Annotated in this window: 56 protein-coding genes (2 of these 56 cut by a window edge); 41 read left to right on the top strand and 15 right to left on the bottom strand. The window is 68.5% G+C overall.

All coding sequences use genetic code 11. The annotated features are described in order from the left end of the window. Window positions 1-381, bottom strand: partial view of a quinone oxidoreductase family protein gene (locus G6N31_RS08110; RefSeq protein ID WP_179964278.1) — the start only. 594 nt of this gene lie to the left of the window's left edge; 381 of the gene's 975 nt are visible here — the first part of the coding sequence; the start codon lies at window positions 379-381; its stop codon lies beyond the left edge, outside the window. Between the two features lie 55 nt (window positions 382-436). Here G6N31_RS08110 and G6N31_RS08105 point away from each other — a divergent pair, with 55 nt between their 5' ends. Then, the gene (locus G6N31_RS08105; RefSeq protein WP_098001210.1) at window positions 437-1,375 is read left to right on the top strand and encodes an ATP-grasp domain-containing protein; all 939 of its coding nucleotides are present in this window, start codon (window positions 437-439) and stop codon (window positions 1,373-1,375) included. On the opposite strand, the gene G6N31_RS08100 is transcribed toward G6N31_RS08105, so the two are convergent. From G6N31_RS08100 to mptB, 4 genes are all read right to left on the bottom strand, one after another. Beyond that, on the bottom strand, window positions 1,325-2,281 hold the full coding sequence (locus tag G6N31_RS08100; RefSeq protein WP_098001212.1) for a COX15/CtaA family protein: 957 nt from the start codon (window positions 2,279-2,281) through the stop codon (window positions 1,325-1,327). The two genes, G6N31_RS08105 and G6N31_RS08100, sit on opposite strands and share 51 nt — an antisense overlap. Window positions 2,282-2,344: 63 nt before the next feature. Beyond that, a complete protein-coding gene (locus G6N31_RS08095; protein ID WP_098001214.1) occupies window positions 2,345-3,124 on the bottom strand; it encodes an ABC transporter permease in 780 nt (259 codons plus the stop codon). Further along, window positions 3,121-4,050, bottom strand: a complete 930-nt coding sequence (locus G6N31_RS08090) for an ABC transporter ATP-binding protein (RefSeq protein ID WP_098001216.1) — start codon at window positions 4,048-4,050, stop codon at window positions 3,121-3,123. The genes G6N31_RS08095 and G6N31_RS08090 overlap by 4 nt, the downstream gene beginning before the upstream one ends. Beyond that, window positions 4,047-5,753 carry a polyprenol phosphomannose-dependent alpha 1,6 mannosyltransferase MptB gene (mptB, locus tag G6N31_RS08085; protein WP_098001218.1) on the bottom strand — a complete coding sequence of 569 codons (1,707 nt, stop codon included), beginning with the start codon at window positions 5,751-5,753 and terminating at the stop codon, window positions 4,047-4,049. Before mptB ends, G6N31_RS08090 begins: the two co-directional genes overlap by 4 nt. 33 nt (window positions 5,754-5,786) lie before the next feature. On the opposite strand from mptB, the gene G6N31_RS08080 reads away from it, so the two are divergent. The 14 genes from G6N31_RS08080 to G6N31_RS08015 all read left to right on the top strand — a co-directional run bounded on the left by G6N31_RS08080 (window position 5,787) and on the right by G6N31_RS08015 (window position 18,445). Then, window positions 5,787-6,581, top strand: coding sequence for a helix-turn-helix transcriptional regulator (locus G6N31_RS08080; protein ID WP_098001220.1), 795 nt, complete (start codon window positions 5,787-5,789; stop codon window positions 6,579-6,581). Window positions 6,582-6,640: 59 nt separating this feature from the next. Beyond that, window positions 6,641-8,080: a Fe-S cluster assembly protein SufB gene (sufB, locus tag G6N31_RS08075; RefSeq protein ID WP_098001222.1), complete on the top strand. Its 1,440-nt coding sequence runs from the start codon at window positions 6,641-6,643 to the stop codon at window positions 8,078-8,080. After that, entirely contained in the window at window positions 8,080-9,264 is a 1,185-nt protein-coding gene (sufD, locus tag G6N31_RS08070) for a Fe-S cluster assembly protein SufD (protein WP_098001224.1), read from the top strand. The genes sufB and sufD overlap by 1 nt, the downstream gene beginning before the upstream one ends. A 1-nt stretch (window position 9,265) precedes the next feature. Next, complete coding sequence (sufC, locus tag G6N31_RS08065; protein WP_098001226.1) at window positions 9,266-10,036, top strand: Fe-S cluster assembly ATPase SufC; 771 nt, start codon at window positions 9,266-9,268, stop codon at window positions 10,034-10,036. Between the two features lies 1 nt (window position 10,037). Further along, window positions 10,038-11,294 carry a cysteine desulfurase gene (locus G6N31_RS08060; protein WP_098001228.1) on the top strand — a complete coding sequence of 419 codons (1,257 nt, stop codon included), beginning with the start codon at window positions 10,038-10,040 and terminating at the stop codon, window positions 11,292-11,294. A gap of 1 nt (window position 11,295) precedes the next feature. After that, a complete protein-coding gene (sufU, locus tag G6N31_RS08055; RefSeq protein WP_098001230.1) occupies window positions 11,296-11,766 on the top strand; it encodes a Fe-S cluster assembly sulfur transfer protein SufU in 471 nt (156 codons plus the stop codon). Further along, window positions 11,759-12,106: a metal-sulfur cluster assembly factor gene (locus G6N31_RS08050; protein WP_098001232.1), complete on the top strand. Its 348-nt coding sequence runs from the start codon at window positions 11,759-11,761 to the stop codon at window positions 12,104-12,106. The genes sufU and G6N31_RS08050 overlap by 8 nt, the downstream gene beginning before the upstream one ends. 75 nt (window positions 12,107-12,181) lie before the next feature. After that, window positions 12,182-13,183: an AAA family ATPase gene (locus G6N31_RS08045; RefSeq protein WP_098001234.1), complete on the top strand. Its 1,002-nt coding sequence runs from the start codon at window positions 12,182-12,184 to the stop codon at window positions 13,181-13,183. Window positions 13,184-13,216: 33 nt separating this feature from the next. Continuing rightward, window positions 13,217-14,092 (top strand): DUF58 domain-containing protein, encoded by an 876-nt coding sequence (locus tag G6N31_RS08040; RefSeq protein WP_244962257.1) that lies wholly within the window; start codon window positions 13,217-13,219, stop codon window positions 14,090-14,092. Further along, window positions 14,085-14,558, top strand: coding sequence for a hypothetical protein (locus G6N31_RS08035; protein ID WP_098001238.1), 474 nt, complete (start codon window positions 14,085-14,087; stop codon window positions 14,556-14,558). Before G6N31_RS08040 ends, G6N31_RS08035 begins: the two co-directional genes overlap by 8 nt. Beyond that, window positions 14,549-15,649 carry a hypothetical protein gene (locus G6N31_RS08030; protein ID WP_098001240.1) on the top strand — a complete coding sequence of 367 codons (1,101 nt, stop codon included), beginning with the start codon at window positions 14,549-14,551 and terminating at the stop codon, window positions 15,647-15,649. Before G6N31_RS08035 ends, G6N31_RS08030 begins: the two co-directional genes overlap by 10 nt. Next, window positions 15,646-16,662, top strand: a complete 1,017-nt coding sequence (locus G6N31_RS08025) for a hypothetical protein (protein ID WP_098001242.1) — start codon at window positions 15,646-15,648, stop codon at window positions 16,660-16,662. The genes G6N31_RS08030 and G6N31_RS08025 overlap by 4 nt, the downstream gene beginning before the upstream one ends. Further along, complete coding sequence (locus tag G6N31_RS08020) at window positions 16,659-17,627, top strand: hypothetical protein (RefSeq protein ID WP_098001244.1); 969 nt, start codon at window positions 16,659-16,661, stop codon at window positions 17,625-17,627. Before G6N31_RS08025 ends, G6N31_RS08020 begins: the two co-directional genes overlap by 4 nt. Continuing rightward, a complete protein-coding gene (locus G6N31_RS08015; protein ID WP_133117649.1) occupies window positions 17,624-18,445 on the top strand; it encodes a hypothetical protein in 822 nt (273 codons plus the stop codon). Before G6N31_RS08020 ends, G6N31_RS08015 begins: the two co-directional genes overlap by 4 nt. Here G6N31_RS08015 and G6N31_RS08010 read toward each other — a convergent pair. Then, the gene (locus G6N31_RS08010; protein WP_098001251.1) at window positions 18,432-19,250 is read right to left on the bottom strand and encodes a helix-turn-helix transcriptional regulator; all 819 of its coding nucleotides are present in this window, start codon (window positions 19,248-19,250) and stop codon (window positions 18,432-18,434) included. The genes G6N31_RS08015 and G6N31_RS08010 overlap by 14 nt on opposite strands. Before the next feature lie 102 nt (window positions 19,251-19,352). Here G6N31_RS08010 and ilvD point away from each other — a divergent pair, with 102 nt between their 5' ends. The 7 genes from ilvD to G6N31_RS07975 all read left to right on the top strand — a co-directional run bounded on the left by ilvD (window position 19,353) and on the right by G6N31_RS07975 (window position 26,925). After that, the gene (gene ilvD, locus G6N31_RS08005; RefSeq protein ID WP_098001253.1) at window positions 19,353-21,242 is read left to right on the top strand and encodes a dihydroxy-acid dehydratase; all 1,890 of its coding nucleotides are present in this window, start codon (window positions 19,353-19,355) and stop codon (window positions 21,240-21,242) included. A gap of 5 nt (window positions 21,243-21,247) precedes the next feature. After that, window positions 21,248-21,421: a hypothetical protein gene (locus G6N31_RS08000; protein WP_163721963.1), complete on the top strand. Its 174-nt coding sequence runs from the start codon at window positions 21,248-21,250 to the stop codon at window positions 21,419-21,421. 61 nt (window positions 21,422-21,482) lie between these two features. Then, on the top strand, window positions 21,483-23,699 hold the full coding sequence (locus G6N31_RS07995) for a 6-phosphofructokinase (RefSeq protein WP_098001255.1): 2,217 nt from the start codon (window positions 21,483-21,485) through the stop codon (window positions 23,697-23,699). Window positions 23,700-23,748: 49 nt separating this feature from the next. Next, entirely contained in the window at window positions 23,749-24,111 is a 363-nt protein-coding gene (gene trxA / locus G6N31_RS07990) for a thioredoxin (protein ID WP_098001257.1), read from the top strand. A gap of 20 nt (window positions 24,112-24,131) precedes the next feature. Continuing rightward, window positions 24,132-24,953: an enoyl-CoA hydratase gene (locus tag G6N31_RS07985; protein WP_098001259.1), complete on the top strand. Its 822-nt coding sequence runs from the start codon at window positions 24,132-24,134 to the stop codon at window positions 24,951-24,953. Window positions 24,954-25,037: 84 nt separating this feature from the next. Further along, window positions 25,038-26,666, top strand: a complete 1,629-nt coding sequence (locus tag G6N31_RS07980; protein WP_098001261.1) for an ABC-F family ATP-binding cassette domain-containing protein — start codon at window positions 25,038-25,040, stop codon at window positions 26,664-26,666. 64 nt (window positions 26,667-26,730) lie between these two features. Beyond that, window positions 26,731-26,925 carry a helix-turn-helix domain-containing protein gene (locus G6N31_RS07975; RefSeq protein WP_098001263.1) on the top strand — a complete coding sequence of 65 codons (195 nt, stop codon included), beginning with the start codon at window positions 26,731-26,733 and terminating at the stop codon, window positions 26,923-26,925. A gap of 1 nt (window position 26,926) precedes the next feature. Here the strand turns inward: G6N31_RS07975 and G6N31_RS07970 are convergent, their stop codons facing one another. Together G6N31_RS07970 and G6N31_RS07965 are read right to left on the bottom strand one after the other, a co-directional pair. Then, the gene (locus tag G6N31_RS07970; protein ID WP_098001265.1) at window positions 26,927-27,490 is read right to left on the bottom strand and encodes a TetR/AcrR family transcriptional regulator; all 564 of its coding nucleotides are present in this window, start codon (window positions 27,488-27,490) and stop codon (window positions 26,927-26,929) included. Between the two features lie 17 nt (window positions 27,491-27,507). After that, window positions 27,508-30,324 carry an aconitate hydratase gene (locus tag G6N31_RS07965; RefSeq protein WP_098001267.1) on the bottom strand — a complete coding sequence of 939 codons (2,817 nt, stop codon included), beginning with the start codon at window positions 30,322-30,324 and terminating at the stop codon, window positions 27,508-27,510. 192 nt (window positions 30,325-30,516) lie between these two features. Between G6N31_RS07965 and G6N31_RS07960 the strand changes: the two genes are divergently transcribed. From G6N31_RS07960 to G6N31_RS07920, 9 genes are all read left to right on the top strand, one after another. Beyond that, complete coding sequence (locus G6N31_RS07960) at window positions 30,517-31,041, top strand: Rv1476 family membrane protein (RefSeq protein WP_098001483.1); 525 nt, start codon at window positions 30,517-30,519, stop codon at window positions 31,039-31,041. 233 nt (window positions 31,042-31,274) lie between these two features. After that, window positions 31,275-32,699: an NlpC/P60 family peptidoglycan endopeptidase RipA gene (gene ripA / locus G6N31_RS07955; protein WP_098001269.1), complete on the top strand. Its 1,425-nt coding sequence runs from the start codon at window positions 31,275-31,277 to the stop codon at window positions 32,697-32,699. A gap of 7 nt (window positions 32,700-32,706) precedes the next feature. Further along, complete coding sequence (gene ripB, locus G6N31_RS07950; RefSeq protein ID WP_179964277.1) at window positions 32,707-33,402, top strand: NlpC/P60 family peptidoglycan endopeptidase RipB; 696 nt, start codon at window positions 32,707-32,709, stop codon at window positions 33,400-33,402. A 177-nt stretch (window positions 33,403-33,579) separates the two neighbouring features. Then, window positions 33,580-34,728, top strand: a complete 1,149-nt coding sequence (gene moxR1 / locus G6N31_RS07945) for a chaperone MoxR1 (RefSeq protein WP_098001271.1) — start codon at window positions 33,580-33,582, stop codon at window positions 34,726-34,728. 76 nt (window positions 34,729-34,804) lie between these two features. Beyond that, window positions 34,805-35,713 carry a DUF58 domain-containing protein gene (locus G6N31_RS07940; protein WP_098001487.1) on the top strand — a complete coding sequence of 303 codons (909 nt, stop codon included), beginning with the start codon at window positions 34,805-34,807 and terminating at the stop codon, window positions 35,711-35,713. A 21-nt stretch (window positions 35,714-35,734) separates the two neighbouring features. After that, entirely contained in the window at window positions 35,735-36,742 is a 1,008-nt protein-coding gene (locus tag G6N31_RS07935; protein ID WP_098001273.1) for a VWA domain-containing protein, read from the top strand. Window positions 36,743-36,789: 47 nt separating this feature from the next. Continuing rightward, window positions 36,790-37,548 (top strand): 3-oxoacyl-ACP reductase FabG1, encoded by a 759-nt coding sequence (fabG1, locus tag G6N31_RS07930; RefSeq protein WP_098001275.1) that lies wholly within the window; start codon window positions 36,790-36,792, stop codon window positions 37,546-37,548. 20 nt (window positions 37,549-37,568) lie between these two features. Next, entirely contained in the window at window positions 37,569-38,378 is an 810-nt protein-coding gene (inhA, locus tag G6N31_RS07925; RefSeq protein ID WP_098001277.1) for an NADH-dependent enoyl-ACP reductase InhA, read from the top strand. 84 nt (window positions 38,379-38,462) lie between these two features. Further along, window positions 38,463-39,425, top strand: coding sequence for a ferrochelatase (locus G6N31_RS07920; RefSeq protein WP_234815158.1), 963 nt, complete (start codon window positions 38,463-38,465; stop codon window positions 39,423-39,425). A 4-nt stretch (window positions 39,426-39,429) separates the two neighbouring features. On the opposite strand, the gene G6N31_RS07915 is transcribed toward G6N31_RS07920, so the two are convergent. Beyond that, the gene (locus G6N31_RS07915; RefSeq protein ID WP_098001281.1) at window positions 39,430-40,287 is read right to left on the bottom strand and encodes an Rv1486c family protein; all 858 of its coding nucleotides are present in this window, start codon (window positions 40,285-40,287) and stop codon (window positions 39,430-39,432) included. A 59-nt stretch (window positions 40,288-40,346) separates the two neighbouring features. Here G6N31_RS07915 and G6N31_RS07910 point away from each other — a divergent pair, with 59 nt between their 5' ends. From G6N31_RS07910 to G6N31_RS07900, 3 genes are read left to right on the top strand one after another with little or no spacing between them, the layout of a single operon-like run. After that, on the top strand, window positions 40,347-40,781 hold the full coding sequence (locus tag G6N31_RS07910; RefSeq protein WP_098001283.1) for an NfeD family protein: 435 nt from the start codon (window positions 40,347-40,349) through the stop codon (window positions 40,779-40,781). A gap of 15 nt (window positions 40,782-40,796) precedes the next feature. Next, on the top strand, window positions 40,797-42,002 hold the full coding sequence (locus tag G6N31_RS07905) for an SPFH domain-containing protein (RefSeq protein WP_098001285.1): 1,206 nt from the start codon (window positions 40,797-40,799) through the stop codon (window positions 42,000-42,002). Between the two features lie 4 nt (window positions 42,003-42,006). After that, a complete protein-coding gene (locus G6N31_RS07900) occupies window positions 42,007-42,369 on the top strand; it encodes a DoxX family protein (RefSeq protein WP_098001287.1) in 363 nt (120 codons plus the stop codon). Here the strand turns inward: G6N31_RS07900 and G6N31_RS07895 are convergent. Further along, window positions 42,359-43,084, bottom strand: coding sequence for a TVP38/TMEM64 family protein (locus G6N31_RS07895; RefSeq protein ID WP_098001289.1), 726 nt, complete (start codon window positions 43,082-43,084; stop codon window positions 42,359-42,361). The genes G6N31_RS07900 and G6N31_RS07895 overlap by 11 nt on opposite strands. A 104-nt stretch (window positions 43,085-43,188) precedes the next feature. Between G6N31_RS07895 and mutA the strand changes: the two genes are divergently transcribed. From mutA to lipL, 4 genes are read left to right on the top strand one after another with little or no spacing between them, the layout of a single operon-like run. Continuing rightward, the gene (gene mutA, locus G6N31_RS07890; RefSeq protein WP_098001291.1) at window positions 43,189-45,078 is read left to right on the top strand and encodes a methylmalonyl-CoA mutase small subunit; all 1,890 of its coding nucleotides are present in this window, start codon (window positions 43,189-43,191) and stop codon (window positions 45,076-45,078) included. 1 nt (window position 45,079) lies between these two features. Then, window positions 45,080-47,335, top strand: a complete 2,256-nt coding sequence (scpA, locus tag G6N31_RS07885; protein WP_098001293.1) for a methylmalonyl-CoA mutase — start codon at window positions 45,080-45,082, stop codon at window positions 47,333-47,335. After that, window positions 47,336-48,367: a methylmalonyl Co-A mutase-associated GTPase MeaB gene (meaB, locus tag G6N31_RS07880; RefSeq protein ID WP_098001295.1), complete on the top strand. Its 1,032-nt coding sequence runs from the start codon at window positions 47,336-47,338 to the stop codon at window positions 48,365-48,367. It begins immediately after the preceding gene. Window positions 48,368-48,421: 54 nt separating this feature from the next. Next, window positions 48,422-49,720: an esterase/beta-lactamase LipL gene (gene lipL / locus G6N31_RS07875; protein WP_098001489.1), complete on the top strand. Its 1,299-nt coding sequence runs from the start codon at window positions 48,422-48,424 to the stop codon at window positions 49,718-49,720. A 6-nt stretch (window positions 49,721-49,726) separates the two neighbouring features. On the opposite strand, the gene G6N31_RS07870 is transcribed toward lipL, so the two are convergent. Both G6N31_RS07870 and G6N31_RS07865 read right to left on the bottom strand, forming a co-directional pair. Continuing rightward, window positions 49,727-50,461 carry a hypothetical protein gene (locus G6N31_RS07870; protein WP_098001297.1) on the bottom strand — a complete coding sequence of 245 codons (735 nt, stop codon included), beginning with the start codon at window positions 50,459-50,461 and terminating at the stop codon, window positions 49,727-49,729. A gap of 56 nt (window positions 50,462-50,517) precedes the next feature. After that, window positions 50,518-50,889 (bottom strand): transcriptional regulator, encoded by a 372-nt coding sequence (locus G6N31_RS07865; RefSeq protein ID WP_098001299.1) that lies wholly within the window; start codon window positions 50,887-50,889, stop codon window positions 50,518-50,520. A 135-nt stretch (window positions 50,890-51,024) separates the two neighbouring features. Here G6N31_RS07865 and G6N31_RS07860 point away from each other — a divergent pair, with 135 nt between their 5' ends. Continuing rightward, on the top strand, window positions 51,025-51,624 hold the full coding sequence (locus G6N31_RS07860; RefSeq protein WP_098001301.1) for a hypothetical protein: 600 nt from the start codon (window positions 51,025-51,027) through the stop codon (window positions 51,622-51,624). A gap of 267 nt (window positions 51,625-51,891) precedes the next feature. After that, on the top strand, window positions 51,892-55,065 hold the full coding sequence (gene ileS / locus G6N31_RS07855) for an isoleucine--tRNA ligase (protein ID WP_098001303.1): 3,174 nt from the start codon (window positions 51,892-51,894) through the stop codon (window positions 55,063-55,065). 11 nt (window positions 55,066-55,076) lie between these two features. Here ileS and usfY read toward each other — a convergent pair whose 3' ends face one another. After that, the gene (gene usfY, locus G6N31_RS07850) at window positions 55,077-55,388 is read right to left on the bottom strand and encodes a protein UsfY (RefSeq protein WP_098001305.1); all 312 of its coding nucleotides are present in this window, start codon (window positions 55,386-55,388) and stop codon (window positions 55,077-55,079) included. Between the two features lie 56 nt (window positions 55,389-55,444). Next, on the bottom strand, window positions 55,445-55,663 hold the full coding sequence (locus G6N31_RS07845; protein WP_098001307.1) for an RNA-binding S4 domain-containing protein: 219 nt from the start codon (window positions 55,661-55,663) through the stop codon (window positions 55,445-55,447). A gap of 32 nt (window positions 55,664-55,695) precedes the next feature. On the opposite strand from G6N31_RS07845, the gene G6N31_RS07840 reads away from it, so the two are divergent. After that, window positions 55,696-57,045 carry a DNA polymerase IV gene (locus G6N31_RS07840; protein WP_098001309.1) on the top strand — a complete coding sequence of 450 codons (1,350 nt, stop codon included), beginning with the start codon at window positions 55,696-55,698 and terminating at the stop codon, window positions 57,043-57,045. A gap of 6 nt (window positions 57,046-57,051) precedes the next feature. Here the strand turns inward: G6N31_RS07840 and G6N31_RS07835 are convergent, their stop codons facing one another. Further along, window positions 57,052-57,671 carry the 3' portion of an asparaginase gene (locus G6N31_RS07835; protein WP_098001310.1) on the bottom strand. Its footprint extends 310 nt past the window's final position, so 620 of the gene's 930 nt are visible here — the last part of the coding sequence; its start codon lies off the right edge, out of view; it ends in the stop codon at window positions 57,052-57,054.

Below are 57,671 nucleotides of genomic sequence, written 5' to 3'. Positions count from 1 at the left end.
GTAATGCGCGGTCATGCCTTTGAGCAGCGCTGAGGCCACCACCTCCGGCGCCACCCCGTCGGGCACGTAGGCCACGAAGTCGGCCGGCGCCAGGCAATACTCGGCGTAGGCACCGAAGGCCTTGTCGGTGACCACCCGGTCACCGACGGTCAGTGCCGCCACGTCCGGGCCGACGGCTTCGATGGTGCCGCACATCTCGGTGCCGACGACGAAGGGCACCTCGCGGGGATAGAGCCCCGACCGGAAGTACGTGTCGATGAAGTTGACGCCGATGGCCTCGGCCTTGATCAGCACCTGGCCCGGGCCCGGCTCCGGCTGCGGTTTCTCGACGTAGGTCAGCACTTCGGGTCCGCCGGTCTGGGCGACTTCGATCGCGTACATGGACACCATCCTTCTCCGGTCGTTCCCTGGCCGCTGCGGCGGCTAGCATTCGGCCGTGCGCCTGGCCCGCCCCGACCTGTACCACCCTCGCATCGTGCTGGCCGGATGTCCCGCGCTGCCCGACGGCGACGGCGACGACGACGGCCTGGTCCGCGCCTTACGCGGGCGGGGACTGCACGCCCGCTGGCTGTCGTGGGACGACCCGGCCACGCTGGACGCCGACCTGGTCATCTTGCGCGCCACCTGGGATTACGCCGACAGGCTCGACGAATTCCTGCGCTGGAGCACCCGGGTGAAGCGGTTGCTCAACCCAGCAGCGGTGGTCGCGTGGAACACCGACAAGCGTTATCTGGCCGACCTCGCCGCGGCCGGGATACCGACGGTGCCCAGCGCGTTCTATCCACCGGGCCGCAGTGTGCGGATCCCCGACGGTGAGGTCGTGGTCAAGCCCGCCGTAGGGGCGGGCTCGCGGGGAACGCTGCGTTTCGACGACGCGGCCGCGGCGCGGGCCCACGCCGAGGCGCTGCAGTCCGCCGGGCACACTGCGCTGGTCCAGCCCTACGACTCGCGGGTCGCCGACGGCGAGACGGCGTTGGTCTTCCTGCGCGGCGAGCAGTCGCACGCCTTCACCAAGGCGCCGATGCTGCCGGCGCCGGGGGAGGCCCCGGCACTCGACGAGTCGGGGACGTTCGCCACGGAGTCGCTGACGGTGGCCGATCCTGACCTCGGGCTGTGGGACCTCGGACATGCCGCGCTCGCGGCCGCGGCCACCCACCTGCAGCTCGACGTCAGCGACCTGCTGTACGCGCGCGTCGATGTGCTGGGTTCGCAGAACGCGCCGGTGCTCCTCGAGCTGGAACTGGTCGAGCCGTCGCTGGGCTGGCGGCTGCTCGACGACACCACCCGGACAGCCCAGCAGCGCCTGTTCGCGCTCGCGGTCGAGTCAGCGCTGGAGAGGTTCGGGCTCGGCCCGCTCTCGCATCGACGCCCATAGCGCCGCGGTCGCGGCGGTGCAGGCCGCGGCCCCGGCGACATGGATGGCGACCAGTGCCGCGGGCACCCCCGCGAAGAACTGCACCGCACCCAACGTGCCCTGGGCCGCGACGAGCACCACCAGCACGCGCAGCCGGGTGTGTACCGCTGCGGGCGCGCGGACCGCCACCAGCGCGAAGCCCAGACCCACCAGCAGCGCCAGGTAGGCCACCAGCAACGACGAGTGCATGTGCACCAGCGTGGTGATCTCGACCTGCAGCCGGGGGACCGGCCGTTCGATGCTCTTGTCGCCCGCGTGCGGACCCGCCCCCGTGACCATGGTGCCGGTGACCAGGACCGCGGACAGCGTCATTGCGGTCAGAACGGTCAACTGGCGCAACGGCTTCGGCACCTGCTTGGTGACCACGCCGGTGTCGGGCTGGCCGATCTTGACGAACAGCAGCACCGCGACCCACACCATGGCCATCGACGCCAGGAGATGGATCGCGACCGTCCACCACAGCAGCCCCGTCAGCACGGTGATCCCGCCGATCACCGCCTGCACCACCGTCGAGGCGGGCATCAGCCAGGCGTAGATCAGTACCTCGCGACGGCGCCGGGCGCGGGTGACGGCGATGACGGCGGCCGCGGCCGTGAGGACCACCAGGAACGTCAGCAGCCGGTTGCCGAACTCGACGGCCTGGTGGATGCCGGCGACCTCGGGGTGGGGAACCGGGGTGAAGCTGCCGGGGAAGCACTGCGGCCAGGTCGGGCAGCCCAGACCGGAGGCGGTGACGCGCACGATCGCCCCGGTGACGGAGATCCCGCCCTGGGTGAGGATCACCGCGGCGGCGATGATGCGCTGTACCCGCAGACTTGGCTCGGGCAGCACGTCGACGAGCCGCAGAAAGATTCGTCCGACGGACACGCTGTCGATCGTAGAGGTCGCTTAACTACGTGCCGTAGTAGGGGCTGGTGGCGGGCTGTCCGCTCAGGTGAAGCGAAACCACCGCAGTGCGCAGGCGGCGGCCACCGCACCCCACACCGCGAGCACCGCGATGGCGAACCAGTCCACCGAGAGCGCCATCGCCGCCGACAGCGCCTCGGTCAACGCGCCCGACGGCGTCAGCCGGGCGACCCACTGCGCTCCGGTGGGCACCTCGGCTCCGTCGAGAACCAGCGCGCCCAACCCGGCGAACACGAACCACGCGAGGTTGGCCAGCGCCAGGACGATCTCGGCGCGCAGAGTGCCGCCGAGGAGCAGGCCCATCGCCGCGAACACCGCGGTGCCCAGCGCGATCACCAGGCCGCCCAGCGCCAGCCCGGCCACCGACGGCCGCCAGCCCAGCGCGAATCCGATGGCGCCGAACAACACCGACTGCAGCGTCACGACCGCGATCACCGCCAGTGACTTGCCGGCGATGATGCCCCACACCGGCAGCGCGGTCGCACCGAGGCGCTTCAGCGCGCCATAACGGCGATCGAAGGCCACCGCGATGGCCTGGCCGGTGAACGCTGTGGAGATGACGGCCAGCGCCATGATGGCCGGGACGAAGGTGGCCGCCCGGTCGGTTCCGAAGGAGCCCAGCGGCAGCAGCGTCAGGCCGACCAGCAGGGTGATCGGGATGAACATCGTCAGCAGCAACTGTTCGCCGTTGCGCAACAGCAGGCGCAGCTCCAGGCCGAACTGCGCGCCGAGCATCTGCGGCACCGCGGCGGGCCGGGGATCGGGCGTGAAGGTGCCTGCGGCGAACCGGTTTCCGGCTGTCATTTCCTTAGCTCCCGCCCCGTCAGTTCGATGAAGACGTCTTCGAGGCTGCGTTGTTCGACGCGCATGTCGGTGGCCAGCACGTTCAACCTCGCACACCACGCGGTGACCGTGGCCAGCACCTGCGGATCGATGTGACCTTCCACGAGATATTCGCCCGGCGCGGCCTCGGTGGCGCGGTAACCCTCCGGCAACGCCGCCACCAGCAGCGCCAGGTCGAGCATGCGCGGGGCGCGGAAGCGCAGCTGGTTCTCTGCGCCGCTGCGCATCAGCTCGGCCGGGGTTCCGGTGGCCACCGACCTGCCGCGGTCGATGATCACGATCCGGTCGGCCAGCTCCTCGGCCTCGGTGAGCTGGTGGGTGGTTAGCACCACCGTGACGCCGTCGCGGCGCAGCGCGTCGATCAGCTCCCACACCACCAGCCGGGCGTGAGCGTCCATACCGGCCGTCGGTTCGTCGAGGAAGACCAGCTCCGGCCGCCCCACCACGGCGCACGCCAGCGCCAGCCGCTGCTGTTGTCCGCCGGAGAGCCGGCGGTAGGTGGTCCGTGCCGACTCGCTCAACCCCAAGGTGTCGAGCAGCCACTGCGGGTCCAACGGGTTGGCGGCATAGGACGCCACCAGGTCGAGCATCTCGCCGGCGCGGGCCGCCGGATACGCGCCACCGCCCTGCAGCATCACCCCGGTCCGGGCGCGGACCTTCGCGTTGTCGGCCACCGGGTCCAGGCCGAGGATCCGGATGGTGCCCTCGTCGGGACGGATGAACCCCTCGCACATCTCGACGGTGGTCGTCTTGCCGGCCCCGTTGGGGCCGAGCAATGCCAGTACTTCCGAGGTCTGCACGTCGAGGTCGAGCTCGGACACCGCCGTGGTGGAGCCGTACCGCTTGCTGACGTTGCGCAGCAGCACAGGTGGGGGATTCGAGCTCACGGTGATTCAGCGTAAGCGTCGGACACGGCGGCCGGTGGTGGCGGTCGGGACCCGCGCTGCTGGTCGACCGTCTGGTCGGCGTCGTCGGGGTCATCCGGGCCGTCGGGGTAGATGCCCTTCGCGGCCACCGGTACCGCCCGCCAGGGCAGCCACCGGTAGGTCAGTGCGATCAGCGCGAGCACGATCGCCGTGCTGGCCACCGTGGCCATCACGATCTGGAACAGCGCGAACCGGTCGCCGTTGGCGGTCGGGCCGAAAATGCCGACGATCAGCGTGACCACGATGACCGCCGAGCGGAAGCCGCGGCGGGTGGCCCACGCGGCCAGCGGGATGATCGCCCACAGCAGGTACCACGGTTGCACCACCGGGAAGAGCAGCACGGTGGCGCCCAACGCCACGCCCAGCCCGCCCACCGGGTGCAGGCGACCGCGCAGCACCGACAGCAACAGCCATGTGACGATGACCGCGATCAGGCTGACGCCGATGGCTCGGGTCAGCCCGAGTACCGCGGTGGTGTGGTCGCCGAGACCGAGCAGGATGCCGACCTGCCCGGTGCCCAGCGCCAGCAGCGTCGGCGGCGACATCCAGCTGCGCACCACGTTGGCCGTGCCGAGCGTGAAGAGCCAACCGAAGCCCAAGCCGCTGGCCCATCCGATGACCGCCATCACCGCCACCGCGACCGCAGTCAGCGCGCTGCCCGACAGCAGGAAAGCCTTCACGGTGCCGCCCCACCGGTGGGCCAGGGCCATCGCCACGAAGCCCAGCGCCAGCAGTGACGGCAGCTTGACCTGCGACGACAAGGTGATCAGCACGGTGCCGGCGAGCAGCAGTGCCACCGGATACCAGCGTGCGCGGGTGGCGTCGCCGATGGCGTCGATCCCGCGCAGCGCGAACTCGGTGCCGGCGAGCATCAAACCGAGCATGAGCGCCTCGTTGTGGATGCCGGCCACCAGGTGCATGAACAACAGCGGGTTGGTGGGCCCCAACCACAGCGCGCTGACCTCGGCCACGCCGCATCGGCGTGCCAGCCGCGGTGTGGCCCACACGATCATCCCGACCCCGAGCAGTACGACGAGGCGGTGGAACAGCACCGCTTCGACGACGTTCTCGCCGGTGATCGCCGAGATGCCGCGGCCGATCCACAAGAACAGCGGCCCGTACGGCGCCGGAGTGTCACGCCACAGGCTGGGCACCGACGCGGTGAAGATGTGGTCCAGCCCCAATCCGGGGGCAGGCCCGACGCGGTACGGGTCGGCACCCTGCAGCGAGATCTCGCTCTGGGCGAGATAGGAGTACACGTCCTTGCTGTACATGGGCGGTGCGATGAGCAGCGGCAGCGCCCACAGCAGCAGTGTCCGGTCGAGCTGGCTGCGCGTCATCTTGCGCTTGCCCAGCGTGAAGCGGCCGAGCATCAGCCACGCCAGCGCCATCATCACCGCGCCCGTGGTGGTCATGGTCAGCGACACGGTCTGGATCCGGGAGGGCAGGTTGAGCAGCCGCACCCCGAACGTCGGGTCCTGCATGACCGGGCGGGCTCCGGCGCCCAGCGCGCCGATCGCCATCAGCACCGTGCCGGTGGCGCCGAAGATCCGGGTGCGGTGCATCGCGACGACTTCGGCGTCGGTGAGGGGGCTGCCGACCGTCCGCTCGTCGCCGTGCCACCCGGCGATCGACGTACTGAGAGAATGTCGGCGGGCTGCCACGAAGGCAGCGTAGCGGGCGCGCTATTCCCGATCATGGGCGTCACCGTGTGTGACGATCACTACCCGACGCTAAGGGTGCCCTTGGTAGACCGGCCCCCGGAATTGCGTCACACTGGTGTAGTGAAATTCCGTCAGCAGACCTCGACGGCGCCCACTCGGGCGCCGTTGCCTGCTGATGTCGAGTCGCACGGCGATACCCGCAGCGCGATCGTCCGGCTGTTGCTGGAGTCCGGGCCCACCACCGCGCGCAGCATCGGCATCGAGCTGGGGCTGTCCGCGGCCGGCGTGCGCCGTCACCTCGATGCCTTGATCGACGCCGGTGACGCCAAGGCCACGGCCGCGGCGGCATGGCAGCAGGAGGGGCGGGGCCGGCCGGCCAAGCGGTACCAGCTCACCGCCGCCGGGCGGGCCAAGCTCGACCACGCCTACGACGATCTCGCCTCCGCGGCGATGCGCCAACTGCGCGAGATCGGCGGAGATGACGCCGTCCGGACCTTCGCGCGGCAGCGGATCGATGCCATCCTCGGTGATCTCGGCCCGATCGCCTGCGAGGACGTCGAGGGCGCAGCCGAGCGGATCGCCGAGGCGTTCACCGGAGCCGGGTATGCCACCACCACGGCCCGCGTACGCGGACCGGTGCCCGGGGTGCAGATCTGTCAGCACCACTGCCCGGTGTCGCACGTGGCCGAGGAGTTTCCGGAGTTGTGCGAGGCCGAACAGCAGGCGATGTCCGAGGTGCTGGGCACCCACGTGCAACGGCTGGCCACCATCGTCAACGGGGACTGCGCCTGCACCACCCATGTTCCGTTGAGCCCGACCAGACGGTAAAGACCCTTCGGCGCACAGCCCGCGTCGAAGCCACCACAGAGCAAAAGGAGTGTGTCGCAATGACACTCACACCGGAGGCACGGCCTGAAGCCTTGACTCAGGAGGAGACCATCGCCTCGCTGGGTAGGTACGGCTACGGCTGGGCCGACTCCGATGTTGCCGGTGCCAGCGCGCAGCGGGGGCTGTCCGAGGCCGTGGTGCGCGACATCTCGGCGAAGAAGAACGAACCCGAGTGGATGCTCGACATCCGCCTCAAGGCGCTGCGCACCTTCGACAAGAAGCCGATGCCGAACTGGGGATCGAACCTCGAGGGCATCGACTTCGACAACATCAAGTACTTCGTGCGGTCCACCGAGAAGCAGGCCACGACGTGGGACGACCTGCCCGAGGACATCCGCAACACCTACGACAAGCTCGGCATCCCGGAGGCCGAGAAGCAGCGGCTGGTCTCCGGTGTGGCCGCGCAGTACGAGTCCGAGGTGGTCTACCACCAGATCCGTGAGGACCTCGAGGCGCAGGGAGTCCTCTTCCTCGACACCGATTCGGCGCTGCGCGAGCACCCCGAGATCTTCAAGCAGTACTTCGGCACCGTGATCCCGGCCGGGGACAACAAGTTCTCGGCGCTGAACACCGCGGTGTGGTCCGGTGGGTCGTTCATCTACGTGCCGCCCGGCGTGCACGTCGACATCCCGCTGCAGGCCTACTTCCGGATCAACACCGAGAACATGGGCCAGTTCGAGCGGACGCTGATCATCGTCGACGAGAACGCCTACGTGCACTACGTCGAGGGCTGCACCGCGCCGATCTACAAGAGTGACTCGCTGCACAGCGCGGTCGTCGAGATCATCGTCAAGCCGGGCGGTCGGTGCCGGTACACGACGATCCAGAACTGGTCCAACAACGTCTACAACCTGGTCACCAAGCGGGCCCGCGCCGAGGCCGGCGCCACCATGGAGTGGGTCGACGGCAACATCGGCTCCAAGGTGACGATGAAGTACCCCGCAGTGTGGATGACCGGCGAGCACGCCAAGGGTGAGGTGCTCTCGGTCGCGTTCGCCGGGGAGGGTCAGCACCAGGACACCGGCGCCAAGATGTTGCACCTGGCGCCCAACACCAGCAGCAACATCGTGTCCAAATCGGTGGCGCGCGGCGGCGGGCGGGCCTCCTACCGGGGCCTGGTCCAGGTCAACAAGGGCGCGCACGGGTCGCGGTCCAGTGTGAAATGCGATGCCCTGCTGGTCGACACGGTGAGCCGCTCGGACACCTACCCGTACGTCGACATCCGGGAGGACGACGTCACGATGGGCCACGAGGCCACGGTGTCCAAGGTCAGCGAGGACCAGATGTTCTACCTGATGAGCCGCGGTCTGACCGAGGACGAGGCGATGGCCATGGTGGTGCGCGGCTTCGTCGAGCCGATCGCCAAGGAACTCCCGATGGAGTACGCCCTGGAGCTCAACCGGCTGATCGAGCTGCAGATGGAAGGTGCGGTCGGCTAGTGACGAATCTGACGGAGGCGGTCGAGGGTTCGTCCCTGACCGCCATCAACAAGGGCGAGCTGTTCTCGTCGTTCGACGTCAATGCGTTCGAGGTGCCCGGCGGCCGCGACGAGATCTGGCGGTTCACACCGCTGAAGCGGCTGCGCGGGCTGCACGACGGATCCGCGCAGGCCAGCGGATCTGCCGCGATCACGGTGTCCGAACGGCCCGGGGTGACGGTGGAGACCGCCGCGCGCGGCGACGAGCGCCTCGGCCAGGCCGGAGTGCCCTCGGATCGGGTTGCCGCTCAGGCGTTCTCGTCGTTCGACTCGGCCACCATCGTGACCGTCGCGCGGGACACCGAGGTCGCCGAACCCATCGAGATCGGTATCGCCGGGCCGGGCGAGGGCGCAGTGGCCTACGGGCACCTGCAGATCCGCGTCGAAGAACTGGCCCGGGCGATCGTCGTGGTCGACCTGCGCGGCAGCGGCACCTACGCCGACAACGTCGAGATCATCGTCGGGGACTCCGCGGGGCTGGGCATCATCTGGATCGCCGACTGGGCCGACGATATGGTCCACGTCAGCTCCCACCACGCCAAGCTGGGTAAGGACGCGGTACTCGGCCACGTCAACGTCACCCTCGGCGGCGACGTGGTGCGCACCACCGCCACCGTGCGCTACACCGCACCCGGTGGCGACGCCAAGATGCTGGGCACCTATTTCGCCGATGACGGCCAGCATTTCGAGTCACGGCTGCTGGTGGACCACTCGCAGCCCAACTGCAAGTCCGACGTGCTCTACAAGGGCGCGCTGCAGGGGGATCCCGACTCGAAGAAGCCCGACGCGCACACGGTGTGGATCGGTGATGTGCTGATCCGCGCCGAGGCCACCGGCACCGACACCTTCGAGGTGAACCGCAATCTGGTGCTCACCGACGGTGCCCGTGCCGACTCGGTGCCCAACCTCGAGATCGAGACCGGTGAGATCGTCGGTGCCGGGCACGCCAGCGCCACCGGACGTTTCGACGACGAGCAGCTGTTCTATCTCCGGGCCCGTGGCATTCCCGAGGATCAGGCGCGCCGGTTGGTGGTGCGCGGCTTCTTCAACGAGATCATCGCGAAGATCGCCGTGCCCGCCGTACGCGAACGCCTGACCGAAGCCATCGAAAAAGAACTAGCGATCACCGAATCGAGAACTGACTGACATGACCACACTGGAAATCAAGGACCTGCACGCCTCGGTATTCACCCCCGAAGGTGACGAGGTGCCCATCCTCAAGGGCGTCAACCTGACCGTGCGCTCCGGCGAGACGCACGCCGTGATGGGCCCCAACGGGTCGGGCAAGTCGACGCTGTCCTACGCGATCGCCGGCCATCCCAAGTACACCGTCACGTCCGGGTCGATCACCCTCGACGGTGCCGACGTGCTGGAGATGAGCATCGACGAGCGCGCCCGCGCCGGCCTTTTCCTGGCCATGCAGTACCCCGTCGAGGTGCCGGGGGTGTCGATGTCGAACTTCCTGCGCACCGCTGCCACCGCGGTGCGCGGTGAGGCGCCGAAGCTGCGGCACTGGGTCAAAGAGGTCAAGTCCGCGATGGGCGATCTCGACATCGACCCGTCCTTCGGCGAACGCTCCGTCAACGAGGGCTTCTCCGGCGGCGAGAAGAAGCGCCACGAGATCCTCCAGCTGGGCCTGCTCAAGCCGAAGATCGCGATCCTCGACGAAACCGACTCCGGTCTGGACGTCGACGCGCTGCGCGTCGTCAGCGAGGGTGTCAACCGCTACAAGGAATCCGAGAACGGCGGCGTGCTGCTGATCACGCACTACACCCGGATCCTGCGCTACATCCAGCCGCAGTTCGTGCACGTGTTCGTCGACGGCCGCATCATCGAGTCCGGCGGTCCGGAGCTGGCCGACGAGCTCGAGGAGAACGGTTACGTGCGCTTCACCCAAGCTGCTGCTGCCGGAGCCTGACATGACGGCCGCTCAGACGCTGGACATCGCGGGGCTCGCCAGGGTCAGGGCTGACTTCCCGATCCTGAACCGGGTGATGCGCGGCGGCAAGCAGCTGGCCTATCTGGACTCCGGGGCGACCTCGCAGAAGCCACTGGCGGTGCTCGACGCTGAACGGGACTTCCTGACGACCTCCAACGGCGCGGTGCACCGCGGAGCGCACCAGCTGATGGAAGAAGCCACCGACGCCTACGAGCAGGGCCGCGAGGACATCGCCGCGTTCGTCGGCGCAGATGCCGATGAGCTGGTGTTCACCAAGAACGCCACCGAGGCGATCAACCTGGTGGCGTATGTGTTGGGGGACCGGCGATTCGAGCACGCCGTCGGTCCCGGTGACGTCATCGTGACCACCGAACTCGAACACCACGCCAACCTGGTGCCGTGGCAGGAACTCGCGCGACGGACCGGTGCGACTCTGCGCTGGTTCGGTGTCACCGAAGATGGCCGTATCGACCCGGACTCGCTGCAGCTCGACGAGCGGGTCAAAGTCGTTGCTTTCAGCCATCATTCGAATGTCACGGGCGCGGTGGCGCCGGTTGCGGACCTCGTCGCCCGGGCCAAGAGCGTGGGCGCGCTGACCGTGCTGGACGCCTGCCAGTCGGTGCCGCATCAGCCCGTCGACTTCCACGGACTCGACGTCGACTACGCCGCGTTCTCCGGACACAAGATGCTCGGGCCCACCGGTATCGGGGTGCTTTACGCGCGCCGTGCCCTGCTCGCCGCGATGCCGCCGTTCCTGACGGGCGGATCGATGATCGAGACCGTGACGATGGAGGCCTCGACCTACGCGCCCGCGCCGCAGCGGTTCGAGGCCGGCACTCCGATGACCTCCCAGGTGGTCGGATTGGCCGCTGCCGCACGGTATCTGCGGGCCATTGGGATGGCCGAGGTCGAACAGCACGAGGCCGAGCTGGTGCAGGCGGCGCTGGACGGCCTGGCCACGGTTGCCGGCGTGCGGATCATCGGGCCGACGGCGATGACCGACCGGGGATCGCCGGTGTCGTTCGTCGTCGACGGGGTGCATGCCCACGACGTCGGACAGGTGCTCGACGACGAGGGTGTGGCCGTGCGGGTGGGACATCACTGCGCGTGGCCGCTGCACCGCCGCTTCGGGATCGCCGCGACGGCCCGGGCCTCCTTCGCCGTGTACAACACTGCCGATGAGGTCGACCGGCTGATCAGCGGAGTGCGGCGCGCCGTGGAGTTCTTCGGGGACTGACGTGCGACTCGAGCAGATCTACCAGGAAGTCATCCTGGACCATTACAAGCGCCCGCATCATCGCGGACTGCGTGAACCGTTCAACGCCGAAGCGCACCATGTGAACCCGACGTGCGGTGACGAGGTGACCCTGCGGGTGACGCTGTCCGACGACGGCGAGACCGTCACCGACGTCTCCTACGACGGGCAGGGGTGCTCGATCAGCCAGGCCTCGACCTCGGTGCTGACCGACCAGGTGATCGGGCAGACCGTCGGCGATGCGCTCAAGACGGTCGCGGCGTTCACGGAGATGGTGTCCAGCCGGGGCGCGATCGACGGCGACGAGGACGTGATCGGCGACGGGGTGGCGTTCGCCGGTGTGGCGAAATACCCGGCCCGGGTGAAATGCGCGCTGCTGGGCTGGTCCGCTTTCAAGGCTGCCCTCGCGCAGGCCCACGAGACACACGATGCGAAGGAGAGCGTCAATGAGTGACACAGCGTTACCCGAGGACCAACTGCTCGCCGAGATCGACGAAGCGATGCACGACGTCGTCGACCCCGAACTCGGAATCAATGTCGTCGATCTCGGTCTGGTGTACGGGCTCGGCGTGGAGAGCGGCGACACCGGAAAGGTCGCGCTGATCGACATGACGCTGACCTCGGCGGCGTGCCCGCTGACCGACGTGATCGAAGACCAGTCGCGCACCGCGCTGGTCGGCGCCGGTCTGGTCAGCGATATCAAGATCAACTGGGTGTGGAACCCGCCGTGGGGCCCGGACAAGATCACCGAAGACGGCCGCGAACAACTGCGGGCGCTGGGGTTCACCGTCTGAACTGGCGCACAGACCCCCTGACAACCATTGTTAGGCTCAGCTGACAAATCTTGTCTGGCAAATCGGGGGGCTCGGATGCAGTTGACTGGACCTGCGCTTTCGGCTGAGGATCTCCAGCGGGCCGGTGGCACCATCAGCCACCTTCAGCAGGCTATTTCGGCGAAGATCGTCGGCCAGAGCGTGCTGCAGGAATCCTTGCTGATCGGACTGATTGCCTCAGGCCACATCCTTTTGGAAAGCGTTCCCGGCCTGGCCAAGACGACGGCCGCCAAAACGCTCGCCGACAGTCTCGCGGCACGATTTCAGCGGATCCAGTGCACCCCCGACCTGTTGCCCAGCGACATCACGGGCGGACAGATCTGGGACCAGAAGACCGGCGAGTTCAAGGTGTCCTTCGGTCCCGTGCACGCCAACATCGTGCTGCTCGACGAAATCAACCGATCCTCGGCGAAGACCCAGAGCGCGATGCTCGAGGCGATGGAGGAACGTCAGACCACCATCGGCGGCAACGTATATCCGCTACCCGAGCCGTTCCTGGTCCTGGCCACCCAGAACCCCATCGACCAGGAGGGCACCTACCAGCTTTCCGAAGCGCAGATGGACCGCTTCATGATCAAGGACATCCTGACCTACCCGTCGCTCGACGAGGAGGAGGAGGTCGTCTCACGCATCGCATCCGGCGTTTTCGAGGAAAAGGCCGCCACCAACGGCCAACTCGACCTGGAACACGTGCGCTGGTTGCAGTCGAAGTTCAAGCAGGTGTTCATCGACCGTTCGATCGTCAAGTACACGACCTATCTCACCGGTGCCACCCGAACTCCCCAGTCGGTTCTGGATCCGCGGCTGGCCGACATGGTGCAGTACGGCGCCAGTCCGCGCGCCACCATCGCTCTGTGCCGGGCCGCGTGCGCGCGGGCGCTGATCAACGGTCGCCCCTACGTGGTCCCCGACGACGTCAAAGCGGTCGCTACCCGGGTGCTGCGGCACCGGTTGGTGCTCAAGTTCCAGGCGTCGGCCGAAGGGGTGACCCCGGAGTATCTCATCGAGGGCATCCTCCACCGAGTCGCTTCACCGTAGGCGCGAAAAGCCGTGGGCGAGATTCTCAATCGGGTGCGTGCGCAGCTCGGTTTCGACCCGGGCGGCGTGGGCATGCGCCTGCGCTCGCACCGGATGCTCGAAGGCGGCCACACCTCCCTGCAGTTCGGACGCAGTGACGACTTCGTCGACTTGCGCGAGTACGTCGTCGGCGACGATCACCGCGACATCGACTGGCGCGCGTCCGCGCGCAGTCCCCACCTGGTGGTGCGGCGCTACGTCGCCGAGAAAGCCCAGGAGTTCCTCCTGATCGCCGACACCGGTGCCAACCTGCTGGCCGCCGCACCCAGCGGCGAAACCAAGAGGGACCTCGCGATCCTGACGCTGGGCGCGGTGGGTCTGATCGCGTGTGCGCAGTCCGACAAGGTGAGTCTTGTCTATGGAGACGACCGCGGTTCTTCGGTGCAGCCGGGCAAGACCGGTGAGGACCACCTCGAACAACTGCTCAGCTTGGTCAACGCCGCCGACACCGCCGTCGGCCACGGCTCGAACATCGTGCGCCAGCTCGAGTTCGTCGCCCACAACCTCGACAAGCGGTACGCCATCTACATCGTCTGTGACCAGCCCAGTGTCACCGCGGAATTGGCTGCGGTGACTTCGGCGGTGCGCAGCCGAAACACCGTGCACTGGTTCGTCGTCGACGACGCCGACGTGCTCGGCGGTCCCGACGCCGCCGAGGAAGTTCTCGACGTCGCCACGGGCGCGGCGCTGCTCACCCCGGCGGTGTTCGGATCCCGGGTGATGCAGGCCTACCGGCGCGCCGAGGCGGCGCGGGCGGCGCAGTGGGAGGCATTCACCGCCCAGATGGGTACCTCTTTCTCGCGGATCTCGTCGAGCGGCGACATCCGCGCGGCCCTGGCGGAGCTGACCCAGGGACGTCGCGATGGATGACTTCGTCGACATCCTGTATGCGCCGATGGCCTACCCGGTGTGGTGGCTGGTGGGGGCCGTGCTGGTCGCGGTGGCAGCGGTGGCCTGGGTGGCCGGCATCTACCTGTGGACTGCTCCGGTCGACCGGCTGCGTCGAATTCCCATCGTGCGCGAAGTGACCTATCGCGTGCTGCGCCTGAAATTCATGCGCTCGCTGGGCCGGGTGGCAGAACGGCACCGCGCCGGGGGACTCGACTCCCGCACCGCGTTCCATGAGATCAGTCGCATCTTTCGTCAGTTCGTCGCATTCCGGACCGGCTATCACGTCCGCGAGATGACCGCGGCCGACATCGCCCGCAGTCCACTGGCCGCGTCGGTACTGCCCGTTCTGGAGAGGACCTATCCGGGTCAGTTCGACACCGCCGACCCGGCCGGGGTCGACGCCGCGGTGGCCGTAGCACGGACGGCGGTGGCCCGATGGACCTGAGATGGCCTTTCGTGCTGCTTCTGGCCGTTGGTGCGGCGGGGGCCGCTGCATGGTTGGCGACGCGCCGTCGCGACTACGGCTGGCAGGGACAACTGCCGTACCTGGCGCGGTCATTCCGGATCACGGAGCTACCCGAGTACCAGCGCGCGCTCCGCGCGCACCAACGACTCTTGGTCGCAGCGTTGGCGGTGGTGCTCATCGCCGTGACCGCGCTGGTGGTCGCCGCCGCGCGACCCGCGCGCACCTATCACCCGAGCCCACCCGGTTCGGACACCCCCTACGTCGACATCATGGTGTGTTTCGGTCCGTTGTTCGTCGTGCAGTTCGCCAACAAGAACGGACTCGTTCCGCTGCTGAGCGCACTGCGCACGCACGTCGAAGGGTTCGGCAACCAGCGCATCGGCATGACCAGCCAGTACTACCGGACCATCCCGGTGACCGCCGACCGTGAGTGGGTCACCGACCGGCTCGACCGGATCATCGACACAGTCAGCGCCGCCAACGAGGCCCGGGCCGCGGGCGACCTGAGCGCAGCGTTCGGGTCGCAGGAGGATGGCCTGTTCGAGCGGCGCACCGGCCCCCTGGCCAACCCACGCGACACGCTGGCCATGTGTGCCATGGGGCTACCCGCGGTGGGCGCCGAGAACGGGCGGTCACGCATGATCGTCTACGTCGGCGACATCAACGGCGGGATGGTCGACCCCTCGGCGCAACCGCTGTATTCCGAGGAATACCTGAAGAAGACGATCACCAACGCCGGAATCCAGGTCAACGCGATCGCACCCGATCTGGCCACCGGACCCATGGGGTTCACCGAGAAGCTGGTCCGGGACAGCGGCGGCAAAGTGGTGGCCTACACCGAGGTCGACTCGCTGTTCGGTGAGCCGCCCCAGCGCATGCAAGACAACCTGAGCGACGAATTGGACACCGCCGTCGACACGGTGCTGGCCGACCCGCCGCCCTCAGCCCTCGACGTCGCGCGTGAGCACGCGCGGGCTCCGTTCCAGTGGGATGTGCCGAACCTGTTGCTGCAACTCGCGCTGATCGCCGCGGTGGCGCTGGCTGCCCTGCGATGGGGGTTGCGGCTGTGAAACTCAGTGTCGCTCCGGTGTTCCCGGTCTGGTTGATCATCGTGCTGGCCGCCGTCGCGGTCGCGTTGCGGATCGCGGCCTTCCTGGCGGTCCGGCGGCGGCACGCGCGCCGTCCGCCGGGACGAACGTTGCTGCGGCTGGGCACCGGGATCCTGGCCGTCCTGTGTCTGGCCGCCGCGGCCCTGCGCATCGGCGACGAGTCCCGCGTGCCGCGGCCGCCGCGCCTGACCGCCGCCGCCGAGGAAACCAACATCAACGTGTTTCTTCTGATCGACCGCTCGGTGGGGATGACCACGCCCGACTTCGGCGGTGACCAGGAACGCATGGCCGGGGTCCGGCAGGATTTGCAGACCGTGCTGACGACTTATCCCGACGCGCGCTATGCCGTGATGTCCTACGCCGACACCGCACGCTCGGAATGGCCACTGTCACCGGACACCTGGAGCCTGCGCCCGTTCCTGGCCAACTACTCCACCTATGGTTACACCCCGGTGCGGGCGCCCAAGGCGACGATGGTCTCCGCGCCTGACGATCTGCTGCGCGAGCAGCTCACCCGGGCCTCGGATGCCTACCCGGGGTCGGCCAACCTGGTCTTCATCTTCGGTTCCGGCAGCGACCCGGGGGACTGGGCCTACGACATCCCCCAAGGGCAGGTGTCCGGCGGAGCCGTCTTCGGCTACGGCACCAAAGCCGGTGCGCGGGTGTTCTGGATGCCCGAGGGCGGCGACGCCGAGTTCGTCACCATCGGGTTGAACGAACCCGCGCTGAGGACCGCCGCGGACAGTCTGGGCATCAGCTATCAGACCCGGCGAAGCGGGCCGCTGGAACCCGCCCTGTTACCCACTGCGGTGCCCCAGGCGGCGCCCGTCGCGCCGGTCGTGCCCGACGTGCCTCACCCGAACCGCACCGAGTTCTACTGGATCTTCGCCGCCGTGGCCGCCCTGCTGTTCGGCGTCGAGCTCTACGGGCTGGGCAGCCATTGGCTGCGGCGCCGCCGGGGGGAGCGACGATGACCGCGACCCCGAAGACGTCCGTCCGTCCGCGACGGTTGGATGTTCGGCGCCGGCTGCTGATCTGGTCGATCCCCATCCTGGTGCTGATGTGCGTACTGGCAGTCAAACTCGCCAGCGTCTGGGTGCTCGGCAATCGCCTGCCCGGCCAGTTCGCCGAACGCGACAAGACCGCGATGACCTCGACGCTGCGCTGGCTGAACGCCGGCTGGTTCGGCGGCGGGTTTCGGGCGCAACTGGCTGACGGCGACCGGCTCATGCTGCAGGGTGACCTGGCCGAGGCACACACGAAGTTCCGGGCCGCCCACCTCGACTCACCCGGCGCGTGCCCGCCGCGCGTGAATTTCGCGCTGATTTCGGAAGTCCTGAGCAACGAGCAGCTCAGGGCGGGCAGCTTCTTCCAGGCCCGCGAGATGCTCGAGCCCGCGGCACAGGCCGCCGCCGCGCAGCCACACTGTTTCGGTCAATCGCCGTCGTCGGTGCCGGAGATCCGGTTGTTCGTCGAGCAGACTCCCGAACGGCTGACCAACAAGCTGACTGCGTTGAAGAACGGCTGGTTGACCGAAACCGCAGAGGGCTACGACTACCTGCGCACCCCCGGCGGCGGCATCGATTTCAGCGGATCGTCGGTGAGTACGGCCTGCCCGTTCGCCGACGACGACTTGCGCCTCAAAGAGTGCATCAAGAATCGCGATGCCGAGCGCGAGCAGAAGGTCCGCGACGCACAAGCCAAGGAAGACGCCGAGGATGCGCCGCCACCGGCCGCCGAGCCGCCGCCACCGCCGCCGCCGGGCGAGCCGCCGCCACCGCCAGCGCCGGCGCCGCGGGCACCAGACCCCGCGGAGCCCCAATTTCCCGGAACCGACAACAACGACGACCCGACGGCGCCGGGATTCTGCACGCCCGACGGCACACCGTTGCAGGATCTCGGAGCGCTGTTGTGCACGACGGCAGGTCCGATGCAATGACGACGCACCATCCACTGGGACCGTGGAGTTACTCCACGCCGCCGAGGCCGCGTCGCCCGCCCCGCCGCTGGACGGTGGCCCTCGCCCTCCTCGGGATCCTGCTGTTGCTCGGCGGTCTGGTCACCGTGGTGGTGTGGCCCGAGACCGACCCACCCGCCGTGAGTGCCGAGCCCCGCTTCCAGACCTCATCGCTGCGGGACAAACCCCCGACGGTGATTCTCAACGCGATCGATGTCCGCTCGCTGTATCCGCTGGGCTACATCGACTACGACTCCTCCCAGGCGGTCCGGGAAGAACTCGACATCGATTTCGACGCCGACTACCAGACCACCTCCGAACCTGATGGCTGCGAACGTGATCCGTTGACCGAAGCTCGGTACTTCAGCGACTTCACGAACCCGGAACGCTACCGCCGCTATCCGCTGACCCTGTTGATGTTCCCGGTCGACGATCCCGGCGGCAACGAAGAGGATTCCCGCGCCTTCGGTGTGTCGATCTTCCCGAGCCCCACCGAAGGAACCAGTCTCGACGAGGTACGTGCCTGGTACCGCCGCTGTGCGGGCGCGGTGGTCACGACCACAGTGGTCAAGAACGGTCAGGTGCTTCGGCAGAGCAGCCACACCAATGACGCCGTGGTGGTCGACGCGCCGAAATACGATGCCGACGACACGTTCTCGTTGGCCACCGAGGATGAGGACACCTGCGACTTCGTCGGCCTGGTCCGGGGCATCATCATCGACATGTACTGCCCGCCGGCGCAGAAGGACGCCGGCGCAGAGCTTTTCCGCACCCTCATCGCGCGGATCAGGCAGGCCTGAGCGGCGCCGCCTGGGCGCAGTGGTACGGCGTGTAGACCACGATCTGCAGGTCGGGCCGGTCCGACGGCCGCAGCTGATGGTGTTCGTACCGCAGCCGGCCCGCGGTGGGGTGATGAAAGACCCGTTCGCGGGACTCGAATCCGGCCACCGGGTGGGTGTCCCACCCACGCCGGAATTCGGCACTGACCGCGCGCAGCCGTTCGAGGAGCTCCCGGATCGGTGCCTCGCTGAGGCGTCCGGCGACCTGAGCGCGGAATTCGCCGAGAAAACGCGCGCTCGTGACCTCCCAGTCGTCGAGCAGTGTCCTCACCGACGGGTCGGTGAAAACCAACCAGAGCAGGTTGCGTTCGGCCACATCGACCTTCGCGACATTCGGGTACAGCTCGGCGTAGGCGGAGTTCCAGCCGACGATCGACCAGTCACCGGCGAGCACATAGGCCGGGCGCTCGCCGAGCGCGTCGATGAGACGCTGGATGTGGTCGGGCGCCGGCTCGGTGCGCGTCGGATCCATCGGTGGCGCGTAGCCCGCCAGGCCCAGTAGATACTGGTGTTCGGTCGCGGACAGTCGCAGTGTCTGCGCGATCGCGTCGAGCACCTGCCGCGACGGGGTGATCGGACGGCCCTGCTCGAGCCACGTGTACCAGGTGATGCTGACCCCGCACAGCGCCGAGACCTCTTCGCGGCGCAGTCCGGTCCGGCGTCCCCGTGGCAGGTCGGGCAGCCCGTGCACATCCCGCGCGATGCGTTGTCGGCGCGCTCGCAGGAACGCGCCGAGTTCCGCCCGCCGGTCGGACTGCGCAGTCATGTGGTCATGGTATTTCGCGGGTCTGGGACAAACCTGGTGCTCTGACTACCAGTGGTCGCGCCGTCTTGGTAAGTCGTCTCGCCGACGGCAAGGCTGGCCGGTATGCCAGAACTGCGGTCCCGCACCGTCACCCACGGACGCAATATGGCCGGCGCCCGCGCGTTGCTGCGCGCGGCCGGGGTGCCCGTCGGTGACATCGGCAAGCCGATCGTCGCGATCGCCAACAGTTTCACCGAGTTCGTGCCCGGCCACACCCACCTGCAGCCCGTGGGCCGGATCGTCGCCGACGCCGTCGGCCGCGCCGGTGGCATCGCGCGCGAGTTCAACACCATCGCCATCGACGACGGTATCGCCATGGGCCACTCCGGCACGTTCTACTCGCTTCCGTCGCGCGACCTGATCGCCGACTCGGTCGAGTACGTCGTGCAGGCCCACCGCGCCGATGCGCTGGTGTGTATCTCCAACTGCGACAAAATCACTCCCGCGATGTTGATGGCGGCGCTGCGGATCGACATCCCGACGGTGTTCGTCGCCGGGGGGCCGATGGAAGGCGGGCGCACGACGCTGGCCGACGGCTCGGTGCGCAGCGGCCTGCACCTGATCGACCCGATCTCGGCGGCCGCCGACCCCACGGTCGGCGATGAGGACCTGCGCCGGATCGAGGAGGCGGCCTGCCCGACGTGCGGCTCGTGCGCGGGAATGTTCACCGCGAACTCGATGAACTGCCTGGTCGAGGCGCTTGGAATGGCGCTGCCGGGCAACGGGTCGACACTGGCCACCCACACCGACCGGCGCCGCCTCTACGAGCGGGCCGGCGCCCTGGTCGTCGAGCTCGCGCGCCGCTGGTACGACGGCGACGACGCGCGGGTGCTGCCGCGCCAGATCGCCAACCGGGCAGCGTTTTCCAACGCGATGGCCGTCGATGTCGCGATGGGCGGGTCGACGAACACGGTGCTGCACCTGCTCGCCGCGGCCCACGAGGCGGAGCTGGACTTCACCCTCGACGACATCGACGCGATCTCGCAGCGGGTGCCGTGTCTGTGCAAGGTCGCACCCAACGGCACTGACCTGATGGAGGACGTGCACCGGGCCGGCGGGGTGCCGGCGCTGATGGGGGAGTTGCACCGGGCCGGCACGCTCGCCGACCACGTGTGGGCGGTGCACGCCGACAGCCTCACCGCGTGGCTGGCCGACTGGGACGTCAGGGGCGGCACGGCAACCCCGGCCGCCCGCGAGCTGTTCCGTGCCGCACCGGCTGGGGTGCGGTCGTCGTCGGCTTTCTCGCAGTCACGGCGATCGGAGGCGCTCGACGTCGATGCCGCCGCCGGATGCATCCGCGACGCCGCGCACGCGTACAGCGCCGACGGCGGGCTGGCCGTGCTGCGCGGCAATCTGGCCGCCGACGGCTGTGTGGTCAAGACCGCCGGCGTGCCTGAGACGTTGCTGACTTTCCGCGGTCCGGCGGTGGTGGTGGAATCCCAGGAGGATGCCGTCGAGGCGATCCTGGGCGGGCGGATCCAGCCCGGCGATGTGCTGGTGGTGCGCTACGAGGGTCCGCGCGGCGGGCCGGGCATGCAGGAGATGCTGCACCCGACCTCGTTCCTGAAGGGCCGGGGACTGGCCGCCCACTGTGCACTGGTCACCGACGGCCGGTTCTCCGGCGGCAGCTCGGGGTTGTCGATCGGACACGTCTCACCGGAAGCCGCGGCCGGCGGCGTCATCGCGCTGGTCGCCGACGGCGATGTCATCGCCATCGATGTCGGGCAGCGTCGGATTCATCTGGAGGTCACCGACGAGGAGCTCGACGTGCGGCGGGGCCGGCTCGACGGCTTCCGGCCGCGCGCGCGGGCCCGCACGGTGTCGGCCGCACTGCAGGCCTACGCCGCGCTGGCCACCTCCGCGGACCGGGGGGCGGTGCGCCGAGTCTTCGACGGGTGTTCCACAACCGGGTCATCGAGCGACCGCATTGGCAGTCGTGACCACCCATTCTGACTTTCGTGGGGATGCTCGAAGATCACGAGGCTCGGATCTCGGCGCTGGGCGCCGATCGCGCCGTGCTCGCCGCCGTCAACGCGCTGGGCGATTTCCGTCAGAAAACCCGAGCGAGGTTCCGCTCGGTCGACGAGCAGCTCGCGGAGATCAAGGATCTGATCCTCAGTCGTCAGCAGTGATGGCGACACTGCCGCGCTGCTGACAGACTGGGCGGGCGAGCCACGCCAGCACGGAGGTCAGATGTCTGAGGTGCCGTCCGCTCCCGCCAGTATCGGGGTGCTGACCAGTGGCGGCGACGCCTCGGGCATGAACGCCGCGGTGCGCGCGGTGGTGCTCACCGCGGCCTTCCACGGCATCGAGGTGTACGCCGTTCACGAGGGTTATCGCGGTCTGGTCGCCGGTGGCGACCTGATCCGGCGGGTGCAGCGCGGCGATGTCGACGGGATCCTGCAGCGCGGCGGGACGGCCATCGGCACCGCCCGATCCGACAAGTTCCGCACCCGCGAGGGTCGCCGGACCGCCGCCCGCAACATGGTCGAGCGCGGCATCGACGCGCTCGTGGTGATCGGCGGCGACGGCAGCCTCGCCGGGGCCAACGTGTTCCGCCACGAATGGACCGGCCTTCTCGCGGAATTGGTCGAGGCGGGCGAGATCTCGGCACATGCCGCGCAACGGCACCCGTTCCTGCGGCTCAGTGGTGTGGTCGGCACGATCGACAACGACATGTCGGGCACCGACATGACGATCGGCACCGACACCGCACTGCACCGCATCGTCGACGCGCTGGACGCGCTGCAGAGCACAGCAGCCAGCCATCAGCGCACGTTCGTCGTCGAGGTGATGGGCCGCAACTGCGGTTATCTGGCCCTGATGTCCTCGCTGGCCACCGCGGCGAGTTGGGTGTTCATCCCGGAGCAGCCGCCCACCGGCGACTGGCAGAAACAGATGTGTGCGGACATCAGAGCCGGCCGTGCGATCGGCCGCCGGCACAGCGTCGTCGTGGTCTCCGAAGGCGCCCGGGACCGCGATGGCAACCCGATCACCTCCGACGGGGTCCGGACGCTGCTGGAGGACGAACTCGGCGAAGACGTCAGGATCACGGTGCTGGGCCATGTCCAACGCGGGGGCCCGCCGAGCGCGTTCGACCGGTACCTGGCCACACTGTTCGGCCATCACGCGGTGGAACGCCTGCTCGCCGACGAACCCCAGGCGCCCGCCCAAGTGGTCGGACTGCAGGGCAACCGAGTGGTGTGCGCGCCGCTGGTGGAGTGCGTGCAACGCACCCAGGCTGTCGCCGACCGCGTCAAGTCTCAGGACTACGAAGGCGCTATGCGTCTGCGCAGCAGCAGCTTTCGGGAGAGTTGCCGCATCCTGCAGACTTTCCAGCAGCACGCTGCCCGTCCCGTCCCGTCCGACCGGCAGTTCCGGGTCGGCATCATCCACGGTGGCGGCCCGGCGCCGGGAATGAACACCGCGGTGCGCGCGGCCGTGCGGCTCGGCCTGGACCGCGGGTGGGCGGTCATGGCGGTCAACAACGGGTTCCGTGGGCTGCGCGACGGCGATGTCCAGGAGATGAGCTGGATGGACGTCAGCGGCTGGGTGTCCGAAGGAGGCGCCGACATCGGCACCAACCGCTTCCTGCCCGATGCGGCCGCGCTCGCCGAGATCGCCGAACAGGTTGCCGCGCATCGCATCGACGCTCTGCTGATGGCCGGCGGGTGGGCCGGCTACCGCGCCGCGCACGAGCTGCACCGGCACCGACAGCAGCACCCCGCCCTGGACATCCCGATGGTGTGCATGCCGATCACCATCAACAACGACGTCCCGGCAACGGAATTGAGCATCGGCAGTGACACCGCGCTCAACAGCATCGTCGCCGATGTGGACAAGATCCGGCGGTCCGCGGTCGCCACGCGACGGGTGTTCATCATCGAGGTGCGCGGCCACGACTGCGGTTACCTCGCGCACGTCAGCGGACTGGCCACCGGGGCCGAGCGCATCTACCTGCCCGAGGAGGGCATCACGCTGCGCGACCTGACCACCGATGTCTACGACCTCGCGGAGAGTTTCCGGGCCGGCAAACGCGTCGGGGTGGTCGTCAGCTGCGAGGGCACCGACCGCATCTACACCAGCGACTTCATCACCTCGCTGTTCCAGAAGGAGGGCGGCGACGTCTTCGACGCCCGCGAGGAGGTCCTCGGCCACACCCAGGACGGTGGCGGACCGTCGCCGTTCGACCGGATCCAGGCCACGACCATGACCGCCCGCAGCATCGAGTTCCTCGCCGAACAACTCGAATCCGGTGGCCGCGCGGCCGCGATGATCGGCTTCCAGTCCGGGCAGCTGCTCTTCACCGACCTCACGCGGTACCCGGATCTCGTTCACGAGGACGTTCAGCGGCCGGTCCACCAGCACTGGATGCAGTACCGCGGCCTGGCCGGGGTTATGCGCGACTGAGAGTGGCAAACCTGGGAACATCGACAGAAACCTCGACGTTAGGACGACTATGGCTACCCGAGACATCACCGCCGAAGAATTCAACGACACCATCAACGACAACGACATCGTGCTGGTCGACTTCTGGGCGTCGTGGTGCGGTCCGTGCAAGGCGTTCGCGCCGACGTTCTCGGCATCCTCGGAGAAGCACCCCGACGTCGTCTACGCCAAGGTCGACACCGAGGCCGAGCAGCAACTCGCCGCCGCGGCCGACATCCGTTCCATTCCGACGCTGATGGCGTTCAAGAAGGGCAAGCTGGTCTTCAATCAGGCCGGCGCGCTGCCGCCGGCCGCGCTGGAGGACCTGGTGCAGAAGGTCAAGGAGTTCGACATCGACGCCGCGATCGCCGCCCAGGAGGACGGCCAGCAGTAACTGCCCGCTACCGTGCAGGCGTGACCTCGCCTGAGCCGTTCGTCCTCGTCGAGCGCCCGCGCCCGCACGTCGCGCTGGTGACGCTCAACCGTCCCGAGCGGATGAACTCCATGGCCTTCGACGTCATGGTGCCGTTACGTGACGTGCTGAACGAGCTCACCTACGACAACGAGGTGCGCGTCGTGGTGCTCACCGGCGCGGGGCGCGGTTTCTCCTCAGGCGCCGACCACAAGTCGGCCGGATCGGTGCCCCATGTGACCGGGCTCACCCGGCCCACTTTCGGGCTGCGGTCGATGGAGGTGCTCGATGACGTCATCTTGGCGTTGCGCAAGATGCACCAGCCGGTGATCGCCGCGGTCAACGGCGCGGCGATCGGCGGCGGGTTGTGCCTGACGCTGGCCGCCGACATCCGCATCGCGTCCGCCGACGCGTATTTCCGCGCCGCCGGCATCAACAATGGCCTGACCGCCAGCGAGCTCGGCCTGAGCTATCTGCTGCCGCGGGCCATCGGGTCCTCGCGGGCCTTCGAGATCATGCTGACCGGGCGCGACGTCGACGCCGAGGAGGCCGAGCGGATCGGGCTGGTGTCACGGCAGGTACCCGCCGAGCAGCTGCTCGATGCGTGCTACGACCTGGCCGAACGGATCGCCGGCTTCTCCCGTCCGGGCACCGAGCTGACCAAACGCACGCTGTGGAGCGGCTTGGACGCCGGGTCGCTGGAGGCGCACATGCAGGCCGAGGGCCTGGGCCAGCTCTACGTCCGGCTGCTGACACAGAACTTCGAAGAGGCCGTGGCGGCCCGCAAGGAGCGCCGGGCGCCGCGCTTCACCGACGACAAGTAGCCGGTTATCGATTGGCTTCGGGCCGGTGGCAGCCATTAACCTGGCTTTTCCAGCCCCGCCTTCGTCATTCTCAGGAGCATCAGCGTGATCACCGCAACGGACCTCGAGGTCCGCGCCGGAGCGCGCACCCTGCTCTCCGTGGAGGGTTCGGCGCTGCGGGTGCAGCCCGGGGACCGCATCGGGCTGGTCGGCCGCAACGGTGCCGGCAAGACCACCACCATGCGCATCCTGGCCGGGGAAGCGGAACCGTACGCCGGCACCGTCACCCGCACCGGCGAGATCGGTTACCTGCCACAGGATCCCAAGGAAGGTGATCTCGATCAGCTGGCCCGAGACCGGGTGCTGTCGGCGCGCGGCCTGGACACCTTGCTGTCGGAGCTGGAAAAGCAGCAGGTGCTGATGGCCGAGGTCGCCGATGACGCCGCCCGCGACAAGGCGGTGCGCCGCTACGGCCAGTTGGAGGAACGCTTCGCCGCGCTCGGCGGGTATGCCGCCGAAAGCGAGGCCGGCCGGATCTGCGCGAGCCTGGGACTGCCCGACCGGGTGCTCACCCAATCGTTGCGAACGCTCTCCGGTGGTCAGCGCCGCCGCGTCGAGCTGGCCCGGATCCTGTTCGCCGCCTCGGAGAGCGGCAGCGGATCGGCCACCACGCTGCTGCTCGACGAGCCCACCAACCACCTCGACGCCGACTCGATCGGTTGGCTGCGCACCTTCCTGCAGAACCACACCGGTGGCCTGGTGGTGATCAGCCACGACGTCGAGCTACTGGCCGACGTGGTCAATCGGGTGTGGTTCCTCGACGCCGTCCGCGGCGAGGCCGATGTCTACAACATGGGCTGGCAGAAGTACCTCGACGCCCGCGCCACCGACGAGCAGCGGCGACGCCGCGAACGCGCCAACGCTGAACGCAAGGCCTCCGCCCTGCGCGCTCAAGCCGCCAAGATGGGCGCCAAGGCCACCAAAGCCGTTGCCGCGCAGAACATGTTGCGTCGCGCCGACCGGATGATGGCCGCCCTGGACGAGGAGCGGGTGGCCGACAAGGTGGCCCGCATCAAGTTTCCGACCCCGGCGCCGTGCGGCAAGACCCCGCTGATCGCCAAGGGGCTGACCAAGACCTACGGCTCGCTGGAGGTCTTCACCGGTCTGGACCTGGCCATCGATCGTGGCTCGCGCGTGGTGGTGCTGGGGCTCAACGGTGCGGGTAAGACCACGCTGCTGCGCATCCTGGCCGGGGTCGAGACACCCGATGCCGGTGGGCTGGAGCCCGGCCATGGACTCAAGCTCGGTTACTTCGCGCAGGAGCACGACACCCTCGACAACATGGCCACGGTGTGGGAGAACATCCGTCACGCCGCCCCGGACACCGGCGAACAGGATCTTCGGGGCCTGCTCGGGGCGTTCATGTTCAGCGGCGCGCAACTCGACCAACCGGCCGGCACGCTGTCGGGCGGTGAGAAGACGCGACTGGCGCTGGCCGGTCTGGTGGCCTCGACGGCCAACGTGTTGCTGCTCGACGAGCCCACCAACAATCTCGACCCGGCCTCGCGGGAGCAGGTGCTCGACGCGCTGCGCAGCTACGTCGGCTCGGTGGTGCTGGTGACCCACGATCCCGGGGCCGCCGAGGCGCTCAACCCGGAACGGGTGCTGCTGCTACCCGACGGCACCGAGGACTTCTGGTCCGAGGAGTACCGGGATCTCATCGAGCTGGCCTGACCTGTGTGTGTCAACGCTTGCCCCGCGGGGTAACCGGTCCCGAGCACGATTGCGGGAGGCGACGATGAAGAAGGACAGCAAGAGCAGGGACCAGCTGGTCAGCGAGCTCCGCAGCGCGTACGAGAGCGGTGCGAGCATCCGCAGTCTCGTCGCGTCGACCGGGCATTCCTACGGCTCGATCCACAGCATGCTGCGGGAATCCGGCACCACCATGCGCAGCCGCGGCGGACCCAACCACCGGGGGCGTAAGTCGGCTTGACTCAGCGCTGCCGCACGGAATCCTCGACGAGGTCGAGCACCGCGCTGAGCCGGTCCGGGTCATCCCCGGAGGCCAGTCGCGCCACCAGTCCGTCGAGCACCAGTTCCAGATAGGAGCGCAGCACGTCGCCGGGTACGTCGTCGCGCAGCCGGCCGGCCTGCTTCTGACGCCGCAACCGCTCACTGGTGGCTGCCGAGAGTTCCGCCGAACGCTCTGCCCAACCGCGGCTGAACGCCGGGTCGTTGCGCAACTTGCGGGCGATCTCCAGCCGGGTGGCCAGCCAGTCGAACTGATCGGGCGCTGCCAGCAGCTCCCGCATCACCTGGATGAGACCTTCCCGCGCCGCCACGTCGGCCATCCGCTCGGCATCCTCGCGGGCCAGCTCGAAGAACAGCGTGTCCTTGTCGCGGAAGTGATGGAAGATCGCGCCGCGCGACAGCCCGATGGTCTGCTCGAGCCGCCGCACGGTCGCGTTCTCGTATCCGTACTCGGCGAAACACCGGCGCGCGCCGTCGAGAATCTGGCGACGGCGCGCCGCCAGGTGGTCGTCGGTCACCCGGGGCACGGGAACGATCCCCCGGGCTACTGCGTCTTGAGCATGTTGCGCAGCACGAACTGCAGGATGCCGCCGTTGCGGTAGTAATCGGCCTCGCCGGGGGTGTCGATGCGCACCACGGCGTCGAACTCGACCGGGTCAGCACCCTCCTTTGTCGCGGTCACATGGACCGTCTTCGGCGTCTTGCCGTCATTCAGGTCCTCGATGCCCGTGATGTCGAACGTCTCGGTGCCATCGAGCTTCAGCGACGCGGCCGACTCACCCTCGGGGAACTGCAGCGGGATGACGCCCATGCCGATCAGGTTCGACCGGTGGATGCGCTCGAAGGACTCGGCGATCACCGCGCGCACCCCCAGCAGGCTGGTGCCCTTGGCCGCCCAGTCACGCGACGATCCCGAACCGTATTCCTTACCGCCCAGCACCACCAGCGGGATGCCCTGCTCGGCGTAATTCTGTGCCGCGTCGTAGATGAACGCCTGCTCACCACCGTTGGTGAAGTCGCGGGTGTAGCCGCCCGACACGTCGTCGAGCAGCTGGTTGCGCAGCCGGATGTTGGCGAACGTACCGCGGATCATCACCTCGTGGTTGCCGCGACGCGAGCCGTAGGAGTTGTAATCCTTCTTGTCGACGCCGTGTGAATCGAGGTACTGCGCGGCCGGCGTACCCGGTTTGATGCTGCCGGCAGGGGAGATGTGGTCGGTTGTGACCGAATCTCCCAGCAGCGCAAGCACTCTGGCACCCGAGATGTCGGTGACGGGCTCCGGCTCAGCGGGCATGCCGTCGAAGTACGGAGGCTTGCGGACGTAGGTCGATTCCTGGTCCCACTCGAAGGTGTCCCCGCTGGGGGTCGGCAGGTTGCGCCACCGCTCGTCACCCTTGAACACGTCGGCGTAGTTCTTGGTGAACATCTCCTGGCTGATCGCATTGGCGATGGTGTCGCTGATGTCCTTCTGCGACGGCCAGATGTCCTTCAGGAACACCTCGTTGCCATCGGAGTCCGTACCCAGGCAGTCCGACTCGAAGTCGAAGTCCATGGTGCCGGCCAGCGCGTAGGCGATCACCAGCGGCGGGGAAGCCAGGTAGTTCATCTTCACGTCCGGGTTGATGCGGCCCTCGAAGTTGCGGTTGCCCGACAGCACGGCGGTGACCGCCAGATCGTTGTCGTTGACAGCCTTGCTGATCTCCTCCGGCAGTGGCCCGCTGTTGCCGATGCAGGTGGTGCAGCCGTAACCGACGAGGAAGAAGCCCAACTTCTCCAGGTACGGCCACAGCCCGGCCTTGTCGTAGTAGTCGGTGACCACCTGCGAGCCCGGCGCCATCGTGGTCTTGACCCACGGCTTGCTGGCCAATCCCTTCTCGACGGCGTTCTTGGCCAGCAGCGCCGCGCCGATCATCACCTCGGGGTTGGAGGTGTTGGTGCAGGAGGTGATCGCCGCGATCGCCACGGCCCCATGGTCGATGACGAACTCGCCGCGCTCCTCGGAGCGGACCGTCACCGGGTTGGTGGGCCGGCCCTCGGCGCCGACCGCCGCCGAATGCAGCGGCGGGGTGCCACCGTTGCCGGACGACAGCGAGACCGGGTCGCTGCTGGGGAAGGTCTCGTCGACCGCCTCGTCGAGCTTCGAGTACTCGGCCGGCTCGCGCTCCTCGCCCACGTAGTTGTGAATGTCCTTGCGGAAGGCCGACTTCGCATCATCGAGGGCGATACGGTCCTGCGGACGCTTCGGCCCGGCGATCGACGGCACCACGTCGGACAGGTCGAGCTCGATGTACTCGGAGTACTTCGGCTCCTTCGACGGGTCGTGCCACATGCCCTGCGCCTTGGCGTAAGCCTCGACCAGCGCGAGCTGCTCGTCGCTGCGCCCGGTCAGCCGCAGGTACTCGATGGTGACGTCGTCGATCGGGAAAATCGCGGCGGTGGAACCGAATTCGGGGCTCATGTTGCCCAGCGTGGCGCGGTTGGCCAGCGGCACCTCGGCCACACCGTCACCGTAGAACTCGACGAACTTGCCCACCACCCCGTGCTTGCGCAGCATCTCGGTCACCGTCAGCACCACGTCGGTGGCGGTCACCCCGGCGCGGCGCTCCCCGGTGAGCTTGAAGCCCACGACGCGGGGGATCAGCATCGACACCGGCTGGCCGAGCATCGCGGCCTCGGCCTCGATACCGCCGACGCCCCAGCCCAGCACGCCCAGGCCGTTCTCCATCGTGGTGTGACTGTCGGTGCCCACGCAGGTATCCGGATAGGCCGTGCCGTCGCGGTCCATCACCACCGATGCCAGGTACTCGATGTTGACCTGATGCACGATGCCGGTGCCGGGCGGCACCACTTTGAAGTCGTTGAAGGCGCCCTGGCCCCAGCGCAGGAACTGGTAACGCTCGCCGTTGCGCTCGTACTCGATCTCCACGTTGCGCTCGAACGCGTCCTCGCGGCCGAACAGATCGGCGATCACGGAGTGGTCGATCACCAGGTCGGCCGGCGCCAGCGGGTTGACCTTCTGCGGGTCGCCCCCGAGTTCACCGACCGCCTCGCGCATGGTGGCCAGGTCGACGATGCACGGCACACCGGTGAAGTCCTGCATGATGACGCGGGCGGGGGTGAACTGGATCTCCACGCTCGGCTCGGCCGACGGGTCCCAGTTGGCGATGGCCTCGATGTGGTCCTTGGTGATGTTGGTGCCGTCCTCGGTGCGCAGCAGGTTCTCGGCGAGCACCTTCAGGCTGTAGGGCAGCTTGTCGGTACCGGGTACCGCATCGAGGCGGTAGATCTCGTAGGTCTTGTCTCCGACGTCGAGCGTGTCGCGTGCTCCGAACGAGTTCACGGATGAATTCTTGCTGCTCACATCAACTCCCGGCCTAGATCATTTCGCCACGACGGGCTGTGCCGCGGCGCCCACACCCTAACAGTACGCTTGTCCTGTATTGAACCCCAGGGGGTGGTCGAACATTTACCGGATACCCCCGTGCGCACGGCCAAACGCGTGCCGCGCTCGTGTCGCGCGGGTGCGCAACCGGCGGTCGCGTACCTTGCTGGTGTGACCGGACCGCTCTGGATTCCCCACCTGCCGGCATACGTCCCGCCGGAGGTCGACATCGATCAGGTGAAGGCCGACATCGCCGACGACGGGGTCAGCGTCGCCCCGGGTGCCGCAGCCGACGTGCCGGCGTTGCGCGACGTCGTTGAGGACGCTCGCGAAGACGGTATCGACCTCAAGATCGTGGTCATCGATTTCAACCCGCCGATCGAGACCCCGCTGCGCGACATCGCCACCGAGGTGGGTCTGGCCTACCCGGGCTCGACGGTGCTCGCGCTGAGCCCGAACCTCGCCGGGACCTACAGTCCGGCTTTCGACAGGGTCACGCTGGAGGCCGGTCAGGACCTCGCCAGAACCGGCGATTCGGTGCAGTCGTCGAAGAATTTCGTCGGCGAGTTGACCGACTCGCACTTTCCCTGGACGCCATTCACGATCGTGCTGGTTCTCGCGGTCGTAATTGCCGTTGCGGGCACCCGATTGTTACAGGTGCGTAGCAAACGAGCGGGCCTCACAGAGCCCTCTTAAAAACAGCTCCCACCTGCGGATTCATTGCATTCGGCGCATCAAAAGGTCACCGTTTTATAACGCGGTTTGCAATTACATTGTTGTAGTTTGTTACAAAAGTTTCTTCAGCGTCAGATGTGACGTACGGTGCAATCGGTGCCAGATGTTGCGGTTGTTCTTTATGTGACTTCTGTGACGGTGCCTTCATAAGTGCCGACACGTTCGCGCGTGGAGCCTGAGGAGACTTGAATCGGATGAGACGCACCCTTGGCGGCGCCTCCGCTTCGCGGCTGTGCGCAGTGTCGTTGGCGTTCGGCATGGTGCTCACCACCCCGCACCTGGCCCACGCTCAGCCGAAGAACAACGATGTCGCTGAGCTCGTCATGCAGGTCGCGGACGTCAATCAGAAGCTGCAGAATCTGGGCGCGTCGATCCAGACGCAGCAGGAGAGCGTCAACAAGGCGATCCTGGACGTGGCGAACGCCCGCGACGCCGCGGCCGAAGCGCAGGCCGAGGTCGACGCCAGCGCCCAGCGCGTCAAGGACGCCGACGCCGCGATCGCCGCCGCGCAGCGCAGATTCGACACCTTCGCCGCAGCGATGTACACCCGCGGTCCGTCGAGTTCGTATCTGACCGCCGGCGACCCCGCCGAGATCCTCACCACCGCGGCGGCCGGCCAGACGCTGTCACTGAGCTCGCAGAAGGTGATGTCGGATCTGCTCAAGGCGCGCACCGAGCAGGTGAACAAGGAGTCGGCGGCCCGCTTGGCCAAACAGCAGGCCGACGACGCGGTCAAGGCCGCCGAGACCAGTCAGCAGGCGGCGGTCTCGGCGTTGACCGAGGCGCAGCAGACGTTCCAGGCCCAGCAGGCCGAACTCGACCGCCTCACGGCCGAACGTGCCGAAGCGCAGACCAAGCTGCGGGAGGCGCAGTCGCTGGCCGCGCCGTCGGGCGGTGCCCCGGCGGCCGCGCCGACCGGGTCCACGGCCGGCCGCGGCAGCGGTCCCGCCGGCGCCGCCGCGCCCGGCGGCGCCAATCCCGACTGGGATGTCGACCCGGCCACCGGCAACCGCGAGACGGCCTGGGACATGACGCTGCCGCAGATCCCGAGTGCGTTCGTCAGCGGTGACCCGATCCAGATCATCAACGCGGTCATCAAGATCATCACCACCTCCCTTGAGATCACCCAGAATCTCGGCCGCAGGTTCCTGCAGAGCATCGGGTTGCTGCCGACACCTACCGGCATCACCAACGGCGCGATCCCGCGGACGAACGGTCAGCAGGCCACCGAACTCGTCATCAAGCGGGGCATGTCGCAAATGGGCGTGCCGTACTCGTGGGGCGGCGGCAACGCGGCCGGCCCGAGCCGCGGCATCGACCGCGGGGCCAATACCGTCGGCTTCGACTGCTCGGGGCTGATGCTCTACATGTTCGCCGGCGTCGGCATCAAGCTCGACCACTACTCGGGCTCGCAGTACAACGCCGGCCGCAAGGTGCCGTCGTCACAGATGCGCCGCGGCGACATGCTCTTCTGGGGCCCCAACGGCAGCCAGCACGTCGCGATGTATCTCGGCAACGGCCAGATGCTCGAGGCGCCCTATACCGGATCGGTGGTCAAGATCTCGCCGGTACGCACCAGCGGCATGACCCCGTTCGCCGTCCGAATGATCGAGTGGTGATCGTCTGTTGCGTCGTTTTGTCCTCTCCCTGATCGCCTCCGTGGCCACCGTGGCCGCGGTGCTGGTCGGCGCCGCCGCTCCGGCCGGCGCCCAGCCCGAGGCCAACCAGTGGGATCCCACGCTGCCCAAGCTGATCAGCGCGGGCGCCCCCGGTGACCCGTTGGCGATCGCCAACGCGTCGCTGGCCGCCACGGCGCAGGCCACCCAGGTGACCATGGACCTCGGGCGCAAGTTCCTGCAGACCATCGGCCTGGCGCCCAAGGACGCGCCGGCCGGCGTCGCCCCCGGGTTCGTGCGGGGACCAGCGGCCATCGAGTACGTCATCCGGCGCGGCGCCAGCCAGATGGGCACGCCGTATTCGTGGGGCGGTGGCAAACCCACCGGACCCAGCCGCGGGGTCGACTCGGGGGCCAACACCGTCGGCTACGACTGCTCCGGCTTCACGCAGTTCTCCTACGCCGGGGTCGGCGTGCTGATCCCGAAGTACTCCGGCGATCAGTACAACACCGGCCGCAAGGTGCCGGTGTCTCAGGCCAAGCGCGGAGATCTGCTGTTCTGGGGCCCGGGCGGCAGCCAGCACGTGGCGATCTATCTCGGCAACGGCAAGATGCTGGAGTCCTCAGGCAGTGCCGGCCGGGTCACCGTCAGCCCGGTGCGGACCGCAGGGCTGCAGCCGCATGTGGCCCGCATCATCGAATCCTGAGCGGTAGCTGAACCCACGCTGAGCACAGCTCATGAATGCCGCTGCGCCGGACGGCTCGCCGCCGGGCACCGTCGACGGATTCCGAGGCGCCTGGAATAGTTGACGACGAGCGTGCGGCCTCCTCGGCCGGCGCTGCGACACAACCGGCATGTACGTGCACATGTGGAAGGGACATTGATGACCTCACCGAGTGGGCCGCCGCAGGGCGCTGGCGGATATCCCGGACAGGCCCCGAATCAGGGCCACTCCGCCGGTGCGCACGCCGCCCCGGCGCCGTCGGGACCGGCGCAGTCCAACGGCTTGCAGAACGAGGTCCACACCCTGGAGCGGGCGATCTTCGAGGTCAAGCGGATCATCGTGGGCCAGGATCAACTCGTCGAGCGGATGCTGGTCGGGCTGCTCGCCAAAGGCCACGTGCTGCTCGAAGGTGTGCCCGGGGTGGCCAAGACGCTGGCGGTGGAGACGTTCGCCAAGGTCGTCGGCGGCACTTTCGCCCGAATCCAGTTCACCCCCGACCTGGTGCCCACCGACATCGTCGGTACCCGCATCTACCGGCAGGGTAAGGAGGAGTTCGACATCGAGCTCGGGCCGGTCGTGGTCAACTTCCTGCTCGCCGACGAGATCAACCGTGCTCCGGCCAAGGTGCAATCGGCGCTGCTGGAGGTGATGGCCGAACGCAAGATCTCGATCGGCGGCCGCACCTTCCCGCTGCCGAGCCCGTTCCTGGTGATGGCGACGCAGAACCCGATCGAACAGGAAGGCGTGTACCAGCTTCCGGAAGCCCAGCGCGACCGCTTCCTGTTCAAGCTCAACGTCGGCTATCCCTCGCCGGAGGAAGAGCGCGAGATCATCTACCGGATGGGCGTCAAGCCACCGGAGCCCAAGCCGATCCTGAGCACCGCCGACCTGCTGCGCCTGCAGGACGTCGCAGCCAACACCTTCGTCCACCACGCGTTGGTCGACTATGTCGTGCGCGTCGTCACCGCGACCCGCGAGCCGGAGAAGTTCGGCATGCCCGACGCGAAAGCGTGGATCGCCTATGGTGCGTCACCGCGCGCCTCGCTGGGCATCATCGCCGCGTCCCGGGCGCTGGCGCTGGTGCGAGGGCGGGACTACGTCATCCCGCAGGATGTCGTCGAGATCATTCCCGACGTGTTGCGGCACCGCCTGGTGTTGACCTACGACGCGCTGGCCGACGAGATCTCGTCGGAGACGGTCATCAACCGCATCCTGCAGACGGTGGCGCTGCCTCAGGTGAACGCGATTCCGCAGCAGGGGCCGGCGCCCCAGGTGGCCCCGTCGGCGGCTGCTGCGGCGAGTCGTTGACCCGAGGCCCGGAGTGACTTCACCTCCCGAATCCTCGGACGGCGCGCGCCCCCGTCGCGGCGTCGACCTGCCGTCGCTGCGACGCGGCGAAATCCGCGACCCCGCGCTGACGGCCGCCCTGCGCAAGCTCGAGCTGACGGTGCGCCGCAAGCTCGACGGCGTGCTGCACGGTGACCATCTCGGGTTGTTGCCGGGTCCCGGCTCGGAGCCGGGGGAGTCGCGGCTCTACCAGCCCGGCGACGACGTGCGGCGGATGGACTGGTCGGTGACGGCACGGACCACCCACCCGCACGTGCGGCAGATGATCGCCGACCGCGAGTTGGAGACCTGGTTGGTCGTCGATGTGTCGGCCAGTCTGGACTTCGGCACGGCCGGCTGCGAGAAGCGCGATCTGGCCGTCGCGGCCGCCGCGGCGATCGCGTTCCTCAACAGCGGGGGCGGTAACCGGTTGGGCGCCATCATCTCCAACGGCAACGAGATGCGGCGGGTGCCCGCACTGTCGGGGCGGATGCACGAGCAGGCGGTGCTGCGTGCCATCGCGACCACGCCGCGCGCACCGGTCGGCGTCCGCGGCGATCTGGCCGCGGCCATCGACGCGCTGCGTCGTCCCGAGCGCCGTCGCGGTATGGCGGTGATCATCAGTGACTTCCTCGGACCGATCAACTGGATGCGTCCGTTGCGCGCCATCGCGGGCCGCCACGAGGTGCTCGGGATCGAGATCCTCGACCCCCGTGACGTGGAACTGCCGCTGGTCGGCGATGTGGTGCTGCAGGACACCGAGACCGGACGGACCCGCGAATTCACCATCGACGAGCAACTGCGCACCGACTTCGCCAAAGCGGCGGCGGCGCACCGGGCCGACGTCGCCCGGACGTTGCGCCGATGCGACGCACCCTTGCTCACGCTGCGCACCGACCGGGACTGGATCGCCGACGTGGTGCGCTTCGTCGCAAGCCGCCGACGCGGTGCCCTGGCTGCCCGATAAATACGAAAAGACAAGTAGCACATGACTTTACCGTTGCTCGGACCGATGTCGCTGTCGGGCTTCGAACACCCGTGGTTCTTCCTGTTCTTCCTGGTGGTGCTCGGGCTGATCGGGCTCTACATCGTCGTGCAGTTGGCGCGCCACAAGCGGATGTTGCGCTTTGCGAACATGGAGCTGCTGGAGAGCGTGGCGCCCCAGCGGCCCAGCAGATTGCGGCACCTGCCGGCGATCCTGTTGATCCTGTCGCTGGTCTCGTTCACCATCGCGATGGCCGGCCCGACCCACGACGTCCGGATCCCGCGCAACCGCGCGGTGGTGATGCTGGTCGTCGACGTCTCCCAGTCGATGCGCGCCACCGACGTCGCCCCGAACCGGTTGACGGCGGCCCAGGAGGCGGCCAAGCAATTCGCCGATCAGCTGACGCCGGGGATCAACCTGGGTCTGATCGCCTACGCCGGCACCGCCACGGTGCTCGTCTCGCCGACCACCAACCGGGAAGCGACCAAGAACGCGATCGACAAGCTGCAGCTGGCCGACCGCACCGCCACCGGCGAGGGCATCTTCACCGCCCTGCAGGCGATCGCCACGGTGGGGGCGGTGATCGGTGGCGGAGACGAGCCGCCGCCGGCGCGGGTCGTGCTGATGTCCGACGGCAAGGAGACCGTGCCGTCGAACCCGGACAATCCCAAGGGTGCCTACACCGCCGCCCGTACCGCCAAGGACCAGGGCGTGCCGATCTCGACGGTGTCGTTCGGCACCCCGTACGGCTATGTCGAGATCAACGACCAGCGCCAGCCGGTGCCGGTCGACGACGAGATGCTCGGCAGGATCGCCGAGCTGTCCGGCGGCGAAGCGTTCACCGCGTCGAGCCTCGAGCAACTCAAGGACGTCTTCACCAACCTGCAGGAGCAGATCGGCTACGAGACCATCAAGGGCGACGCCAGCGTGGGCTGGTTGCGCCTGGGCGCCCTGGTGCTGGCCGGGGCGGCACTGGCAGCGCTGCTGATCAACCGCCGACTGCCCAGTTAGCTAAGGCGATTTCTTAAGAAGCGTGCGTACCGACTAAGTTGGCGACCATGACTTCGACGGAGAACGCCGCCGCGGAGACCGGAGGGGCCCGGCCCGCCTTCGTGTCCCGTTCGGTGCTGGTGACCGGTGGTAACCGCGGTATCGGCTTGGCGATCGCGCAGCGGCTGGCCGCCGACGGTCACAAGGTCGCCGTCACCCACCGCGGATCCGGTGCTCCGGAAGGCCTGTTCGGCGTCGAATGCGACGTCACCGACAGTGCGGCCGTCGACCGCGCCTTCACCGAGGTCGAGGAACACCAGGGGCCCGTCGAGGTGCTGGTGTCCAACGCCGGCATCTCCGCGGACGCGTTTCTGATGCGGATGACCGAGGAGAGGTTCCAGAAGGTCATCGACGCAAACCTGACCGGTGCGTTCCGGGTCACCCAGCGGGCGTCGCGCACCATGCAGCGCAAGCGCTTCGGCCGGATCATCTATGTGGGTTCGGTCTCCGGGATGTGGGGCATCGGCAACCAGGCCAACTACGCGGCTTCGAAGGCAGGCCTGATCGGGATGGCCCGCTCGATCTCCCGCGAGCTGTCCAAGGCCAACGTCACCGCGAACGTGGTGGCACCCGGCTACATCGACACCGAGATGACCCGGGCCCTCGACGAACGCATTCAGAAGGGCGCACTGGATTTCATCCCCGCCAAGCGGGTCGGTACCGCCGAGGAGGTCGCCGGCGTGGTCAGCTTCCTGGCGTCCGAGGATGCCAGTTACATCGCCGGCGCGGTGATCCCCGTCGACGGCGGCATGGGCATGGGCCACTAACACCAGATAAGGACTTCCACATGACAGGCTTTCTTCAGGGCAAGCGGATCCTCGTCACCGGGATCATCACCGACTCGTCGATCGCGTTCTACATCGCCAAGGTCGCTCAGGAGGCCGGCGCCGAACTCGTGCTGACCGGCTTCGACCGGATGAAGCTGATTCGTCGCATCTGCGACCGCCTGCCCAACCCGGCGCCGCTGATCGAGCTCGACGTGCAGAACTCCGAGCACCTCGACACCCTGGCCGATCGGGTCACCGCCGAGATCGGCGAGGGCAACAAACTCGACGGCGTCGTGCATTCGATCGGCTTCATGCCGCAGACCGGCATGGGCATCAACCCGTTCTTCGACGCCCCGTACGAGGATGTCGCCAAGGGCATCCACATCTCGGCCTACTCCTACGCGTCGCTGGCGAAGGCGCTGCTGCCCATCATGAACCCCGGCGGCGGAATCGTCGGCATGGACTTCGACCCGACACGGGCGATGCCGGCCTACAACTGGATGACCGTCGCCAAGAGCGCGCTGGAATCGGTCAACCGCTTCGTCGCACGGGAGGCGGGCAAGGTCGGTGTGCGCTCCAATCTGGTTGCCGCCGGACCGATCCGGACCCTGGCGATGAGCGCGATCGTCGGGGGCGCGCTCGGCGAGGAGGCCGGTGCGCAGATGCAGCTGCTCGAGGAGGGCTGGGATCAGCGCGCTCCGTTGGGATGGAACATGAAGGACCCGACCCCGGTCGCCAAGACCGTGTGCGCGCTGCTGTCGGACTGGCTGCCGGCCACCACCGGCACCGTCATCTACGCCGACGGCGGCGCCAGCACCCAGCTGTTGTGACGAGCTGACGTGGCCTCGTCCCCGGCGTCCTTCGATGCCCTACTGCTGCTGTCCTTCGGTGGGCCCGAGGGACCCGAGCAGGTGATGCCGTTCCTGGAGAACGTGACCAGGGGCCGGGGGATACCCAGGGAGCGGCTGGAATCGGTCGCTGAGCACTACCTGCATTTCGGTGGGGTGTCGCCGATCAACGGGATCAACCGCGATCTCATCGCGGCGATCGAGGCCGAACTGGACCGCCGCGGACGGCGGTTGCCGGTCTACTTCGGCAACCGTAACTGGACACCCTTCATCGAGGACACGGTGAAACAGATGCGCGACAACGGAGTTCGTCGCGCCGCGGTTTTCCCCACCTCCGCCTGGGGTGGCTACTCCGGATGTACCCAGTACCAGGAGGACATCGCTCGCGCCCGCGCGGCGACCGGCCCCGATGCGCCCGAAATGACGAAGCTGCGCCAGTATTTCGACCATCCGCTGCTGGTCGAGATGTTCGCCGACGCCATCGGCGAGGCCCGCGCCCAGTTGCCCGAGCAGGTGCGCGCGGGCGCACGGTTGGTGTTCACCGCCCACTCGATCCCGTTGCGCGCGGCCTCCCGCTGCGGGCCCGACCTCTACCAGCGCCAGGTCGCCCACGCGGCAGCGCTGGTCGCGCAGTCCGCCGGTTACTCCGACTACGACCAGGTTTGGCAGTCGCGGTCCGGACCGCCGCAGGTGCCGTGGCTGGAACCCGACGTGGGCGATCACCTCGAGTCGCTGGCCGAGCGTGGGGTGGACGCGGTGATCGCGTGCCCTGTCGGATTCGTCGCCGACCACATCGAGGTGGTCTGGGACCTCGACAACGAACTGGCCGAGCAGGCCGCCGCGGCGGGTATCGCCTATGCGCGGGCTCACACCCCCAACGCGTCGCCGCGCTTCGCGAGGCTGGTGGTGGACCTGATCGACGAGATCGAGAACGGAGCGCCGCCGGTCCGCGTCGGAGACCCCGACGTCGTGCCCGGTTACGGCTGTACCGTCAACGGCGCCCTGTGCACCCCGGCGTGTCAGGCCTGAGGGCTCAGCCCCGCCACGCGGACTGCAGGATCGCGTCCACCGCGGCCAGTCGCGCCGAACGCACCACCGAGATCAGCGGCCGCAGGGCGTCGCCGGCCAGCTGAACCTCCGAAGAGCTCTGCAGGCCGATCGGAATCAGCCCGGAGCTGACGGTGATGATCGCGTCGACGTGGGCGGCGTTCTCCAGCACCCGCACCGCTCGGGTCGGCGCATGGTCCGGAATACGATGCGCCAGCATGGTTTCCAACACCTGCTCGACCAGCGCGCGGGGATCACCGAGCTCGCTGCCCGAGGTGCCGGCGCGCAGTGCCCCCATAGCGTCGGCGGCCGACCGTACCGCGTCACGCAGCAGGTATTCGGCCTCGCCCAGGTCGAAATGCGGTGTGTGCGGAACGGCGTCGAAGGAGTACACCGTCCAGGCCAGCGCCGACAGCTCGGCCTCGAACTCGTCGTCGCCCGCCGCGTCGGCATCCTCGGAGTACTCGAAGTCGGGCACCAGGCCGACCGCGCCGTCGGGAGGGGCGACCAGGATTGCTTCCCCCGCGGTGACCGCGTCGCGGCCGAACTGCGTACCCGGCGGCAGGCCCCGGACGTCGCCCGGGACCGGCAACACCACCGAAATCACCGACGACGTCGTGCGCGGACTCGATGCGGTGCGCATCGTCTGGAGCAACGACACCGAGCCGACGTCGTCGAGGTCGGGCCACGCCAGACCGGTCCGCTCGGCGGCGACCGAATCGTAGGCCGTCACCGAATGCGTTGGCGCCCATTGGGATAGCGCGTCCAAGACGTCGTCGGGCGCGGCGGCGCCGGCCAACCAGGAGTTGGCCCACACCGACAGCGAAACACTAGGGCACCACATGATGGCTGCAGTGTAATTGCTGGCCGCCCGCCGGGCCGTTTACGCGTAGGCTGACTGACATGCCCGTTGCGTTGATCTGGCTGATCGCCGCCCTCGCTCTGGCGGGGGCCGAGGCGTTGACCGGCGATCTGTTCCTGCTCATGCTCAGCGGCGGCGCCTTGGCGGCTGCGGGGACGAGCTGGCTGCTGAACTGGCCCATCTGGGCGGACGGGTTGGTGTTCGCGGTCGTGTCGGTCCTGCTGTTGGTCGCGGTGCGGCCCGCGCTGCGACGGCGGATGACCTCCGGCACGGGTCTCCCGGAGCCGGCCAAGGCGCTGGAAGGTCGCAGCGCGCTGGTGCTCGACCGGGTCGCGCAGCACACCGGGCAGGTCAAGCTCGAGGGCGAGGTCTGGACGGCCCGGCCGCTCAACGAGAACGATGTCTTCGAACCCGGCGACCAGGTGACCGTCGTGCACATCGACGGCGCCACCGCCAAGGTCGTCAAGATCGCCTAGCAGAAGGAGTCCGTCGTGGATGGTGCCGTCGCAGGACTGATCCTGCTGGCCGTGCTGGTGGTGTTCGCCGCCATCGTGGTGGCCAAATCCGTCGCGTTGATCCCGCAGGCGGAGGCCGCCGTCATCGAGCGGCTGGGCCGCTACAGCAAGACGGTCTCGGGCCAGCTGACGCTGCTGCTGCCGTTCGTCGACAGGATTCGGGCCCGCGTGGACCTGCGGGAACGGGTGGTGTCGTTCCCACCGCAGCCGGTGATCACCGAGGACAACCTGACCGTGCAGATCGACACCGTGGTGTACTTCCAGGTCACCAACCCACAGGCGGCGGTGTACCAGATCAGCAACTACATCGTCGGCGTCGAACAGCTGACCACCACGACGCTGCGCAACCTGGTCGGCGGGATGACGCTGGAACAGACGCTGACCTCGCGCGACCAGATCAACACCGCATTGCGGGGTGTGCTCGACGAGGCCACCAACCGCTGGGGCCTGCGGGTCGCGCGCGTCGAGTTGCGCAGCATCGACCCGCCGCCGTCGATCCAGGACTCGATGGAAAAGCAGATGCGTGCCGACCGGGAGAAGCGCGCGATGATCCTGACCGCCGAAGGGCACCGCGAGTCGGCGATCAAGCAGGCCGAGGGTGAGAAGCAGGCCGCGATCCTGTCGGCCGAGGGCGCCAAGCAGGCAGCCATCCTGTCGGCCGAGGCCGACCGGCAGTCCCGCATGCTGCGTGCTCAGGGTGAACGGGCCGCCGCGTACCTGCAGGCGCAGGGCCAGGCGAAGGCCATCGAGAAGACGTTCGCCGCGATCAAGGCGGGCCGCCCCACCCCGGAACTGCTGGCCTACCAGTATCTGCAGACGTTGCCGCAGATGGCGCAGGGTGAGGCCAACAAGGTGTGGCTGGTGCCCAGCGATTTCGGCTCGGCGCTGCAGGGTTTCACGAAACTGCTCGGCGCACCCGGCGAGGACGGGGTGTTCCGGTACACGCCCTCGCCGGTCGAGGAGGGCGCGCAGCGGCCGGAGGACGATTCCGACGAGGTTGCCGACTGGTTCTCCACCGAGACCGATCCCGCGATCGCCCAGGCGGTGGCCAAGGCCGAGGCCGAGGCCCGTTCCTCGGTCGAGGGACCGGGCCTGCTGTCCTCGGCCCCGCCCGGGGTGCAGCTCAACGCACCGGCTCGCCAGCCGGCCGAGCAGCCGGCCAGCCCGAAGCCGTCGGAATAGCGCCATGGCCGAGCTGAACTCGACAAGAACCTATGCGGTGCTGGCTGCGTTCCAGGCCGTCGATGCGGCCGCCTGCCTCGGCCCGGTCGCGCCGATCGAGGAGGCGCTCACCACCGTCGGGTTGCCCAAGAGGTTCTGGCCGGTCCTGCCCGTGGTGAAAGCAGCCTCGGCGCTGGGGCTGCTGTCGGTGTTCCGTTTCCCGGCGCTGGCCCGCGTGACGACGTTTCTGCTCACCGTCTACTTCGTACTGGCTGCGGGCTCGCACATCCGGGCCCGGGACTGGAGCCCGGGCTTGGTCGCGTCGTCGACGTTCCTGGCGCTCTATGGTGCGCTGACGGTGAAAGGGCCGGCGGTCGTTACGAGGTGATCGACGGCACCTCGGTCGGCGCGGTAGCGCGCCGGTGGCCGCGCAGCTCGTAGACCAGACCGGCGATACCGACACTGGCGGTGCACGCCGAGACCAGCACCAACAGCGGGTTCACCTGCCCGGTCAGCGCGTCGCCGAGGATCACCACGGCTGCCGTGCCCGGCAGCAGTCCGGCCAGCGTCGCCAGCGTGTAGGGCGCGGTGCGCACGGCCGACGCGCCGGCCGCGTAGTTGAGCACCGAGAACGGCACGGCGGGAATCAACCGCATCGCCACCACCGCGGCCCACCCGCGCTCGCGCAACCGAACGTCGAGTGCGTCGATGCGCGGATATCCGACGAGCCGGTTCAGTTGCCAGCCGGCCGCCCGCACCAGCATCAGCGCCAACACCGCACTGGCGGTGCTGGCCGCAACGGCGATCGGGATGCCGAGGTACGGACCGAACAACAGCCCGGCGGCCAATGTGAAAGCCGTGCGCGGAAACGGGAACACCGTGACCGCGATGTGGGCGGCCAGAAACGCCAGCGGAAACCACGCTCCGACCGAGGTCGCCCAGTCGCGCAGTTGGACCGCGGTGGGCACCGGCACCCACACCGCGACTGCGACGAGAATCACAATCGCGGTCGAGACCACCAGCAGCCGGGTCCTGGAAAGGGATCGGACCGTGGCCAGCGCCGCGGCGCCCACGGTGCGCAGCGTGTTGACGACGGCTTTCACGTCTACCCACCTTACGGGCCGGGCGTGAATCGGCCCTGTCGGCGGCGTGACGAGTTGGCCGACCGGCGTACTCTGGCGCGATGGCCATCATTTAGCCTGATGGCGTGCAGAAACCCAGCGCCGGCGCTGCCGGGGGAGTACTCGATTCCGATCTCGACCGCTGGCGCTCGGCAGTGGCGGGCGTTCTGGCCAAGTCCACGCGGCGCGAGCCCGCCGATCTGCCCGCCGAGCCCGAGCGGCTGCTCGATTCCGAGACTTACGAGGGTTTCCCGATCCGTCCGCTCTACACCAGGGCCGATGAGATCACCGAGCCGCCGCTGCCAGGGCGGTGGCCGTTCACCCGCGGCGGAGACGCGCTGCGCGACGTCAAGACCGGCTGGAAGGTCGCCGAGGCGTTCCCGGTCGACGTTGGCGCCGTCGAGTCGGCCAACGGCACGGTGCTACTGGGGCTCACCGAAGGAATCAGCGCGCTGGTCCTGCGCATCGGGGAGCACGGACCCGGCCGCCCGGCGATCGCGCCCGCTGAACTCGGTCGTCTGCTCGACGGTGTCTACCTGGATCTGGTCCCGGTCATCGCCGACATCGCCGGTGACGGCGCGACGTTCCGCGCGGCGGCCGACGAGTTGCTCGCCGCGCTCGACGGCCTCGACGACGATCAGCGTGCACGGCTGTCGGTCGACCTGGGCGCCGACCCGCTGACCGCGGCGCTGTCGGGCCGCCCGGCCGCGGAGCTGGCCGACGCCGTTGCTGTGGCCACGACGAGCAAGGTCGGCGGTTTCGGTGGCCATGTCCGCACCTTCACCGTCGACGGGCCGACTCTGCACGATGCCGGCGCCAACGCGTCCTGGGAGCTCGGCGCCGCCATCGCCGCCGGGGTGACCTACGTACGCACGCTGACCGAGGCGGGGCTGTCGGTCGGCGACGCGCTGGCTCAGATCAGTTTCCGGTTCTCCGTCGGCGACGACCAGTTCCTCGGTATCGCGAAACTGCGCGCCGCACGCCAACTCTGGGCCCGGGTCGCCGAGGTCGTGGGGGAGCCCGGCGCCGGTGCCGCCACCATCCACGCGGAGACGTCGCTGCCGATGATGGCCCAGCGCGATCCCTGGGTGAACATGCTGCGCACCACGGTGGCGGCGTTCGCCGCGGGTATCGGGAATGCCGACACGGTCCTGGTCCACCCGTTCGACGTCGCGATCGAGGGCGGGTTCCCGGGTACGGCACGCAGCTTCGCGCGGCGGATCGCCCGCAACACTCAGCTGCTGCTGCTCGAGGAATCGCACCTGGGTCAGGTGCTGGATCCCGCGGGCGGGTCGTGGTTCGTCGAGGATCTGACCCACCAGGTGGCCGAGCAGGCGTGGGCCCATTTCCAGGAGATCGAGGCCGCCGGCGGATTCGCGGCGGCGCGGGAGTTGATCACCGCCCGCATCGCGGAGGTCGCGGCGCGCCGGGCCGCCGACATCGCGCACCGCCGCACCGCGCTGACCGGGGTCAACGAGTTTCCCGACCTGGCCGAAGTGCCACTGCCGCAAGGGAACCCGCTGCCGGAGGTGCGGCGCTACGCCACGGACTTCGAAGCCCTGCGGGACCGTTCGGACGCCTACCTGGCCGCCCGGGGCGCGCGGCCGACCGCGTTGCTGCTGCCACTGGGGCCGCTGGCCGAGCACAACATCCGGGCCACGTTCGCGGTGAACCTGCTGGCGGCGGGCGGGATCGAAGCCGTCAACCCGGGGCCGCTGCAGGCCGCCGGAGTCGCCGACGCGGTCGAGCAGGCCGGGGTCACCGCGGTGGCGGTGATCTGCGGCACCGATGCCCGCTACGGCGAGGAGGTCGCCGGTGTGGTCGATGCGGCCCGCGCCGCCGGGGTCGAGCACATCCTGCTGGCCGGTCCGGAGAAGGCGATCGCCGACGCCGTGACCAGACCCGACGGCTACCTGACCGCGAAAATCGATGCCGTCGAAGCCTTGTCGGACCTGTTGACCCGATTGGGGGCGTGAGATGACCGCGACCGAACCGAAGAAGATCGACAGCTTCGCCGAGGTCTCACTGTACGGCGACACCGAGGCCGCGGCCCCGACGCCGGCGCAGGCCGGCGAGCAGTTCGACGCCGCCGCGGCCGCGCACGGCTACACCGCCGAACAGCTGACGTGGGAGACACCGGAGGGGATCGACGTCAAGTCGGTGTACATCGGCGCCGACCGGGACCACGTCGCCACGGCCGGTTATCCGCTCGACAGCGTGCCGGGCGAGCCGCCGTACGTCCGCGGCCCCTACCCGACGATGTATGTCAACCAGCCGTGGACCATCCGGCAGTACGCCGGCTTCTCCACCGCCGCGGAGTCCAACGCGTTCTACCGGCGCAACCTCGCGGCCGGCCAGAAGGGCCTCTCGGTGGCCTTCGATCTGGCGACCCACCGCGGTTACGACTCCGATCACCCGCGGGTGGCCGGTGACGTCGGCATGGCGGGCGTGGCCATCGACTCCATCCTCGACATGCGCCAGCTCTTCGACGGCATCGACCTGTCCACGGTGAGCGTGTCGATGACGATGAACGGTGCTGTGCTGCCGATCCTGGCCCTGTATGTGGTGGCCGCCGAGGAGCAGGGGGTACCGCCGGAGAAACTGGCCGGGACCATCCAGAACGACATCCTCAAGGAGTTCATGGTCCGCAACACCTACATCTATCCGCCCCAGCCCTCCATGCGGATCATCTCCGACATCTTCGGCTACACCAGCACGAAGATGCCCAAGTTCAACAGCATCTCCATTTCGGGCTATCACATCCAGGAGGCCGGTGCGACCGCCGACCTCGAGCTGGGCTACACGCTCGCCGACGGCGTGGAGTACATCAAGGCCGGCCTGGATGCCGGTCTGGACATCGACAAGTTCGCGCCGCGCCTGTCCTTCTTCTGGGGCATCGGCATGAACTTCTTCATGGAGGTGGCCAAGCTGCGCGCCGGCCGGTTGCTCTGGAGCGAGCTGGTCGCCCAATTCGAACCGAAGAATCCGAAATCGCTGTCCCTGCGCACCCATTCGCAGACCTCCGGGTGGTCGCTGACCGCGCAGGACGCGTTCAACAACGTCGCCCGCACCTGCATCGAGGCGATGGCCGCGACCCAGGGGCACACCCAGTCGCTGCACACCAACGCCCTCGACGAAGCGCTCGCGCTGCCCACCGATTTCTCGGCGCGCATCGCGCGCAACACCCAGCTGCTGCTGCAGCAGGAATCGGGGACCACCCGACCCATCGACCCCTGGGGCGGGTCCTACTACGTCGAGTGGCTGACCCATCAGCTGGCCGAGAAGGCCCGCGGTCACATCCAGGAGATCGCCGAGCACGGCGGGATGGCGCAAGCGATCAGCGACGGCATCCCGAAACTGCGCATCGAGGAAGCCGCGGCACGCACCCAGGCCCGCATCGACTCGGGGCAACAGCCGGTCATCGGGGTCAACAAGTATCAGGTGGACGAGGACCACGAGATCGAGGTCCTCAAGGTGGAGAACAGCCGCGTGCGCGCCGAGCAGATCGCCAAGCTCGAGCGGTTGCGGGCCGAGCGCGACGACGCCGCCACGGCTGCTGCGCTGGCCGAATTGACCCGCGCGGCCGCGGCATCCGGCACGGCCGGGGAAGACGGGCTGGGCAACAACCTGCTCGCGCTGGCCATCAACGCAGCGCGGGCCAAAGCCACCGTCGGTGAGATCTCCGACGCGCTGGAGAAGGTCTACGGCAGACACCAGGCCGAGATCCGGACCATCGCCGGGGTGTACCGAGACGAGGTGGGAATGGCCAGCAACGTCAGTAACGCGACCGAACTGGTCGAGAAGTTCGCCGAGGCCGACGGCCGGCGCCCGCGCATCCTGGTCGCCAAGATGGGCCAGGACGGGCACGACCGCGGGCAGAAGGTGATCGCGACCGCGTTCGCCGACATCGGTTTCGACGTCGACGTGGGCTCGCTGTTCTCGACACCGGAGGAGGTGGCACGCCAGGCCGCCGACAACGACGTGCACGTCGTCGGGGTGTCGTCGCTGGCCGCCGGCCATCTGACGCTGGTTCCCGCGCTGCGCGACGCGCTGGCAGAGGTCGGCCGGCCCGACATCATGATCGTCGTCGGTGGGGTGATCCCGCCGACAGACTTCGACGAGCTCTACGCGGCCGGCGCCACCGCGATCTTCCCGCCGGGCACCGTGATCGCCGACGCCGCGATCGGGCTCCTCGACAAACTCGCCGAACGCCTCGGCTACAGCTTGAGCTAGATGAGTCAGCCGGTCCCGCCGGATTCCCCGGTCACGTCGAACCTGTCCACCGGTGAGCTCGCGGCAGCGCTGCGCGGCGGGGACCGCTCGGCGCTGGCACGCGCGATCACGCTGGTGGAGTCGACCCGTCCGGATCACCGGCAGCAGGCCCAGGAGCTGCTGCTGGAGCTGACCGACTCTGCCGGCAGCGCGTTGCATGTCGGTATCACCGGGGTGCCGGGGGTCGGCAAGTCGACCGCGATCGAGGCGTTGGGCATGCACCTCATCGATCGGGGGCACCGCGTGGCCGTGCTCGCGGTGGACCCGTCCTCGACACGCACCGGCGGATCCATCCTGGGTGACAAGACCCGGATGGCCCGGCTGGCGGTACATCCCGACGCCTACATCCGGCCCTCGCCGACTTCGGGCACCCTCGGCGGTGTCGCCAAAGCCACCCGCGAGACGATCGTGCTCCTCGAGGCGGCCGGTTACGACGTCATCATGGTCGAGACCGTCGGTGTCGGTCAGTCCGAGGTCACGGTGGCCAACATGGTCGACACCTTCGTCTTTCTCACGCTCGCTCGCACCGGCGACCAGTTGCAGGGCATCAAGAAGGGGGTGCTCGAACTCGCCGACATCATCGTGGTCAACAAGGCCGACGGTGAGCACGCCGTGGAGGCCAAGGCTGCCGCGCGCGAACTCACCGGCGCTATCCGGCTGATCTACCCCCGCGAAACGCTCTGGCGGCCGCCGGTGCTGACGATGAGCGCCCTGGAGGGGACCGGTCTGGCCGAGCTGTGGGAGACCGTGCTCCGACACCGCGACGTGCTGACCGAGGCGGGCGAGTTCGACGCCCGCCGGCGCACCCAGCAGGTCGAGTGGACGTGGTCGATGGTGCGTGACACCGTGCTCGACCGGGTGCTGTCCAGCCCGGGGGTGCGGGCCATCCGAGCCAGTGTCGAGCGGCAGGTCCGCGACGGATCGCTGACTCCGACGCTGGCTGCGCAGCAAATCCTGGACGCCGTCGAACAACCGTCCGATTCCGCTACCTAACGAATCGATAAAGCCGCGTTTGTTAGCCGCGTCACAGGGTAAATTGTGCTCATCGTGACAGGCGTCAACAGTTCGGAGCGCAACGTGGCGTACTCCCAGCAGCGGTGGGGCGAGAATCTCCCGCGCGGCGTCCGCGGAGCGGCGGACCCAAACTTCGCGCATGCGGTGCGCGCCTTCGCCCAGATGTTCCCGTGGAAGCGTTTCGGTGGCGGGGCGCTGGCGGTCTATCTGGACGGGGAGTGCGTCGTCGACGTCTGGGCCGGCTGGGCGGACCGAAAAGGCAAGCGGCGCTGGGTCGCCGACACCGCACCCATGGTGTTCTCGGCGACCAAGGGGGTCGCGGCCACTGTCATCCACCGGCTCGCCGACCGCGGGCTGATCGACTACGACGCGCCGGTCGCGGAGTACTGGCGGGAGTTCGGAGCCAACGGGAAATCCGCCATCACCGTCCGCGACGCGTTACGGCACCGGGCCGGGCTGTCGCAGCTCAACGGTGCCGACAGAACCCACCTGATGGACCACCTGGTCATGGAGGACCGGTTGGCCGCCGCGCCGGCCAGCTGGTTGCTCGGCAAGCCGGCCTACCACGCGTTCACGTTCGGCTGGCTGCTGTCGGGTCTCGCGCGCTCGGTCACCGGACAGGGCATGCGCGACCTGGTCCGCACCGAGGTGGCAGCCCCGCTGAACACCGACGGTCTGCACATCGGCCGTCCGCCCGCGGAGGCGCCGACCCACGCCGCGCGGATCATCGGCCCGCAGAGCAGGCTGCAGAACCCCGTCTTCAACTTCGTCGCGCCGCATCTGGCGGCGTTGCCGTTCTCCGCCGGCTTCGGTGCCATCTACTTCCCGGGGGTCAAGTCCTTCGTCCAGGGCGACACCCCACTGCTCGACGGCGAGATCCCGGCGGCCAACGGGGTGGCCACCGCGCGTGCGCTGGCCAAGATGTACGGCGCGATCGCGAACGGCGGGCGCATCGACGGCATGCAGTACCTGTCCAAGGAGACGGCGGCCGCGCTGGTCGGCCGGCGTAGCCTGCGTCCCGACCACTGCATGGTGATGCCGCTGTCGTTCCACCTCGGCTACCACGGCCTGCCCATCCCGGGTTTGATGCCGGGGTTCGGACACGTCGGACTGGGTGGATCGCTCGGGTGGGCCGATCCGCAGACCGGGCTGGCGTTCGGGTTCGTGCACAACCGGTTGCTCACCCCGCTGGTGGTCAGCGACCAGGCCGGGTTCGTCGCCACCGCGGCGTTGATCCGCCGGGGCGCCGTGGCGGCCCGCCGCAACGGCTATCGCGCGGTGCCGGAGTTCGGTGCCCCGTTCGCCGACGTGGCCGCGTCGGCCGCCGTGTAGTCGACCTCAGGACTTCGCGCCGGTGAACCACTTGGTCTTCAGGCGCCACGAATGCGCCGAGGTCAGTGCGAAACCGGCGCCGCAGGCGCACGCGAACACCCACACCAGGGTGGTGCCCTGAACCGTTTGCAGCTGCGGGAAGAACGCCGTGGTGATACGCACCAGGCAGGCCACGATCCCCATCGCGGACGCGAACAGGTACACGTTGGCGATCGGTCGCGACCGGGGATCGTGACGCAGGATCAGCAACGCCCGAGCGCCGTACCCGAGTAGATAGATCAGCATGCCGCACAGCAACAGCCAGTACATGTTCAGCCAGAAGTCGGTGGGGACGTCGAAGAAATCGGGGCGGTAGATCGCCGCACCGTTGCCCAACCAGAACGCCGCCAGTAGCAGCGGGATGCACAGCGTGGCCGGCAGTTCGACGTGCGAGCGGAACCGCTGCTGCAAAGCGTGGTCGTATTCGAGCCGGCCCAGCGCGTTGTAGACCACGGCCGAGGCGGCCACGATGTAGCAGTCATGGCCGAGGTAGTCCTCGAGGTTCCATTTGCCGGTCAGGGAGTACAGCCACTGGCCGACGGTTTCGGATGCCCACGGCGACATCAGCACCACCGCTGCGCCCTGCAGCGCGATGTTGAGGGTGGCGGCGACTTCCCAACGGCATGACCAGGTCACGCGGCGGATCCACAGGCTCCACGCGATGCACAGGAGTGTGATCGCGATCAGTGGTGCCAGGGCCATGAGGGTCGTCGCTTTCGGGGAACCGCGTTGTCAGCAAATCCTAGGGGCTGACCGTTCTACAGTGGGGGAGCGTCCATGCGGGGTGTCAGCTCCGAGAGTTTGGGCGGCCGCTTCGCCTCGGTGCGTTCGGCGGTCTGCGGGAGGGTGGCGACCAGTTGTGCCGGGCCGGCCGCCTCGACGTAGCTCCACACTTCCTGCCGGCTCATCAACCCGAATTGAATCTGCAGGTCCGGGTAGCTCAGCTGGAAGCGATCCGCGACCCGGCGCAGCTCCTCGGCATTGGGATAGTCGGCCTCTTTGATGCGCCGGTAATAGGTGCTGCTGGAGATGCCGAGCGCGTCAAAGATGTCCTTCGCGTCGATCTCGCCGTCGAGGAGATAATCGAGCAGGGCTTTGAGCTGGCGGCCGTTCTCGTCAGTCCGGGGCACCTGATCACCATAAACCCCGCACGCGCTCCGGGGGAATCCTCCCGGCAAACAGACAGCACACCCTTAATTGACACTGCCGTCACAGTTTTGGGAGCAGTCTCCCAAATTTGGGACAACCGCTGTACGGTTAGCTGCATGGTCGCTCCCCATATCGCTGACGAGGTCAGGCATCCCCTCGTCGCATCCGCCCCCGTAACGCTGGAGGTCTTCGACCGTCCCGCCGGGGGTGTTGCGCCGAGTTTCGACACAGTGCGCACGTCGCCATCGAGCGAATTGATCGTCGAGCTGGACGCGGCAGCGGAGTGGCTCGGCGTGCAGCCCGAGGAGATCCTGCTGGCCGCTCTCGGGCGCGTCTTCGGCCGCACCCGCGGGGATGGTGCGGTGTCCGTCGACGTCACCGGCGGCCAGCGCTGGCTCCACCACCCCGTGTCGTTGCTGTGCGCGGCGGCGGTGCCGATGGGGCCCACCGAGTTGCTGCAGGGCGCCCACGCCGCGCTGTCGGACGCCCCGGGCGTCGCCGGGCCGCAGTCCGAGGTGCTGCTCGAGGTGGGGCCGGCCGCAAATCAGGCCGCCAGCCATGCGCTTACCGTGCATGTGCACCGAGTCGGCGACGCCCTGCAGGCGGACTGGAGCTATGACACCACTCGGCTCGACCGGTACTCCGTCGAGGAGATGGCCGAGCAGTTCCCGCTCGCGCTGATCGAGATCACCTCGGACGCCGCGGCACCGCTGTAGGTGCCGAGCCGTCGCCGGGTTTCGGCGGCGGTCTGATCGCGGCTAGAATGTCGGCCAGCGACAATGATCCGGCCATCACCGGGGAGTCTTCGGAAGAACGGCGTCGGGGCTTGGTTGACGCTCAGTAGAACCGAACGGGTAGGCCCGTGACAGCCCACAACGAGCGGCGCACACCGGTGCGCAAGCGGGGTGGTACCGCGGTGCTCACGCAATCGCGTCAGCGTCGTCCCCGTGCCCGGACTCGAGGCACGAAAGAGACGTACCGACGTGAGCGCCTACCCCAAGCCGGCCGGTGGATCGCCGAGCTTCCCCGAACTCGAACGCGACGTCCTCGCCTATTGGGAGCAGGACGACACCTTTCGTGCCAGTATCGAGAACCGCGACGGCGCAGACGAATACGTGTTCTATGACGGGCCGCCGTTCGCCAACGGTCTGCCGCACTACGGTCACCTGCTGACCGGGTACGTCAAGGACATCGTGCCGCGCTACCGCACGATGCGCGGGTTCAAGGTCGAGCGCCGCTTCGGGTGGGACACCCACGGACTGCCGGCCGAACTGGAGGTGCAGCGCCAGCTCGGCATCACCGACAAAGCCCAGATCGAGCAGATGGGCATCGAGAAGTTCAACGACGCCTGCCGTGCCTCGGTGCTCAAGTACACCGACGAATGGCAGGACTATGTGACGCGCCAGGCGCGCTGGGTCGACTTCGACAACGACTACAAGACCCTGGACATCGGCTTCATGGAGTCGGTCATCTGGGTGTTCAAGCAGTTGTGGGACAAGGGCCTGGCCTACGAAGGCAACCGGGTGCTGCCCTACTGCTGGAACGACGAGACCCCACTGTCCAGCCATGAGCTGCGGATGGACGACGACGTGTACCAGAACCGGCAGGACCCGGCGCTGACGGTGGGGTTCCGGGTAGTAGGGGGGCCGGTTGCGGACCTCGTGGGTGCGTACCTGCTGATCTGGACCACCACACCGTGGACGCTGCCGTCCAACCAAGCGGTGGCGGTCAATCCGGACGTCACCTACGCCGTGGTGGAGGCCGAGGGTCGGCGTCTGGTGCTGGCACAGGCCCGGCTGGGCGCCTACGAGCGCGAACTCGGCGCCGAGCCGACGGTGGTGGCGACCTACGCCGGACGAGACCTGCTCGACGTGCAGTACGCCCCGCCGTTCCCGTATTTCATGGACTCGCCCAACGCATTTCGGGTGTTGCCCGCTGATTTCGTCAGTACCGAGGACGGCACCGGGCTGGTGCACATGTCGCCGGCCTACGGCGAGGACGACATGGCCACCGCGCAGGCCGGGGACATCGAAGCGGTCACTCCGGTCGATGCCAAGGGCCGCTTCGACGCGACGGTGCCCGATTACGCCGGTCAGCACGTCTTCGACGCCAACCCGCAGATCATCCGTGATCTGAAGAACGGCACAGGCGCCGCCGCCGCCAATGGTGCGGTGCTGCTGCGGCACGACACCTACGAGCACTCCTATCCGCACTGCTGGCGCTGCCGGAACCCGTTGATCTACCGGGCCGTGTCGTCCTGGTTCATCAAGGTCACCCAGTTCCGGGACCGGATGGTCGAGCTCAACCAGCAGATCACCTGGTATCCCGAACACGTCAAGGACGGCCAGTTCGGCAAATGGCTGCAGGGCGCGCGCGACTGGTCCATCTCCCGAAATCGCTACTGGGGCACCCCGATTCCGGTGTGGAAGTCCGATGATCCGGCCTATCCGAGAATCGATGTGTACGGCAGCCTCGACGAGATCGAACGCGACTTCGGGGTGCGACCCGACAACCTGCACCGGCCGTTCATCGACGAGTTGACCCGGCCCAACCCCGACGACCCGACCGGCAAGTCGACGATGCGGCGCATCACCGACGTGCTCGACGTGTGGTTCGACTCCGGTTCGATGCCCTACGGGCAGGTGCATTACCCGTTCGAGAACGAGGACTGGTTCGATACGCATTTCCCGGGCGATTTCATCGTCGAGTACATCGGTCAGACCCGCGGCTGGTTCTACACCCTGCACATCCTGGCGACCGCGCTGTTCGACCGGCCCGCGTTCCGGACCTGCGTCTCCCACGGCATCGTGCTGGGCAACGACGGACAGAAGATGAGCAAGTCGCTGCGCAACTACCCGGACGTCACCGAGGTGTTCGACCGCGACGGCTCCGATGCGATGCGCTGGTTCCTGATGGCTTCGCCGATCCTGCGGGGCGGCAATCTGATCGTCACCGAGCAGGGCATCCGGGAAGGCGTGCGGCAGGTGCTGCTGCCGCTGTGGAACGCCTATTCGTTCCTGGCGCTGTACGCCCCCGAAAAGGGCACCTGGCGCACCGACTCGCAGCACGTGCTCGACCGCTACATCCTGGCCAAGCTGGCGGTACTGCGCGACGACCTGACCGACTCGCTGGATGTCTGCGACATCTCGCAAGCCTGCGATCAGCTGCGCCAGTTCACCGAGGCGTTGACCAACTGGTATGTGCGGCGGTCACGTGCACGCTTCTGGGATGAGGACGCCGACGCGATCGACACCCTGCACACGGTGCTGGAGGTGACCAGCCGACTGGCTGCGCCCCTGCTGCCGCTGATCACCGAGGTGATCTGGCGCGGCGTCACCGGTGGGCGGTCGGTGCATCTGACCGACTGGCCGGACGCGGCGACGTTGCCGGCGGACCCGCAGCTGGTCGCCGAGATGGACCTGGTACGCGACGTCGCGTCGGCGGGGTCGTCACTACGCAAGGCCAAGAAGCTGCGGGTGCGCCTGCCGCTGCCGAAACTGACTGTCGCACTGGACAAGTCGGTGAATCCGTCCGCGCTCGCCCCGTACCGGGACCTCATCGCCGACGAGCTCAACGTCAAGTCCGTGGAACTCACCGACGACATCGCCGCGCACGGTCGATTCGAACTGACCGTCAACGCGCGGGTGGCCGGCCCGCGCCTGGGCAAGGACGTGCAGGCCGCGATCAAGGCGGTCAAAGCGGGCCAGGCGGTCATCAACGACGACGGCACCCTGACCGCGGGGCCGGCCGTGCTGCAGCCCGACGAATACAGCTCCCGGCTGGTCGCGGCGGACCCGGAGTTCACCGCGGCGCTGCCGGGCGGCACCGGTCTGGTGGTGCTCGACGGTGCGGTCACCCCGGCGCTGGAGGCCGAGGGGTGGGCCCGCGACATGATCCGGGAGTTCCAGGAAGCGCGGCGGCGTTTCGGGCTCGACATCGGCGACCGCATCGAACTCGAACTGACCGTGCCGCAACTGCCCGACGGCTGGCGCGAGGAACTGGCCGACCTGATCGCGCGCGAACTGTTGGCCACGCGCCTGCGCATCGGGTCGGAGCCCGAGCGCGAGGCCACCGATGATGACGCCGACTGGCTGAGCGGGTGCGTCGGTGAGGACTACCCGTTCCGGCTGCGGCGAGTCGAACATGTGCGCCGCTAGCGCCGTGGTCGTCAGCCGGCGCGCATATGCGGCCCGCGGTCGCGGTGCTCGGCGCGCCACCGCTGTTCCACCCGCTTGACTCGCTGGTGCTCCAGGGCGACCAGCAGGGCTCCCGCGGTGACCAACGCGCCGGCGATCAGGCCGAGCACCAAGGAGAGATCCCGGTTGCCATAGGCGGTGGCGGCGACGGTGCCCGCGATCAGCGCGGTACCCACGCCGATGAGGATCAGGCCGGGCCACCACAACGTGTCGATGAACGACTCGCCGGCGTGCTGCAGGGTCGTTCGTACGTGGTCGACCGGGTCGCGATGAGCGCCCTTCATCGGTATCTCCTTTCTTCTGAAGAGATACCTCGAGGCTACGCCTGCAGTGAGCTACATCACAGTGACGGTCTGGTGACACGCGCGCTGCGGCCGTCGAGGACGACGACGTCGCCGGCGTGCAGCTGGCGCCCGCGCCGGGTCTCGATCTCGTCGTTCACCGACACGCGGCCCTCGGCGACCGTCACCTTGGCGTCCGCGCCGCTGTCGATGAGATTCGCCAGCTTCAGGAATTGGCCGAGGCGGATGGAGTCGTCGCGGATCGGCACGTCGTCCATGAGCGTCACCGTAGCGCCTTAGCATCGTCAGGATGGGCGCGCGGTGGGTCCTGCACCTGGACATGGATGCGTTCTTCGCCTCCGTCGAGCAGCTGACCCGACCCACTCTTCGTGGCCGCCCGGTCCTGGTCGGCGGCGTCGGCGGCCGGGGTGTCGTGGCCGGGGCGAGCTACGAGGCGCGGATCTACGGTGCGCGTTCGGCGATGCCGATGCACCAGGCACGCCGTCTCGTCGGGGCCGCGGCCGTGGTGTTGCCGCCGCGCGGTGTCGTTTACGGGCTGGCCAGCCGCCGGGTGTTCGACACCGTGCGCACGCGGGTTCCGGTGCTCGAACAATTGTCCTTCGACGAGGCGTTCGGGGAGCCGGTTGAGCTGGCGGGCGCCCCACAAGCCGAGGTCGAGGCCTTCTGCGAGGAGCTGCGCGCGCAGGTCCGTGCCGTGACCGGTTTGGTGGCCTCGGTGGGGGCCGGCTCGGGCAAGCAGCTCGCCAAGATCGCGTCCGGACTGGCCAAGCCGGACGGCATCCGGGTGGTGGGCCGCGGCGAGGAACAGCGTCTGCTCGCCGGCCTGCCGGTGCGCAGGTTGTGGGGGATCGGACCGGTGGCCGAGGAGAAGCTGCACCGGTTGGGCATCGAGACGATCGGGGCGTTCGCGGCGCTCAGCGAGGCCGAGGCCGCCAACATCCTGGGGGCCACCGTCGGGCCGGCGTTGCACCGCCTGGCGTGTGGCCTCGATGACCGGCCGGTGGCCGAGAACGCGCCGGCCAAACAGATCAGTGCGGAATCCACCTTCGCCGAGGACATGCGGACGCTCGACCAGTTGCGGGAGGCCATCGGTCCGATCGGTGACCACGCGCACCGCCGGCTGGCCAAAGACGGCCGCGGCGCGCGCACCGTCACGGTGAAGCTGAAACGATCCGACATGAGCACGCTGACGCGTTCGGCCACCTTGCCCTACGCCACCACCGATGCCGCCACGTTGATCGGCACCGCCCGTCGGCTGCTCCTCGATCCGGTCGATATCGGGCCGATACGCCTTGTCGGCGTGGGTTTTTCGGGATTGAGCAGCGTGCAGCAGGAACCGCTGTTCGCCGAGTTGGAGTCGGTGGCCGAGGAGACGAGAGACGACGTCGCGGCCACGGTCACCGAGGTGGCCGACGTCGCGCCGGCCTGGCGGCTCGGCGACGACGTCGTGCACACCGAGCACGGGCACGGGTGGATCCAGGGGGCCGGGCACGGCGTGATGACCGTGCGTTTCGAGACCCGCGGCACCGGGCCGGGGCCGGCGCGCACGCTGGCGATCGACGATCCGGCGGTGTCGCGCGCCAACCCGACCGACAGTCTGGACTGGCCCGACTACGTTGACGAGATCACGCGGACATAGCGGGCGTCAGCCCCAGCGCGCGAAGACGGCCGCCGCCTCCGCGCCGGCGGCCAGCGTGGCCATCAGCAGTACGCGGGCCTGAGGCGGACGGAGATGGGGCACGATCACCGCACCCGCGTCGGCCAGGTCGCGGCCCGGGCCGTAGCCGGGACTGACCAACCCGCCCGGCACCCGGGTGGAGACCGCCACCACCACGCCGTCGCGGCAGTGCCGCCGCACCCCGTCGACCACCGCCGCCCCGGCATTCCCGGCGCCCATGGCCTCGAGGACGATGCCGCGCGCTCCGGCCGCGACGCAGGCGTCCAAGGCCGTCGCATCGGCACCGGGATACGCGGCGACGATGTCGACCCGCGGCGCCCGCGCGGCGCGCAGCGATCCGAGGTGCGGCCGCGCGGGAGTCGACGTCGTGGCGGTGAACCGGCCCGCCGTGACGGTGCCGAGCGGCCGGCCGGTGAAGCTCTGCAGGTCCGTGGTTGCCGTCTTGGCCAGCCCCAGCGCAGCGAACACGGTGCCGGCGAAGGTGACGACGACGCCGAGCCCGCGCGCCGCCGGGCTGCCGGCCACGGTGAGGGCGTCCCGCAGGTTGCGCGGGCCGTCGGGCTCCGGCGCGTCAGCGCTGCGTTGCG

It is taken from the genome of Mycolicibacterium duvalii (assembly GCF_010726645.1).
In the GTDB taxonomy this organism is placed as follows: Bacteria; Actinomycetota; Actinomycetes; order Mycobacteriales; family Mycobacteriaceae; genus Mycobacterium; species Mycobacterium duvalii.
This window is presented reverse-complemented; position numbering and strand designations above follow the sequence as displayed.

Coding starts and splice junctions, on each gene's coding strand:
- G6N31_RS08095 (WP_098001214.1), bottom strand. CDS start 3,124: ATGACAGCCGGAAACCGGTTCGCCGCAGGCACCTTCACGCCCGATCCC.
- G6N31_RS08080 (WP_098001220.1), top strand. CDS start 5,787: ATGGGCGTCACCGTGTGTGACGATCACTACCCGACGCTAAGGGTGCCC.
- sufB (WP_098001222.1), top strand. CDS start 6,641: ATGACACTCACACCGGAGGCACGGCCTGAAGCCTTGACTCAGGAGGAG.
- sufC (WP_098001226.1), top strand. CDS start 9,266: ATGACCACACTGGAAATCAAGGACCTGCACGCCTCGGTATTCACCCCC.
- G6N31_RS08060 (WP_098001228.1), top strand. CDS start 10,038: ATGACGGCCGCTCAGACGCTGGACATCGCGGGGCTCGCCAGGGTCAGG.
- G6N31_RS08050 (WP_098001232.1), top strand. CDS start 11,759: ATGAGTGACACAGCGTTACCCGAGGACCAACTGCTCGCCGAGATCGAC.
- G6N31_RS08045 (WP_098001234.1), top strand. CDS start 12,182: ATGCAGTTGACTGGACCTGCGCTTTCGGCTGAGGATCTCCAGCGGGCC.
- G6N31_RS08035 (WP_098001238.1), top strand. CDS start 14,085: ATGGATGACTTCGTCGACATCCTGTATGCGCCGATGGCCTACCCGGTG.
- G6N31_RS08030 (WP_098001240.1), top strand. CDS start 14,549: ATGGACCTGAGATGGCCTTTCGTGCTGCTTCTGGCCGTTGGTGCGGCG.
- G6N31_RS08020 (WP_098001244.1), top strand. CDS start 16,659: ATGACCGCGACCCCGAAGACGTCCGTCCGTCCGCGACGGTTGGATGTT.
- G6N31_RS08015 (WP_133117649.1), top strand. CDS start 17,624: ATGACGACGCACCATCCACTGGGACCGTGGAGTTACTCCACGCCGCCG.
- G6N31_RS08010 (WP_098001251.1), bottom strand. CDS start 19,250: ATGACTGCGCAGTCCGACCGGCGGGCGGAACTCGGCGCGTTCCTGCGA.
- ilvD (WP_098001253.1), top strand. CDS start 19,353: ATGCCAGAACTGCGGTCCCGCACCGTCACCCACGGACGCAATATGGCC.
- G6N31_RS07995 (WP_098001255.1), top strand. CDS start 21,483: ATGTCTGAGGTGCCGTCCGCTCCCGCCAGTATCGGGGTGCTGACCAGT.
- trxA (WP_098001257.1), top strand. CDS start 23,749: ATGGCTACCCGAGACATCACCGCCGAAGAATTCAACGACACCATCAAC.
- G6N31_RS07975 (WP_098001263.1), top strand. CDS start 26,731: ATGAAGAAGGACAGCAAGAGCAGGGACCAGCTGGTCAGCGAGCTCCGC.
- ripA (WP_098001269.1), top strand. CDS start 31,275: ATGAGACGCACCCTTGGCGGCGCCTCCGCTTCGCGGCTGTGCGCAGTG.
- moxR1 (WP_098001271.1), top strand. CDS start 33,580: ATGACCTCACCGAGTGGGCCGCCGCAGGGCGCTGGCGGATATCCCGGA.
- G6N31_RS07935 (WP_098001273.1), top strand. CDS start 35,735: ATGACTTTACCGTTGCTCGGACCGATGTCGCTGTCGGGCTTCGAACAC.
- fabG1 (WP_098001275.1), top strand. CDS start 36,790: ATGACTTCGACGGAGAACGCCGCCGCGGAGACCGGAGGGGCCCGGCCC.
- inhA (WP_098001277.1), top strand. CDS start 37,569: ATGACAGGCTTTCTTCAGGGCAAGCGGATCCTCGTCACCGGGATCATC.
- G6N31_RS07920 (WP_234815158.1), top strand. CDS start 38,463: ATGCCGTTCCTGGAGAACGTGACCAGGGGCCGGGGGATACCCAGGGAG.
- G6N31_RS07915 (WP_098001281.1), bottom strand. CDS start 40,287: ATGTGGTGCCCTAGTGTTTCGCTGTCGGTGTGGGCCAACTCCTGGTTG.
- G6N31_RS07910 (WP_098001283.1), top strand. CDS start 40,347: ATGCCCGTTGCGTTGATCTGGCTGATCGCCGCCCTCGCTCTGGCGGGG.
- G6N31_RS07900 (WP_098001287.1), top strand. CDS start 42,007: ATGGCCGAGCTGAACTCGACAAGAACCTATGCGGTGCTGGCTGCGTTC.
- scpA (WP_098001293.1), top strand. CDS start 45,080: ATGACCGCGACCGAACCGAAGAAGATCGACAGCTTCGCCGAGGTCTCA.
- meaB (WP_098001295.1), top strand. CDS start 47,336: ATGAGTCAGCCGGTCCCGCCGGATTCCCCGGTCACGTCGAACCTGTCC.
- G6N31_RS07870 (WP_098001297.1), bottom strand. CDS start 50,461: ATGGCCCTGGCACCACTGATCGCGATCACACTCCTGTGCATCGCGTGG.
- G6N31_RS07860 (WP_098001301.1), top strand. CDS start 51,025: ATGGTCGCTCCCCATATCGCTGACGAGGTCAGGCATCCCCTCGTCGCA.
- usfY (WP_098001305.1), bottom strand. CDS start 55,388: ATGAAGGGCGCTCATCGCGACCCGGTCGACCACGTACGAACGACCCTG.
- G6N31_RS07845 (WP_098001307.1), bottom strand. CDS start 55,663: ATGGACGACGTGCCGATCCGCGACGACTCCATCCGCCTCGGCCAATTC.
- G6N31_RS07840 (WP_098001309.1), top strand. CDS start 55,696: ATGGGCGCGCGGTGGGTCCTGCACCTGGACATGGATGCGTTCTTCGCC.